Source organism: Marinobacter albus, from assembly GCF_030238305.1.
Lineage (GTDB): Bacteria > Pseudomonadota > Gammaproteobacteria > Pseudomonadales > Oleiphilaceae > Marinobacter > Marinobacter albus.
Window position 1 is genome coordinate 1,245,794 of sequence record NZ_JASSQD010000001.1, and the last position, 56,398, is coordinate 1,302,191.

55 protein-coding genes (1 of these 55 only partly in view) are annotated in these 56,398 nt (G+C 58.4%); 20 read left to right on the forward strand and 35 right to left on the reverse strand.

Annotated elements, in window-relative coordinates; translation table 11 throughout:
* From hflC to QQF73_RS05880, 3 genes are all read left to right on the forward strand, one after another.
* Positions 1 to 229, forward strand: the final stretch of a protein-coding gene (gene hflC, locus QQF73_RS05870) for a protease modulator HflC (RefSeq protein WP_219866395.1). 647 nt of this gene lie to the left of the window's left edge; the window shows 229 of its 876 coding nt (coding positions 648–876); its start codon lies beyond the left edge, outside the window; it ends in the stop codon at positions 227 to 229.
* A 178-nt stretch (positions 230 to 407) separates the two neighbouring features.
* Positions 408 to 1,589 (forward strand): ATP phosphoribosyltransferase regulatory subunit, encoded by a 1,182-nt coding sequence (locus QQF73_RS05875; RefSeq protein ID WP_219866394.1) that lies wholly within the window; start codon positions 408 to 410, stop codon positions 1,587 to 1,589.
* A gap of 83 nt (positions 1,590 to 1,672) precedes the next feature.
* The gene (locus tag QQF73_RS05880; RefSeq protein ID WP_219866393.1) at positions 1,673 to 2,968 is read left to right on the forward strand and encodes an adenylosuccinate synthase; all 1,296 of its coding nucleotides are present in this window, start codon (positions 1,673 to 1,675) and stop codon (positions 2,966 to 2,968) included.
* Positions 2,969 to 3,022: 54 nt separating this feature from the next.
* On the opposite strand, the gene cmoB is transcribed toward QQF73_RS05880, so the two are convergent.
* From cmoB to QQF73_RS05905, 5 genes are read right to left on the reverse strand one after another with little or no spacing between them, the layout of a single operon-like run.
* Positions 3,023 to 4,015: a tRNA 5-methoxyuridine(34)/uridine 5-oxyacetic acid(34) synthase CmoB gene (cmoB, locus tag QQF73_RS05885; protein WP_285367576.1), complete on the reverse strand. Its 993-nt coding sequence runs from the start codon at positions 4,013 to 4,015 to the stop codon at positions 3,023 to 3,025.
* A 16-nt stretch (positions 4,016 to 4,031) separates the two neighbouring features.
* Positions 4,032 to 4,787 carry a carboxy-S-adenosyl-L-methionine synthase CmoA gene (gene cmoA / locus QQF73_RS05890; protein ID WP_219866391.1) on the reverse strand — a complete coding sequence of 252 codons (756 nt, stop codon included), beginning with the start codon at positions 4,785 to 4,787 and terminating at the stop codon, positions 4,032 to 4,034.
* A complete protein-coding gene (locus QQF73_RS05895) occupies positions 4,780 to 5,145 on the reverse strand; it encodes a PA3694 family proteiin (RefSeq protein WP_219866390.1) in 366 nt (121 codons plus the stop codon). The genes cmoA and QQF73_RS05895 overlap by 8 nt, the downstream gene beginning before the upstream one ends.
* Before the next feature lie 33 nt (positions 5,146 to 5,178).
* On the reverse strand, positions 5,179 to 6,195 hold the full coding sequence (locus QQF73_RS05900; RefSeq protein ID WP_219868046.1) for a serine/threonine protein kinase: 1,017 nt from the start codon (positions 6,193 to 6,195) through the stop codon (positions 5,179 to 5,181).
* Between the two features lie 11 nt (positions 6,196 to 6,206).
* The gene (locus tag QQF73_RS05905) at positions 6,207 to 6,632 is read right to left on the reverse strand and encodes a hypothetical protein (RefSeq protein ID WP_228743319.1); all 426 of its coding nucleotides are present in this window, start codon (positions 6,630 to 6,632) and stop codon (positions 6,207 to 6,209) included.
* 156 nt (positions 6,633 to 6,788) lie between these two features.
* Between QQF73_RS05905 and QQF73_RS05910 the strand changes: the two genes are divergently transcribed.
* Positions 6,789 to 7,898: an NAD(P)/FAD-dependent oxidoreductase gene (locus QQF73_RS05910; RefSeq protein ID WP_285367578.1), complete on the forward strand. Its 1,110-nt coding sequence runs from the start codon at positions 6,789 to 6,791 to the stop codon at positions 7,896 to 7,898.
* Here QQF73_RS05910 and QQF73_RS05915 read toward each other — a convergent pair.
* On the reverse strand, positions 7,895 to 8,515 hold the full coding sequence (locus tag QQF73_RS05915) for a ComF family protein (protein ID WP_285367580.1): 621 nt from the start codon (positions 8,513 to 8,515) through the stop codon (positions 7,895 to 7,897). The two genes, QQF73_RS05910 and QQF73_RS05915, sit on opposite strands and share 4 nt — an antisense overlap.
* Before the next feature lie 164 nt (positions 8,516 to 8,679).
* Here QQF73_RS05915 and bioB point away from each other — a divergent pair, with 164 nt between their 5' ends.
* From bioB to QQF73_RS05950, 7 genes are all read left to right on the forward strand, one after another.
* Positions 8,680 to 9,756 (forward strand): biotin synthase BioB, encoded by a 1,077-nt coding sequence (gene bioB, locus QQF73_RS05920; RefSeq protein WP_219866388.1) that lies wholly within the window; start codon positions 8,680 to 8,682, stop codon positions 9,754 to 9,756.
* 20 nt (positions 9,757 to 9,776) lie between these two features.
* A complete protein-coding gene (gene bioF / locus QQF73_RS05925; protein WP_219866387.1) occupies positions 9,777 to 10,952 on the forward strand; it encodes an 8-amino-7-oxononanoate synthase in 1,176 nt (391 codons plus the stop codon).
* Positions 10,949 to 11,797 carry a malonyl-ACP O-methyltransferase BioC gene (gene bioC, locus QQF73_RS05930; RefSeq protein WP_219866386.1) on the forward strand — a complete coding sequence of 283 codons (849 nt, stop codon included), beginning with the start codon at positions 10,949 to 10,951 and terminating at the stop codon, positions 11,795 to 11,797. Before bioF ends, bioC begins: the two co-directional genes overlap by 4 nt.
* 37 nt (positions 11,798 to 11,834) lie before the next feature.
* Positions 11,835 to 12,527: a dethiobiotin synthase gene (gene bioD / locus QQF73_RS05935; RefSeq protein WP_219866385.1), complete on the forward strand. Its 693-nt coding sequence runs from the start codon at positions 11,835 to 11,837 to the stop codon at positions 12,525 to 12,527.
* 51 nt (positions 12,528 to 12,578) lie between these two features.
* Positions 12,579 to 12,824 carry a flagellar biosynthesis protein FlgE gene (locus QQF73_RS05940; protein WP_219866384.1) on the forward strand — a complete coding sequence of 82 codons (246 nt, stop codon included), beginning with the start codon at positions 12,579 to 12,581 and terminating at the stop codon, positions 12,822 to 12,824.
* 425 nt (positions 12,825 to 13,249) lie between these two features.
* Positions 13,250 to 15,049, forward strand: coding sequence for an acyl-CoA dehydrogenase C-terminal domain-containing protein (locus tag QQF73_RS05945; protein WP_285367585.1), 1,800 nt, complete (start codon positions 13,250 to 13,252; stop codon positions 15,047 to 15,049).
* A 211-nt stretch (positions 15,050 to 15,260) separates the two neighbouring features.
* A complete protein-coding gene (locus tag QQF73_RS05950) occupies positions 15,261 to 17,057 on the forward strand; it encodes an acyl-CoA dehydrogenase C-terminal domain-containing protein (RefSeq protein ID WP_285367586.1) in 1,797 nt (598 codons plus the stop codon).
* A 77-nt stretch (positions 17,058 to 17,134) separates the two neighbouring features.
* On the opposite strand, the gene QQF73_RS05955 is transcribed toward QQF73_RS05950, so the two are convergent.
* From QQF73_RS05955 to leuS, 5 genes are all read right to left on the reverse strand, one after another.
* The gene (locus tag QQF73_RS05955; protein ID WP_219866381.1) at positions 17,135 to 17,770 is read right to left on the reverse strand and encodes an endonuclease; all 636 of its coding nucleotides are present in this window, start codon (positions 17,768 to 17,770) and stop codon (positions 17,135 to 17,137) included.
* 192 nt (positions 17,771 to 17,962) lie between these two features.
* Complete coding sequence (locus QQF73_RS05960; protein WP_219866380.1) at positions 17,963 to 18,226, reverse strand: hypothetical protein; 264 nt, start codon at positions 18,224 to 18,226, stop codon at positions 17,963 to 17,965.
* Between the two features lie 110 nt (positions 18,227 to 18,336).
* Positions 18,337 to 19,344, reverse strand: coding sequence for a DNA polymerase III subunit delta (gene holA / locus QQF73_RS05965; protein ID WP_219866379.1), 1,008 nt, complete (start codon positions 19,342 to 19,344; stop codon positions 18,337 to 18,339).
* Entirely contained in the window at positions 19,341 to 19,928 is a 588-nt protein-coding gene (locus QQF73_RS05970) for an LPS-assembly lipoprotein LptE (protein ID WP_219866378.1), read from the reverse strand. Before QQF73_RS05970 ends, holA begins: the two co-directional genes overlap by 4 nt.
* A 1-nt stretch (position 19,929) precedes the next feature.
* Positions 19,930 to 22,515, reverse strand: a complete 2,586-nt coding sequence (leuS, locus tag QQF73_RS05975; protein WP_219866377.1) for a leucine--tRNA ligase — start codon at positions 22,513 to 22,515, stop codon at positions 19,930 to 19,932.
* Between the two features lie 205 nt (positions 22,516 to 22,720).
* Here leuS and QQF73_RS05980 point away from each other — a divergent pair, with 205 nt between their 5' ends.
* Positions 22,721 to 23,269, forward strand: a complete 549-nt coding sequence (locus QQF73_RS05980; RefSeq protein ID WP_219866376.1) for a zinc ribbon-containing protein — start codon at positions 22,721 to 22,723, stop codon at positions 23,267 to 23,269.
* Here the strand turns inward: QQF73_RS05980 and lnt are convergent.
* The 5 genes from lnt to miaB all read right to left on the reverse strand — a co-directional run bounded on the left by lnt (position 23,238) and on the right by miaB (position 28,510).
* A complete protein-coding gene (gene lnt, locus QQF73_RS05985; protein ID WP_219866375.1) occupies positions 23,238 to 24,800 on the reverse strand; it encodes an apolipoprotein N-acyltransferase in 1,563 nt (520 codons plus the stop codon). The genes QQF73_RS05980 and lnt overlap by 32 nt on opposite strands.
* On the reverse strand, positions 24,790 to 25,635 hold the full coding sequence (locus QQF73_RS05990; protein WP_219866374.1) for a CorC family transporter: 846 nt from the start codon (positions 25,633 to 25,635) through the stop codon (positions 24,790 to 24,792). The genes lnt and QQF73_RS05990 overlap by 11 nt, the downstream gene beginning before the upstream one ends.
* Entirely contained in the window at positions 25,632 to 26,105 is a 474-nt protein-coding gene (ybeY, locus tag QQF73_RS05995; protein WP_219866373.1) for an rRNA maturation RNase YbeY, read from the reverse strand. Before ybeY ends, QQF73_RS05990 begins: the two co-directional genes overlap by 4 nt.
* Positions 26,102 to 27,085, reverse strand: a complete 984-nt coding sequence (locus QQF73_RS06000; protein WP_219866372.1) for a PhoH family protein — start codon at positions 27,083 to 27,085, stop codon at positions 26,102 to 26,104. The genes ybeY and QQF73_RS06000 overlap by 4 nt, the downstream gene beginning before the upstream one ends.
* 78 nt (positions 27,086 to 27,163) lie before the next feature.
* Positions 27,164 to 28,510 carry a tRNA (N6-isopentenyl adenosine(37)-C2)-methylthiotransferase MiaB gene (miaB, locus tag QQF73_RS06005; RefSeq protein ID WP_285368282.1) on the reverse strand — a complete coding sequence of 449 codons (1,347 nt, stop codon included), beginning with the start codon at positions 28,508 to 28,510 and terminating at the stop codon, positions 27,164 to 27,166.
* A 181-nt stretch (positions 28,511 to 28,691) separates the two neighbouring features.
* Between miaB and trmH the strand changes: the two genes are divergently transcribed.
* Positions 28,692 to 29,402, forward strand: coding sequence for a tRNA (guanosine(18)-2'-O)-methyltransferase TrmH (gene trmH / locus QQF73_RS06010; RefSeq protein ID WP_285367593.1), 711 nt, complete (start codon positions 28,692 to 28,694; stop codon positions 29,400 to 29,402).
* A 232-nt stretch (positions 29,403 to 29,634) separates the two neighbouring features.
* Here the strand turns inward: trmH and QQF73_RS06015 are convergent, their stop codons facing one another.
* From QQF73_RS06015 to gatC, 7 genes are all read right to left on the reverse strand, one after another.
* Positions 29,635 to 30,651, reverse strand: a complete 1,017-nt coding sequence (locus tag QQF73_RS06015; protein ID WP_219866370.1) for a nucleoid-associated protein — start codon at positions 30,649 to 30,651, stop codon at positions 29,635 to 29,637.
* A 79-nt stretch (positions 30,652 to 30,730) separates the two neighbouring features.
* Positions 30,731 to 32,389 (reverse strand): sulfate adenylyltransferase subunit CysN, encoded by a 1,659-nt coding sequence (gene cysN, locus QQF73_RS06020; RefSeq protein ID WP_219866369.1) that lies wholly within the window; start codon positions 32,387 to 32,389, stop codon positions 30,731 to 30,733.
* Position 32,390: 1 nt separating this feature from the next.
* A complete protein-coding gene (cysD, locus tag QQF73_RS06025) occupies positions 32,391 to 33,299 on the reverse strand; it encodes a sulfate adenylyltransferase subunit CysD (RefSeq protein ID WP_219866368.1) in 909 nt (302 codons plus the stop codon).
* Positions 33,300 to 33,468: 169 nt separating this feature from the next.
* Positions 33,469 to 33,927: a PilZ domain-containing protein gene (locus QQF73_RS06030; RefSeq protein WP_416383195.1), complete on the reverse strand. Its 459-nt coding sequence runs from the start codon at positions 33,925 to 33,927 to the stop codon at positions 33,469 to 33,471.
* 229 nt (positions 33,928 to 34,156) lie between these two features.
* A complete protein-coding gene (gatB, locus tag QQF73_RS06035; RefSeq protein ID WP_285367597.1) occupies positions 34,157 to 35,608 on the reverse strand; it encodes an Asp-tRNA(Asn)/Glu-tRNA(Gln) amidotransferase subunit GatB in 1,452 nt (483 codons plus the stop codon).
* Positions 35,609 to 35,630: 22 nt separating this feature from the next.
* Positions 35,631 to 37,088, reverse strand: a complete 1,458-nt coding sequence (gene gatA / locus QQF73_RS06040) for an Asp-tRNA(Asn)/Glu-tRNA(Gln) amidotransferase subunit GatA (RefSeq protein ID WP_285367599.1) — start codon at positions 37,086 to 37,088, stop codon at positions 35,631 to 35,633.
* A 29-nt stretch (positions 37,089 to 37,117) separates the two neighbouring features.
* Positions 37,118 to 37,405: an Asp-tRNA(Asn)/Glu-tRNA(Gln) amidotransferase subunit GatC gene (gene gatC, locus QQF73_RS06045; RefSeq protein WP_219866365.1), complete on the reverse strand. Its 288-nt coding sequence runs from the start codon at positions 37,403 to 37,405 to the stop codon at positions 37,118 to 37,120.
* A 374-nt stretch (positions 37,406 to 37,779) separates the two neighbouring features.
* On the opposite strand from gatC, the gene QQF73_RS06050 reads away from it, so the two are divergent.
* From QQF73_RS06050 to QQF73_RS06080, 7 genes are read left to right on the forward strand one after another with little or no spacing between them, the layout of a single operon-like run.
* Positions 37,780 to 38,820: a rod shape-determining protein gene (locus tag QQF73_RS06050; protein WP_218636732.1), complete on the forward strand. Its 1,041-nt coding sequence runs from the start codon at positions 37,780 to 37,782 to the stop codon at positions 38,818 to 38,820.
* A gap of 29 nt (positions 38,821 to 38,849) precedes the next feature.
* Positions 38,850 to 39,743 (forward strand): rod shape-determining protein MreC, encoded by an 894-nt coding sequence (mreC, locus tag QQF73_RS06055; RefSeq protein ID WP_219868041.1) that lies wholly within the window; start codon positions 38,850 to 38,852, stop codon positions 39,741 to 39,743.
* The gene (gene mreD / locus QQF73_RS06060) at positions 39,743 to 40,219 is read left to right on the forward strand and encodes a rod shape-determining protein MreD (protein ID WP_219866364.1); all 477 of its coding nucleotides are present in this window, start codon (positions 39,743 to 39,745) and stop codon (positions 40,217 to 40,219) included. Before mreC ends, mreD begins: the two co-directional genes overlap by 1 nt.
* Before the next feature lie 2 nt (positions 40,220 to 40,221).
* Positions 40,222 to 40,824: a Maf family protein gene (locus QQF73_RS06065; RefSeq protein ID WP_285367602.1), complete on the forward strand. Its 603-nt coding sequence runs from the start codon at positions 40,222 to 40,224 to the stop codon at positions 40,822 to 40,824.
* On the forward strand, positions 40,821 to 42,299 hold the full coding sequence (gene rng, locus QQF73_RS06070; protein ID WP_285367604.1) for a ribonuclease G: 1,479 nt from the start codon (positions 40,821 to 40,823) through the stop codon (positions 42,297 to 42,299). The genes QQF73_RS06065 and rng overlap by 4 nt, the downstream gene beginning before the upstream one ends.
* A 40-nt stretch (positions 42,300 to 42,339) precedes the next feature.
* On the forward strand, positions 42,340 to 46,092 hold the full coding sequence (locus QQF73_RS06075; protein ID WP_285367607.1) for a YhdP family phospholipid transporter: 3,753 nt from the start codon (positions 42,340 to 42,342) through the stop codon (positions 46,090 to 46,092).
* Positions 46,093 to 46,104: 12 nt separating this feature from the next.
* Entirely contained in the window at positions 46,105 to 46,944 is an 840-nt protein-coding gene (locus QQF73_RS06080; RefSeq protein WP_219866360.1) for a carbon-nitrogen hydrolase family protein, read from the forward strand.
* A 19-nt stretch (positions 46,945 to 46,963) separates the two neighbouring features.
* Here the strand turns inward: QQF73_RS06080 and yjgA are convergent, their stop codons facing one another.
* The 12 genes from yjgA to QQF73_RS06140 form a co-directional block, all read right to left on the reverse strand.
* The gene (gene yjgA, locus QQF73_RS06085) at positions 46,964 to 47,494 is read right to left on the reverse strand and encodes a ribosome biogenesis factor YjgA (protein ID WP_219866359.1); all 531 of its coding nucleotides are present in this window, start codon (positions 47,492 to 47,494) and stop codon (positions 46,964 to 46,966) included.
* Between the two features lie 35 nt (positions 47,495 to 47,529).
* The gene (gene mgtE, locus QQF73_RS06090) at positions 47,530 to 48,891 is read right to left on the reverse strand and encodes a magnesium transporter (RefSeq protein ID WP_285367611.1); all 1,362 of its coding nucleotides are present in this window, start codon (positions 48,889 to 48,891) and stop codon (positions 47,530 to 47,532) included.
* 116 nt (positions 48,892 to 49,007) lie between these two features.
* Positions 49,008 to 49,277, reverse strand: a complete 270-nt coding sequence (locus QQF73_RS06095; protein ID WP_219866357.1) for an HPr family phosphocarrier protein — start codon at positions 49,275 to 49,277, stop codon at positions 49,008 to 49,010.
* Between the two features lie 7 nt (positions 49,278 to 49,284).
* The gene (gene rapZ, locus QQF73_RS06100) at positions 49,285 to 50,169 is read right to left on the reverse strand and encodes an RNase adapter RapZ (protein WP_219866356.1); all 885 of its coding nucleotides are present in this window, start codon (positions 50,167 to 50,169) and stop codon (positions 49,285 to 49,287) included.
* Positions 50,170 to 50,197: 28 nt separating this feature from the next.
* Positions 50,198 to 50,668 carry a PTS IIA-like nitrogen regulatory protein PtsN gene (gene ptsN, locus QQF73_RS06105; protein WP_219866355.1) on the reverse strand — a complete coding sequence of 157 codons (471 nt, stop codon included), beginning with the start codon at positions 50,666 to 50,668 and terminating at the stop codon, positions 50,198 to 50,200.
* A gap of 86 nt (positions 50,669 to 50,754) precedes the next feature.
* The gene (gene hpf / locus QQF73_RS06110; RefSeq protein ID WP_203300215.1) at positions 50,755 to 51,063 is read right to left on the reverse strand and encodes a ribosome hibernation promoting factor; all 309 of its coding nucleotides are present in this window, start codon (positions 51,061 to 51,063) and stop codon (positions 50,755 to 50,757) included.
* 110 nt (positions 51,064 to 51,173) lie between these two features.
* Positions 51,174 to 52,700, reverse strand: a complete 1,527-nt coding sequence (locus QQF73_RS06115) for an RNA polymerase factor sigma-54 (protein ID WP_285367617.1) — start codon at positions 52,698 to 52,700, stop codon at positions 51,174 to 51,176.
* Between the two features lie 158 nt (positions 52,701 to 52,858).
* Positions 52,859 to 53,584, reverse strand: coding sequence for an LPS export ABC transporter ATP-binding protein (gene lptB / locus QQF73_RS06120; protein WP_219866353.1), 726 nt, complete (start codon positions 53,582 to 53,584; stop codon positions 52,859 to 52,861).
* Positions 53,562 to 54,119: a lipopolysaccharide transport periplasmic protein LptA gene (gene lptA, locus QQF73_RS06125; protein WP_219866352.1), complete on the reverse strand. Its 558-nt coding sequence runs from the start codon at positions 54,117 to 54,119 to the stop codon at positions 53,562 to 53,564. Before lptA ends, lptB begins: the two co-directional genes overlap by 23 nt.
* Positions 54,103 to 54,753 (reverse strand): LPS export ABC transporter periplasmic protein LptC, encoded by a 651-nt coding sequence (lptC, locus tag QQF73_RS06130; RefSeq protein ID WP_219866351.1) that lies wholly within the window; start codon positions 54,751 to 54,753, stop codon positions 54,103 to 54,105. Before lptC ends, lptA begins: the two co-directional genes overlap by 17 nt.
* Positions 54,750 to 55,319 carry a KdsC family phosphatase gene (locus tag QQF73_RS06135; protein ID WP_285367621.1) on the reverse strand — a complete coding sequence of 190 codons (570 nt, stop codon included), beginning with the start codon at positions 55,317 to 55,319 and terminating at the stop codon, positions 54,750 to 54,752. Before QQF73_RS06135 ends, lptC begins: the two co-directional genes overlap by 4 nt.
* On the reverse strand, positions 55,319 to 56,299 hold the full coding sequence (locus QQF73_RS06140) for a KpsF/GutQ family sugar-phosphate isomerase (RefSeq protein WP_285367622.1): 981 nt from the start codon (positions 56,297 to 56,299) through the stop codon (positions 55,319 to 55,321). The genes QQF73_RS06135 and QQF73_RS06140 overlap by 1 nt, the downstream gene beginning before the upstream one ends.
* Positions 56,300 to 56,398 lie beyond the last annotated feature (99 nt).

The following is a 56,398-nucleotide window of genomic DNA, read 5'->3' on the forward strand; positions in this document are numbered from 1 at the left end:
CGTAATCCTGGCTGAAGCGTTCGCAGAGTCTGAGGAGACCCGCGGTGAAGGCGATGGCCAGGCGGCTACGATCTATGCAGATGCCTATGGCTCAAATGCCGAGTTCTACAGCTTTTATCGCAGTCTGCAGGCGTATCGGAATACCTTCTCCAGCAAGGACGATATCATGGTCATTGACTCCGACAGTGACTTCATGAAATTCCTGAAGGATCCTCAGGGCGGTCGCTGAAGCTCCGCCTCCCGGATCGAAAAACCGGAATACCTCGGTATTCCGGTTTTTTTGTGCCGACCAACCGTGTAAAATTCCGACGGTTTTGTTTCCGGTTTTTGCCGCGGAATTCGCCATAAATCCTGTGTAAACCCCACGGCGCTCTCGCCGAAGCGGGCCTGACGGACAACGTAATCTCATGACAGTATCTGATCGCTGGTTACTGCCGGACGGGGTAGAGGACATTCTGCCGCCCCTGGCCGGACGGATCGAATCCCTGCGCCGGGATGTAATGGATACCTGCCAACGCTGGGGCTACCAGCTTGTAATCCCACCGCTGATTGAATATCTCGAGTCACTTTTCACCGGTACCGGGCACGATCTGGAGCTGCAGACCTTCAAGCTCACGGATCAGCTGACTGGCCGCATGATGGGGGTCCGGGCCGACATGACACCCCAGGCCGCCCGTATCGATGCGCATACGATGGGGCAGGAAGGCATTACCCGCCTTTGTTACGCCGGTCATGTCCTGCATACACGGCCCCGGCACATGCTGACTGGCAGGACGCCGATTCAGGCAGGGTGTGAGCTGTTCGGCAGCGAATCCGAAGCCGCCGATATGGAAGTGATCAGCCTGATGCTGGAGACTTTGCGAGTGTCCGGTCTGCCCCGTATTCATCTCGATCTGGCGCATGTTTCGATTTACCAGAGCCTTATCGGTGACGCCGACTTCAATCGCGACACTGAAGCGGCCATCTTCGATGCCATGGCCCGCAAATCGGTGCCGGAGCTGGACGAGCTGCTGGGGCATTGTCCGTCCGGATCTGCGGGCGCGCGGTTGCGCGAGCTGGCGCGAGTCAGTGGCGGTACGGAAGCGCTGATCGAAGCACGGCGGATTCTGGCGGGCGCCTCGCCAGAACTTGACGCGGCCCTGGAAAAACTCGGTCGCGTCTGTGACATGCTGGCGCGGGATTATCCGGAAGTAAGCGTGGGCTTCGATTTCTGTGAGCTGCGTGGGTATAACTACCACACCGGTCTGGTATTTGCCGCTTATGTACCCGGCCACGGGGATTCGGTGGCCAAGGGTGGTCGCTATGACGCCATCGGCAGTGATTTCGGCCGCGCTCGCCCGGCGACCGGGTTCAGTCTGGACATCCGCGCCCTGGTTTCTTTGGGAGAGCGGGTTCAGAAGCGGGTCGGCGCAATCTGGGCTCCGGCCGATGAAGATCCGGCGCTTGAAAGCGCTATTTCCGGTTTGAGATTGACCGAGACGGTTATTCGCGCGCTCCCGGACGATGCCGGAGCCGATCCGGCCGCCAAAGGCTGCGACCGGAAACTGGTTAAACGGGGCGGCCAGTGGGTCGTTGAGAAACTGGGCTGAGGCCTGTCGGGCGTCGGTGAACTCATTTACAGGTAAACTTGCGAACCGTCTGTCCTCTGGGACAGCCGCATTGAGAGAGAATCATGGGTAAAAACGTTGTTGTGCTGGGCACCCAGTGGGGTGATGAAGGCAAGGGTAAAATTGTTGACCTGCTGACTGATAAGGTCGCAGCCGTGGTCCGTTTTCAGGGCGGTCACAATGCCGGCCACACACTGGTGATTGATGGCAAGAAAACCGCGCTGCACCTGATTCCGTCCGGCATCCTGCGCCAGCACGTCTATTGCCTGATCGGTAATGGCGTTGTGCTGTCCCCGGAAGCGCTGCTGAAGGAAGTGCGTGAACTTGAAGCCAACGGGGTTGCCGTCCGCGACCGTCTGCGGATCAGCCTGGCCTGTCCAATTATCCTGCGCACGCACGTCCGTATCGATCAGGCCCGTGAGCGTGCCCGTGGCAATGACAAGATCGGAACCACTGGGCGCGGTATTGGTCCTGCATACGAGGACAAGGTTTCCCGCCGCGGGGTGCGTCTGGGCGACCTCTGCAATCCTGGCGATTTTGAGGCCAAGCTGCGGGAAATAATGTCCTACCACAACTTTGTCTTGACCGAGTACTTCAAGGAAGAGGCGGAAGATATCGACGCGGCTCTGGAAGAGCTCAAGCAGATGGCCGAGGAAATCCTGCCGATGGCGGCGGACGTGACCGACATGCTGCACGATTTCCGGAAGCGTGGCGAACACATCCTGTTCGAGGGGGCCCAAGGTTCCCTGCTGGATATTGATCTGGGCACCTATCCGTACGTCACTTCCTCAAATACCACGGCGGGCGGTACCGCTACGGGTTCCGGTTTCGGTCCCCTGTTTCTGGACTACGTCCTGGGTATCACCAAGGCCTACACGACCCGTGTCGGCTCCGGTCCTTTCCCGACCGAGCTGTTTGATGACATGGGCCAACACCTGGCGGTGAAGGGCAATGAAATCGGTACCACCACCGGTCGCTCGCGCCGTTGTGGCTGGTTTGATGCCGTGGCCCTGCGCCACGCAATCCAGATCAACAGTGTTTCCGGCATCTGTCTGACCAAGCTGGATGTTCTGGACGGACTGGAGACTGTGAAGGTGTGTGTGGGTTACAAGACACCGAATGGCGAGATCTTCCGCCCGCCCATCGGGTGCGACAGCTACAAGGACATCGAGCCGGTTTACGCCGAGCTTCCGGGTTGGAGCGATAGCACCGTGGGGCTGACCAGTGTCGAGCAGTTGCCTGAGAATGCCAAGGCCTACATCCGGTTCCTTGAGGAGCAGATTGAGGCACCGATCGATATCATCTCGACGGGGCCGGATCGGATCGAGACGATCACCCTGCGCCACCCGTTCGGTGAGTAATCGATAGAGCAGAATAGCCGCCCTGTGGGAAACTTCAGGGCGGTTTTTTTGTGCCTAGGGTTTCTCGGCGATGATGGTTGCCCGTTTGGGGCCCGGGTAGCCTTCGATTGTCCTGGACGGATCGGCCGGGTCCAGGAAGTCCTGAAGTGAATTGAAGCGCATCCAGTCGGTACTGCGTTGCTCATCGGTGGTGGTTTCAGTGACGTCCACGATCCGGGCGTTGCGGAAGCCCGTGCGGTCCAGCCACCGCAGCAGGGTATCGCAGCTGGGTAGGAACCAGACGTTACGCATCTTCCCATACCGGTCCTCCGGCATCAGCGTGAAGCCTTCCGGGCCGTCCACGACCAGCGTTTCCAGCACCAGTTCACCGCCGCGCCGGAGTGTGCCCTTGAGTTCGAGCAGATGATCCAGGGGGGAGCGGCGATGGTAAAGCACGCCCATCGATAAGGTGGTATCGAAGGCCTGCAGGTTGTCTGGCAAGTCCTCCATCCGCACCGGCAACAGGTCCACCGGCACATCACCTTGATAGCGTTTCACGCTGAGGAACTGAAACAGAAAGAGCAGACCCGGATCAATGCCGATAACGCGTTCTGCGCCCTCGCCGAGCATGCGCCAGCAGTGGTAGCCGGAGCCGCAACCGACGTCCAGAATGCGTCGGCCAGACAACTCAGACAGGTACGGCCGTACCCGGTCCCACTTCCAGTCAGATCGCCACTCGGTGTCAATGTAGGTTCCGAAGAAGTCGAAGGGCCCCTTACGCCAGGGCATCAGCCCACGGAGGGCGTTCTCCAGCCGTGTCTTCTGAAGGGCGGTCAGGCCATCCGGGGTACTCAGGGTGATGGCCGGGCGCTCAAGGTCTGTTTCAACCCCGCTAAGCTCAGGCAGTTCGTTCAGTGCCGCCAGCCAGCGGTCCAGGTCACCGTGCGGGGCGTCGTCAAAACGATGGGTAAGTTGACTGCGAAGGCGGTCGGCCCAGCGGGCCTGCCCGCTCTGCGCAAGCTCGGCGAGCAGTGGTTCAAAGTGTTTTTTCCAGTCGAAAGTTGCCATGATTCTCTGAATGTATTCAGCGGGCCTTGATTGCCAGCATGGAGACAAAATTGAAGCACTGGTACCAGACCAGAACCTGATCAAATCCCCCGGCCAGCAACCGTTCCTTGTGGTCGGCCAGGGTTTCGGGAATCAGTACCTGTTCGATGGCGGAGCGCTTTTGGCTGATTTCCAGGTCCGAGTAGCCGTTGGCCCGCTTGAACTCATGGTGCAGCCGGGTCTGGATATCCTGTTCCTCGTCGGACTCAAAACGGATTTTCTCAGATAGGATCAGCACCCCGCCCGGACGCGTGGCCTCGGCGATACGGGTGAGCAGGTCGGTTCGACGATCGGGCGGAACAAACTGGAGAGTGAAGTTCAGCGTGGTTACCGAGGCATCGCTGAGTTCGGTCTCAAGGATGTCCTCGCAGCGCAGGGTCACTGGCAGTGAGCTGTCATCCAGCGCGATGTAATGTTCGCAGCGCTCGATCATGGCGCTGGAGTTGTCGACTCCCACGAGTGCGCAGTCCGGGTGTGAAATGCCATGCCGCATCGCCAGAGTGGACGCGCCCAGGGAGCAGCCCAGGTCGTAGCAATGGGAGTCTGCCTGCGCGTATTGCTCGGTGATCACTTCGATCATGGGAATGATGGTGGTATACCCGGGGACCGAGCGGCGGATCATGTCCGGAAACACCCGCGCCACTGAAGCATCGAAGCGGAAATCCTCGGGTCGACGCTCGGTGGCGAAGAGCCGGTCTGTGATCTGCTCTGGCGGCTGCCCTGACTTAGCCATTGCTATCGACCTCCTCCGTATCGGGCACGGCGGGAGCGGTCGGCGCCGGTCGGCTGCAACGGACCCCGCGGTTTTTGTAGTCTACCAGGATGCCGCGAAACGAGGGGTCCGCGTCCGCCGCGATAGCCAGGAATCCGTTTTCACAGGCAGCGTGCAATTCGGAGGCTTTCGGTGACATCCGGAAGGGCTCTTCCGGGGTCACGTGAATGGCCTGGAAGTCACCGACAGGTACGTGGTCCTTGTTGTCCGAATGGTCAATCTTGCCGCTGGTTTCAAGCACCATGACTGTGGCGATCGCCGTGACAATGGCGGTGACAATCAGACTGCGTACGGTGAAACGGGCCTCATTCTGGCTCATGTCTACCTCATTTGGATGTGGTCGATGGGTTGATCAGTATTGCCCGGGAAGGGAGATCGAGGGTGCCTGCAGGGCGGCCAGCTGTTCTCTCAGAGACAGAATCTGATCGGACCAGAATCGTGGCTGGCCAAACCACGGAAAGAACCGGGGGAAGGCCGGGTCGTCCCAGCGTTTGGCCAGCCACGCACAGTGGGCAATCTGGCGGTAACAGCGCAGGGGTTCGATCAGGTGGCGTTCCCGGCGATTGAAGTCCCGGAACATCTCATAGCCCTCAAGCAGTTCGCCCAGTTGGGCTCCGCGCTCGGAATCCTCGCCATTGAGCAGTAGCCACATGTCCTGGACCGCAGGTCCCGTGCGGCAGTCGTCGAGGTCCACGAACAACATCTGTTCGTCCCGGCAGAGTATGTTGCCGGCATGACAGTCGCCGTGGAGTCTCAGGGTGGCGACCGGGCCGGCCTCGTCAATCCGGGCGCCGCAGGCCTGGATCAGGTCCGGAATCAGGCTGTCCCATGCAGGGCGAAGATCATCCGGAACCCAGTCGCCTTCGACCAGCAGCCGGTTTTTCCTTTCGATGCCGTCCAGAAGCGAGATGCCCGGCCTGTGCCTGAACGGCTTGCTTGCACCGATGTTATGCATCTGTCCGAGCCACTGGCCCAGCCGGTACAGGGTATCTGTTACGCTGACATCCGGCGCCTGACCGCCGCGCTGGGCAAACACCGCGAACAGGAAGTCGCCGTGTCGTCCGAGCGTATCGCCCGAGGGCATGGCCAATGGCGCAACCACGGGGATGTCGGCATTAACGAGTTCCAGCGTGAATTCATGCTCCTCACGGATCTCAGCTTCACTCCAGCGGCCGGGGCGGTAGAATTTGGCGATCACCGGTGCGCCTTCGTCCAGCCCGATCTGGTACACCCGGTTTTCATAACTGTTGAGGGAAAATAGCCGTCCACTGACCGCGAAGCCGGCCTCTTCCATGGCGTCCAGAATGATGTCGGGAGTCAGTGAGTCGTACGGATGGGGCGATGTGGCCAGTGGAGAGTCATGGGTCATATTGAAAGTGGTCAAAGCCCTGTGTCGTAGTTGGATTTCATTGCCTGGAGATGGTACCAGTTTTCGTCAAGTTCCCAGCGAATCCGGTCGATTCCAGACGCCCCCAGCACGATATCACCGGACCTTGCCTGGATATGGGCGAGTTCCCGTTCAGCCTTTTGCCACGAGCGATGACCGTCGCTCAGGTTGCGCATGTTTGGAAAAACCGTGCCCAGAGCTTCCTGTGTCGACGTTGTATGGGAGCGCAGCGAACTCATGATGGCTGTGCTGCCTTCCACACGCAGAACCCTGTGCTGATAGGGATAGCTGGCGACCTTTTCATCGGCTTTCAGGCGGTCGTTCAGACTGATAATTTCGAATCCGCGCCAGCCAAGCCAGCCAACAAACAGGGCGGCAACCACCATTACCAACGCAAACTGCTTCCTGTCAGACATCATCACCGGGCTCCATCCGCTGCGTCCAGAGCGTCAGTATAACCTGTATGGTGGTCCGCGTAATCAACGCGGAGGCCTCACGGCCGGGGATTTTCCGGAACAATTGCCCGATCGGTTATGCTTCGTTAAATCCAAAGCTGAATTCTGGAGAAACGTCGGGTGTCGCAGGAGTCCCTGGAAATACAAACGGTCGTCATCGGGGCCGGAGTGGTTGGTCTGGCCGTTGCCCGGTCGCTGGCACTGGCAGGGCATGAGGTCCTGGTTCTTGAAGCAGGTGACCGGTTTGGTGGCGGCATTTCGTCCCGCAACAGCGAGGTGATCCATGCCGGTATCTATTACCCGGAAGGCAGCTTAAAGGCCCGCCTGTGCGTGGAAGGACGCCAGCAGCTCTACCGGTACTGCGAGGAACACAAAATTGGGTATCGAAAGTGCGGGAAGTGGATCGTGGCGACATCGGATCGCCAGGCGGAAAGCCTGGATCTGATCCGGCATCGGGCCTCGCTTAATGGGGTAGCCCTGAACCTGGTGTCGGGAGCCGCGCTGGTTAGGAAGCTGCCAGACCTCACCGCATCTGCGGGACTCTGGTCTCCGGAAACCGGCATCGTCGACAGCCACGCTTTGATGCTGTCCCTGCTGGGGGCGTTTGAAGATGCCGGCGGCCGGCTGGTGTTGAGAGCCCCGGTGACGGCAGTGGAAACGTCAGGGCCTCGTCACCGCCTGCGCATTGGTGGCGACCTGCCTTTGGTTCTGGAAGCCCGCAATGTCGTCAACGCTGCCGGCCTGGGCGCTGCCGATCTGGCACGGGCATGGCTCGGGTTGCCGGCTTCCCAGAAGCCACGTCAGTGGCTGGCCCGGGGCGTTTACTTCAGTTACAGCGGTCGCCACCCCTTCGATAACCTGATTTACCCTGTTCCCGAACCCGGAGGTCTGGGGGTGCACCTCACGCTGGATCTTGCCGGACAGGCACGATTCGGACCCGATGTGGAATGGACTGAAAACGAGGATTATTCGGTCGATCCGGCGCGAGCCCGTCATTTCATAAGTAGCATCCGGAGCTGGTGGCCGGGCCTCGACGAGAGCCGGCTTCAGCCAGCGTACGCGGGCATTCGGCCAAAGCTGGCGGGGCCCGATGGCGGGGTTTGCGATTTCCGCATCGAGGGTCCGGAGGATCACGGGATCGATGGTGTCGTGAACCTGTTTGGCATTGAGTCTCCCGGGCTGACCTCCTGTCTCGCCATTGCCGATCGGGTGAAAGCGAAGCTGGTCTAGGCGGGCGTTCGCGCCAGGGCCCAGACCTGTATGTCCCTGGCTCCGTGTTCCCGCAGCAGTGATGCCAGTGTGCGTACAGTCGCACCGGTGGTTACAACGTCGTCTACGATGGCAATGTGCTCCGGTACCGGGCCACGGATCTCGAAAACCCCTCTAAGATTGTCCAGTCGTTCGTGGCGGTTCAGTTCCCGCTGGGCCCTGACGTTCTGTTTTCGTCGCACCAGGCCGGCGGCGACAGGGATGTCGAGTTGCCTGCCTATCTGTTCAGCGATTTCCTGGGCCTGATTGAAGCCGCGCTTGCGGCGCCGTTGCCGGTGCATGGGGGTTGGAATCAGCGCCTCGGGTTTGAGGTCGGGATTCTGCTTGAGCTGCTCGACAAGGTATCGCCCGAGGCCGGCAATCAGGGGGCGGGCGAACTGGCGCTGGCTGTTGTACTTGAAACGCCCAATCATCTTGTCGACCGGAAACTGGTATCGCCATGGAATCAGTGAGCGCCTGAAGGGCGGGGGAGAGGAGACGCAGTCTCCGCAGGTAGCGCCGCGGGCGGAGTGTGGAAGGGGCAGGGCGCAGGTCCGGCATTGCCACTGGTTGGCCGGCAGGTCATCGTGGCAGGCCATGCATAAGCCATTGAAAGCATTGCCCGAAAGGCATGCTACGCACAATCCGGCTGTCATTTCGCTGTTAACCTTTAGTTCCATTAAGGTTGACAGCCAGTTCAGGCCCTTTATCATCTGTTTCATCCGTAAACCCAGAGACCGGAAAAGGTTAACAGGACTCTCACATGACCGCTACAGCCACCTCCTCGGAAATTCGTCACGACTGGACGCTGCAGGAAGCACGCGATCTGTTCGCGCTGCCATTCAACGACCTCCTGTTTCGCGCCCAGAGTGTTCATCGTCAGCACTTTGATCCGAATGAAGTTCAGGTCAGTACCCTGCTCTCTATCAAAACTGGCGCCTGCCCGGAGGACTGCAAGTACTGCCCGCAGAGTGGCCACTACAACACCGGTCTCGAGAAGGAAAAGTTGCTGGAAATTGAGAAGGTGGTGGCTGAAGCCAAGGCCGCCAAGGGCAAGGGGGCTTCCCGCTTCTGCATGGGAGCTGCCTGGCGCAGCCCGTCCAAAAAGGATATGCCCTATGTCCTGGATATGGTGAAACAGGTGAAATCCCTGGGGCTGGAGACCTGCATGACCCTGGGCATGCTGGAGGAATACCAGGCGAAGGAACTGGCGGACGCCGGGCTGGATTATTACAACCACAACCTGGATACCTCTGAGAAATACTACAGCCACATCATCACCACCCGTACCTATCAGGACCGCCTGGATACCCTGGATAACGTACGCAAGGCGGGAATGAAGGTCTGCTGTGGCGGCATCATGGGTATGGGTGAGGACGATGACGACCGGGTCGGGTTGCTGATGCAGCTGGCAAACCTGCCACACCATCCGGAGAGTGTGCCTGTGAACATGCTGGTGAAGGTCAAGGGAACCCCCATGGAGGACGTGGAGGATCTTGATCCTTTTGATTTCGTTCGTATTATTGCGGTGGCTCGGATCATGATGCCGGCCTCCCACGTCCGGCTCTCTGCAGGCCGGGAGAACATGAACGAACAGATGCAGGCGCTGTGCTTCATGGCCGGTGCGAACTCCATTTTCTATGGCGAGAAGCTGCTGACCACTGCCAACCCAGAGGCTGACGCCGATATGGAGCTCTTCCGCCGTCTGGGGATCCGTCCGGAACAGCGTGAACAGTGCGCCTCCGAGGAGCAGGAAGAAGAGGCAATTGCCGAAGCGGTGGAGTATGAGGCGACCCGCCACATGTTCTATGACGCGACACGGGAATCCGCGGCGTCCTGACCGAATTCCGGGGTGATATTGTGCGTGACTTTGAAGGCGAGCTTGCTCAGAGGAAAACGGCGGGTCTCTATCGGACCCGTCGGCAGATCTCTGGCCCACAGCGGCCGGCGTTAACGTCCGATGGCAGGTCCCTGCTGTCCTTCTGTAGCAACGATTATCTTGGATTGGCCAACAATCCTGCCAACATCGACGCCCTCCGGGATGCGCTGCCCGAGACCGGTCTCGGTGGCGCGGCCTCGCACCTGATCTGTGGCCATCACGATGCTCACCACGAGCTGGAACAACGTCTTGCCAGCTTTACCGGGCGCAGCTCCGCGCTGTTCTTCTCCACGGGTTACATGGCCAATATGGGCGTGATTTCGGCGTTGGCCGGACGCGGCGATACGATCTTCTCCGATCGCCTCAATCATGCCTCCATCATTGATGGCTGCATTCTCAGTCGGGCCCGGGTAAGGCGGTACCCCCACGGCGATGTCGGCGAGCTGGAGGCAATGCTGGCGCAGACATCCGGGCACAAGCTGGTGGTAACCGATGGCGTATTCAGCATGGATGGCGATGTCGCTCCGCTGAAGGAATTGGCGAGGGTGTGCCGGGAGCATGACGCCCTGCTGGTTGTTGACGACGCCCACGGCATTGGTGTGCTCGGCCCCGAGGGGCGCGGCAGCATTGCCGCTCAGGGACTGTCCGAAGCTGACGTGCCCGTGCTTATTGGGACGCTGGGCAAGGCTGTGGGTACCAGTGGCGCTTTCGTGGCCGGGTCCCCGGTGCTGATGGATTACCTGGTTCAGAAGGCACGGACCTACATCTACACCACGGCCATGCCGCCGGCGATTGCGGTCGCGACCAGGGCCAGTATTGACCTGATCGAGAAAGATGATGAGCGCCGACAGCACCTTCAGGCGCTGGTCGATCGGTTTCGCACAGAGGCATGCGCCCTCGGGTATCAGTTGATGCCGTCCCAGACCCCCATTCAGCCCATCATGGTGGGCGATAACTGGACCGCGCTCGAACTGAGTCACGCTCTGGAAGAGCGGGGGCTGCTGGTAACGGCGATCCGGCCGCCCACGGTGCCGGAGGGAGAGGCACGGTTGCGGGTTACTTTCAGTGCTGCTCACAGCCAGTCGGATCTGGATCGCCTGCTGCAGGCCCTGGCAGAATGCCGCCATCTGCTGGCAAAGCAGGATGTAGCGGTATGACTGCTGCGGCCTGCCTTCATGCCGAGGCAACAGAACCTTACGCGCCGCCAGAAAAAGAGATTGCAGAAAAGTCCCTGATTTCAAAGCAATTCGGAAATGCCTGCGCCACCTACGAGAATGCCTCCCGGCTGCAGCGCCGGATGGGTGAGGTTATGTGCCATAAGCTCGAATCCGGCGAGAATAGCCTCCGTCCGCTCCGCGTCCTGGACCTTGGCTGCGGGACAGGCTGGTTCGCCCGCAGGTTGTCTCAGATGTGGCCATCAGCACGGGTGACGGGCGTGGATCTCTCGCCGGCTATGATCCGGAGAGCCAGCGAACAGAGCGATGCAGATATTGACTGGCTCGTCGCCGATGCTGAGGCTTTACCGCTGCCGGACTGCAGTTTTGATGTTGTTTTCAGCAACCTGATGATTCAGTGGTGTGCCGATCCGGGACCGGTGTTTGCCCAGTGCCGACGCCTGCTAAGGCCTGGCGGCAGACTGATGGTCTCGACCCTACTGGACGGGACGCTGCGGGAATTGGTGGGTGCCTGGGCTTCCGCCGATCCGGGGCGCCCCCACGTGAACCGTTTTGAGACTGAATCCTTCCTGCAGGCGCGGGTAGCGGGTGAGTTGCCCGGTGCCTCCGTCGAAACCCGGACCCTGCAGTTGCCCTATGCCTCGCCCGTCGCGCTGGCCGCTGAGCTAAAGCAGCTGGGGGCCGGCTTCAAGAGTGAAGGTCGCAGAAAGACCCTGACTGCGCCCGGTCGCGTACGCGCAATGTGCAGACAGTATCCGAGAGAGGCAGACGGCACCGTGATCGCAAGTTATGAGGCGGCGTGGGTGGACTGGGGTTCGGCGGACTAGCTATCTCACCACAACCCATTCAGGAAACACGGAAGGCATGGCCAAGAAATCCTATTTTGTTACAGGCACCGATACCGGGGTGGGCAAGACCATGATCTCGGCGGCGATCCTTGAGTTGGCAAAGGCAGAGGGCAAGCGCACTCTGGCCATGAAGCCGATAGCTTCCGGCTGCGAATCGACAGCCGACGGACTGCGCAATGAGGACGCGTTGGCCCTGCAGAACGCGATCACGGAGCCTCTGACTTACGATCAGATCAACCCGATTGCGCTGGAACCTGCCATTGCGCCTCACGTTGCCGCTGCGCAAGCGGGCAAAAATGTCACGGCGCAGCGCCTGATCGGCTTCTGCCGCGGGCTTCAGATTCGGCCGGCCGACCTGTTGCTGGTTGAGGGTGCTGGTGGCTGGCGGGTTCCCCTGAACGACCGCGAAACCTATTCGGCCATGCCCCGGGAACTGGGGATGCCAGTGATTCTGGTGGTCGCCCTGAAACTCGGATGTATCAATCATGCCTTGCTGACAGCGGAAGCCATCCGGGCTGACGGCCTGGAGGTCGCTGGTTGGGTCGCCAACCGTGTGGAACCGGAATCGATGGCCTCTGAGCAGGAGACGCTGAATTACCTTCTCACCCACATGAGGACGCCGTGCCTTGGTGTGTTGCCCTGGCAGGAAAGTGCCGACCCTGTTGCCCTGGCGAGTTATCTGAAAATCGACCAGTTGTTTGAAAATTGACCAGAAATGTGGCTTACTGGAGTCAATAATCGGTCATCGGAAGTATTGGTTATGTTGAACAACACGCTCGCCGTGGGCATTCAGGGTATTCAGGACGGCATGATGGGCATGGAGAGCGCCGCTCGCAAAATAGCGCGCGGTGGAGCTGATGGTCCCCAGGGGACCGCCCAGGGCGCCGGAAACCTGATTGAGCCGATCATTGACCTGAAGCTCTACGAGCGCAGTGTCGAAGCGTCTGCACAGGTTGTGAAAGCCGCAGACGAGACCCTGGGTACACTTCTGGATATCATGGCCTGAGTAGCGTTCGTGACTGCCATACCCCCCGAATATTCCCTCTTTTCCCGTGTCCGGTGTGGGCCCGATGCTGCCCAATAGGCGATAGGCCGGGAAGTTTTCATCGACGTGCCTCCGTTCAGGGGGATCCCCAAGCGAGCGTTGAGAAGATGTGGATTGTCAGAGCGTCCGCCTGAAATCCAGAACTCTTTCGTCCTGAAATTCCCCCGATTCGCAACTGCTTGTATTTGCTTGTTGGCGCCCCTGGGAGTCACACACGGCAACACAAATTTTTGTTCCGACTATTGACAATTCTGTGCCTGTAAACGTATGTTTCAAACAAGTGTTTAATTAAGGCCGCGGCGCAGCGCGCTGCGGTGTCTGAGCAAACCCAAGGCCAGAAGCTGTCAGACCAGATTCAGCTGAGACCGAAAACCGAGGTGGATTCCATGCCTGAATACAAAGCGCCCCTGCGTGACATCAAATTTGTAATGAACGAGCTGCTGGACAGTGAGCAGCACTACGCAAACCTTGAAGGTGCCGAAGACGCGACTCCGGACATGGTGGATGCCATTATCGGGGAAGGTGCCAAGTTCTGTGAGCAGGTTCTGTCTCCGCTGAACCAGGTGGGTGATAAAGAGGGTTGTACCTGGAGCGAGGACGGTGTGAAAACACCGACAGGCTTCAAGGAAGCCTATCAGCAGTATGTCGAGGGCGGCTGGCCGTCCATGACCGCAGACCCCAACTACGGCGGCCAGGGCCTGCCGCATTCGCTGGGCCTGGTCATGAGCGAAATGGTTGGTACTGCCAACTGGTCCTGGGGCATGTATCCTGGTCTGAGCCACGGTGCAACCAACACCATCGAGGCTCACGGAACCGAAGAACAGAAGCAGACCTACCTGACCAAGCTGATCAGTGGCGAGTGGACCGGCACCATGTGCCTGACCGAGCCGCACTGTGGTTCTGATCTGGGCACCCTCCGTTCCAAGGCCGAGCCGAATGCCGACGGCACCTACTCCATCACCGGCACCAAGATCTTCATCTCCGCCGGTGAGCACGACATGGCCGACAACATCGTCCACATCGTTCTGGCCCGCCTGCCGGGAGCTCCGGAAGGCACCAAGGGTATTTCCCTGTTTATCGTTCCCAAGAACCTCCCGAACGAGGACGGCTCCTCAGGCGAGCGCAACGCCGTTTCCTGTGGCTCCATTGAGCACAAGATGGGTATCCACGGCAATGCCACCTGCGTGATGAACTTTGACGGCGCCAAGGGCTGGTTGATCGGTCCGGAAAACAAGGGCCTGAACTGCATGTTCACGTTCATGAACACCGCCCGTATCGGTACCGCTATCCAGGGTCTGGGTGCCGCCGAACTCGGCTTCCAGGGTTCGCTGGCATACGCCAAGGAGCGTCTGGCCATGCGATCCCTGAGCGGCCCGAAGAATCCGGAGGGCATTGCCGATCCGATCATCGTGCACCCGGACGTTCGTCGTATGCTGCTGACCCAGAAAGCGGTTGCTGAAGGCGCCCGTGCGCTAATCTATCTGACAGCCCAGCAGGCTGACATTGTTCACAGCGGCAAGACCGAAGAAGATCGCAAAGCAGCCGATGAAGCATTGGGCTTCCTGACGCCGATCGCCAAGGCGTTCCTGACCGAGATCGGTTACGAAGCGGCCAACCTCGGCATGCAGGTGTTCGGTGGCCACGGCTTCATTTCCGAGTGGGGTATGGAGCAGAACGTACGCGATGCCCGAATCGGCATGATTTACGAAGGTACTACCGGTATCCAGGCACTGGATCTGCTGGGCCGTAAGGTTCTGATGACCCAGGGCGAGTCCCTCAAGGGCTTCACCAAGCAGGTACACGTGTTCTGCAAGGAAAACGCCGACAATGAGCAACTGAATGAATTCCTTGAGCCGCTGGCTGCAATGAACAAGGAGTGGGGCGACCTGACCATGAAGGTTGGTATGACCGCCATGAAGAACCGTGAAGAAGTGGGTGCTGCATCGGTAGACTACCTGATGTACTCCGGTTTCGCCGTGTTTGCCTACCTGTGGGCCCGGATGGCCAAGGTTGCACTGGACAAGATGGCGGACGGAACATCTGAAGAGATGTTCTACAATGCGAAGGTGCAGACTGCTCGCTTCTACTTCAAGCGCATGCTGCCTCGCGCCAAGGCACATGCTGAAAGCATGCTGGCAGGCGCAGACAGCCTGATGGACATGCCGGAGGAAGCCTTCGCCATCTGAGGCGCGGGCTCCTGAGGAAGTTCAGAAGCATACAGAAAGCCCGCACTCCCCGGAGGCGGGCTTTTTTCATGAGTTGAGTTCCGCTTTTGAGGTAGAATAGCGGCCCATAAAAATAATCTAGAGCGGACACATAGCCCGAACAGGCGAGTCTGGCCCCATCACGGCCGTTTTGCCGCCTGAACAGACTGACTGGAATTTTGGAGAGTTATAGATGGCCGATTATCAGGCACCGTTACGTGACATGCGTTTCGTGTTAAACGAAGTTTTTGATGCTCCCGCCCTTTGGGCTTCGCTGCCCAAGGTGGCCGAGAATGTGGATCCGGAAACAGCCGATGCCATTCTGGAAGAAGCCGGAAAAATCACCAGTGGTGTACTGGCACCGCTGAACCGCGAGGGTGATGAGCAGGGAAGCAAGTGGAACGAGGGTGAAGTCACCGTACCGGAGGGCTTCAAGGAGGCTTACCAGACCATCGTGGAAGGTGGCTGGAATGGCCTCGGTGGCAACCCCGAGTTTGGCGGCATGGGTATGCCCAAGACCCTGGTCGCCCAGTTTGAGGAAATGATGCAGGGCGCCAACATGGCGTTTGGCCTGGCGCCAATGTTGACTGCTGGTGCCTGTCTGGCGCTGGACGCCCACGGCAGCCAGGAGCTCAAGGAAAAGTACCTGCCAAACATGTATTCCGGGGTATGGTCCGGTGCCATGGACCTGACCGAGCCTCACGCCGGTACCGACCTGGGTATCATTCGCACCAAGGCTGAACCGAACGACGATGGCTCTTTCGACGTGACGGGCACCAAGATCTTTATCACTTGGGGCGAACACGACATGGCCGAGAACATTATCCACCTGGTTCTCGCCAAGCTCCCGGATGCTCCCAAGGGACCGAAGGGCATTTCCCTGTTCCTGGTTCCCAAGTTCATGGTCAATGATGACGGCTCGCTGGGTGAGCGCAACAGCTTCAGCTGTGGCTCCATCGAGAAGAAGATGGGCATCAAGGGTTCGGCTACCTGCGTGATGAATTTCGACGGCGCCAAGGGCTGGCTGGTTGGCGAGGAGAACAAAGGCCTCGCGGCAATGTTCACTATGATGAATTATGAGCGCCTGGGCGTTGGTATCCAGGGCATTGGTGCGGCAGAGGCTTCATTGCAGAGTGCCCGTGAGTACGCGCTGGATCGTATCCAGAGCCGTGCGCCAACTGGCGCCCAGCAGCCGGAAAAGGCCGCTGATCCGATTCTCGTACATCCAGATGTGCGCCGCATGCTGCTCACCATGAAAGGGTATGTCGAGGGTGGTCGCGCTTTTTCCACTTACGTTGCCCAATGGCTGGATATTTCCAAGTATGCGGATCCCAGTGAGGAAGAGCGCCGCAAGCACGCCGAAGGCATGGTTGCCTTGCTGACACCGGTTGCCAAGGCGTTCCTGACCGACCGTGGTCTGGATGCATGTATCATGGGCCAGCAAGTCTTCGGCGGCCATGGTTTCATCCGGGAGTGGGGGCAGGAGCAACTGGTTCGCGACTGCCGCATTACCCAGATCTACGAGGGAACCAACGGTATCCAGGCGCTGGATCTGATGGGGCGTAAAGTTGTCGGCAGCCAAGGCAAGTTGTACGAGTTGTTTGCCCAGGACGTTGCGGCGTTCATTGAGGAAAACAGCGCTGACGAGCATCTGCGTCCGTTCCTGGAACCCCTCGCTGCTGCGTTCGAGCGTCTTTCCGACGTTACCGAGCATGTCATCAAGCAGGCGGGGAATAACCCGGATGCTATCGGGGCCGCATCGGTGGATTATCTTGACCTGTTTGGGCTGACCGCGCTTGGCTACATGTGGGCCAAGATCGTGAAGGCGGCGGCACCTAAAGCAGAAGGTGACAGCTCTGGGTTCTACACGGGCAAGCTGAAAACCGCACGCTTTTATTATGACCGTTTGTTGCCCAAGACCGTTTCCCTCGCGGAGGGGATTCGCAGTGGCAGCGAATCCATGATGGCGTTGACAGCGGAAGAGTTCTGATTGCCGTGTAACGATTGCAGGACAAAAAAAAGCAGGCCCTCGGGCCTGCTTTTTTTATTCCGTAAACGGTGACGTGGTCAGAGCTGTTCCATTCTTTCCGGATGGGTAACAAACGGATTCTCGTTACCCTGTATTTCCGCAATGCGGCGATGCCGGGTCAGCTCGGTATCGTCCGGAGGGTCCATGCGATTCCAGCCCTGAAATACCGGTGTTGCACCAAGCCAGGGTAATCCGTAGGTATCCACCATGTAAGCAACGGAGCGTGCAATATCGCCTTTGACCCGTTCGGGTGGCTCAAAGAATCCGGCGCTTTCCCGGATGCCACACTCGTCCGCCTTCATCGTCTCCCCGAGGTTCTCATAGCGAACGTTACGGCGTTTCATCTCGGTTCGGTTTCGCACGGGAACCATGTTGTGAAGATCCGAGGCAATTTGCCGATAACGGTTGTCCTGCTCGCATTGCCGGGAGGTTCCACAGTCAAGGGCGCTACGGATGTCTGCCAGGGGATAGACATAACCGTCGGTCATGAGAAAGCCCTTGGTGGTAAACGCCTTGTCACAGAAAAAGGAGTTGCCACCGTTGGCATACAGGTTGCCCCAGAATTCGTTCTTGATCACGGTATCCGGGTCGCTGAAGCGGGTATTTTGTCCAATGACAATGCTGGCGGTAAACAGGATTGAGAGAGTTGTTATTGTAAGCAAAAAGTTTTTCATACGCCTTTTATACCTCGCAGTGTCTGTAAGCGCCCATGCAAAGCAGGCCGTGTTGTTACGTTGGCCTGCAATGACCAACTGGTCAAAAACATGACGCTCCGTTCACTAATACTGAGAAGTATGGCACAGAGGCTCTCTCCAAAAGAGCCTCTTTGGTTGAGATTTGTGGCGTTGTGTTAACGGGTTAACAGTTTATTTCAGTTTATTCCGAATGTTCTGATACCCGCTCTTCAGGTCTTCGCCGAGCTTATGGGCGGTCTGGCGTGCTTCCTGCGAGGCACTGTCTGCGTCGTGCAATACCTCGTCGACCTTGGTGCGGAATCGATCCCAGTCTTCCTCCAGGTCGTCCCACTCGTCTTTAACGTCTTCTTTGGCAAGATGCATTTGCACGCGGGCTTCGTCGCGATACTGTTTGATTTTCTCTGACAGCTTCTTGAATTCCTCTTGAAGATTCATATCAAGCACCTCCTTTGATTGACGGTCTGTCTAACATGCGCCGTGAGGTGAAAAACTGTCAAGTGGGTCGTACGCGCGCCTTGAACAACCTGCGGCGAGGTTGATCCAGGTCAGGTACGGCCAGCGAGGTGAACGGACAGGTTTCGCAAGTGGTGCCAGGGGGACAGGTCATCGAAGCCCTTGGCAGCGCGGTCGATCTGGCTGCACAGTTCAATGGCCTCGTGAAGCTGTTTGCGGTCCAGGCGCCGTGCCGCCTGTTCAATAACGCGGGCCCGCTGGGGCTGGAAGACGCCGCGTTTCTTCAGGAACGCCGAGGGGTTTTCGCCCTGAGCCGATGTTCCCTTGAGTTCGAGAATCAGGTTCAGGTCACGGGTGAGTACCGCAAGCAGGCCGAGAGGGTTCTCACCTTCCTGTTGCAGGATACCGATCATCTTGCCGGCATGGGGAGCCCGGCCGGCCAGTAACTCGGTTACCAGTTCGAAGCCGTTAAAGCGGGAGCTGTCTTGAACCGCCTGTTCCACCGTTTCTTCGTCGATGGTCGATCCGTTTCCCAGTAAAGACAGTCGATCAAGTTCCTGACTGGCGGCCAGCAAATTGCCCTCGAGGCGTTCTGCAAGAATGGCCAGGGCGCCCCGTGTGAGACTGAGGCCCCGACTTGAAGCCCGTTGTTGTAGCCAGCCCTGGAATTTGTCGGCATCCACCGGCCAGACGGGAACATGCACACCTTTATTCTGGAGTTCCTTGTACCATTTACGTCGCGTTTCCGCCGCGTCCAGCCGTGCACTGATCAGCAGCAGGACAATGTCTTCCGGTGGCTCCTTAAGCACCTGCTCAAGCACCGCCCTCCCGTCGCCCAGTTTTCCGGTCGGGAGGTGGATTTCGATGCGCCGCCTTTCCGCAAACAGGGACATGGCACTGAATTCGTCGGCCACGGAATTCCAGTCCAGCTGGTGGTCGGCATGGAACGTCAACCGGTCCTGAAAGCCGGCATCCCGCGCGGCTTTGCGTACCAGGTCGCAGCATTCCTGAACCAGCAGTGGTTCGTCTCCAGAGATCAGATAGACCGGCGACAGGCCTTTCTTCAGGAGTTGGGGGAGCTGGGCCGGTTGCGTCTTCATGGTGTCGAGGTGTCGCCGTCAGACTCGCTGGCCGTGGCCTGGTGCTGTTCACGAATGGTTTGGATGCGCGCTTCAGTCAGCGGAGCGAGGCGGAAAATCACTTGCTGAGCCAGACGATCACTGAGCTGCATCCGAAGCTCTTCTTCTTCACGCTGTTTGGCCAGGACATTGGTCTCGTCATACCGGTAGCTTTCGCTGGCGGTGAGGCGGGTGTCGCCGATCATGGGCACGCGGTCGGCACTGATCAGTTCGATGTTGACGGAATGGCGAAGCGTGTACTCTGCGGCCGCAGCCTGGACCGTGATGGCAGAAGCGCGTCGGTTTTCCTGGAAGCCACTGAGTTGCATGACATAGGCGGCGTCGGCGGCAGGGCTGAGCTCTACCTCACCCAGCTCCAGCTGATTGAGCACAGACTGACAGAGGGTGTCCGGTACATCGGTTGTGCACTCAACGGCCAGCGGCTGCAGGGCCGACGAGACCGGAGGTGCGCCGCGCAACTGAAATCCACAGCCGGTCAGCAAGGCCGCGAGCGCTGCGGCCATGATCGTAAGCGCTGTGGACTTCATTGCGGGGCAATGGGGCATATCAGTTGGCCACCACGTTAACGAGTTTGCCGGGCACAACGATAACCTTGCGCACAGTCGTGCCTTCGGTAAACCGCATGACGTTCTCGTTTTCCAGTGCCAGCTTCTCCAGATCGGCCTTGCTGATATCAGCCGGTACATCCTGTTTTGCCCGCACCTTGCCGTTGACCTGAAGAACAACCTGAATCTGGCTGCGAACCATCGCGTTTGGATCGGCCTCGGGCCACCGGGCATCCACCACCGGCTCCTCGTGACCCAGTGCCTGCCAGAGAGCGTGGCAAACGTGGGGAACGATGGGGGAGAGCACCAGAACTGCCGTATTCAGGGCTTCCTGTCGCACGGCCCGGCTCTGGTCCTGATCGTCGCTCAATCTGGCGACGTCATTCAGCAGTTCCATCACTGCCGCTATTGCGGTGTTGAAGGTGAGGCGACGGCTGACATCGTCACTCACCTTGGCAATGGTCTCGTGGGTTTTGCGGCGCAGATCTTTCTGGGCATCGTTCAACTCGGCCGCATTGAGAGTCGGGGCCGGGCCACCGGACGTATGTTCGCTCACCAGTCGCCACAAACGCTTGAGGAACCGGTGAGCGCCTTCAACGCCGCTGTCTGACCACTCCAGGGACTGCTCGGGAGGTGCCGCAAACATCATGAACAGGCGAACCGTATCGGCTCCGTGCTCATCAATGATGGCCTGAGGATCAATACCGTTATTCTTTGATTTCGACATCTTGGTGACGCCGCCAATTTCCACCGGTTGGCCATCTTCCTTGTGGAGCGCCCGAATCACCTGACCCTTGCCATCGCGCTCGACCGTCACGTCCGCCGGAGCAATCCAGGTCGTTTTGCCCGAATCATCAGTCCGGTAGTAAGTCTCGGCCAGGACCATGCCTTGGCACAGCAAGCGGTTGAACGGCTCCGAGCTGGTCACCAGGCCTACGTCCCGCAGCAGTTTGTGGAAGAAGCGGGCGTACAGCAGGTGCAGGATGGCGTGTTCGATGCCACCGATGTACTGGTCAACCGGCAACCAGTAATTGGCCGCAGCGGGATCCAGCATGCCCTTGTCGTAGTTGGGGCTGCAGAACCGGGCGTAGTACCACGATGACTCCATGAAGGTGTCAAAGGTGTCGGTTTCCAGTGTCGCCGGCTGGCCTTCAAAGGTGGTTTTGGCCCAGTTCGGGTCCGCCTTGATCGGCGACTGCACACCGTCCATTTCGACGTCTTCGGGCAGGGTGACCGGCAGCTGGTCGTCCGGTACCGGACGTTCGGTGCCGTCTTCCAGCGTCATCATCGGAATCGGCGCGCCCCAGTAGCGCTGACGGGAAACACCCCAATCCCGCAGGCGATAGTTCACCGTGCGCTTGCCAATGCCGTGTTCTTCGAGGTAATTGGCGATCTCGTGGAAGGCTTCCTCGCTGGTCAGGCCACTGTACTTGCCGGAGGAGACCAGGGTGCCTTTCTCGGTAAACGCCGCTTCCTGAACGTCAATCTCACGTCCATCCCGGGCCGCGATTACCTGCTTGATCGGCAGACGGTATTTCAGGGCAAACTCGTGGTCCCGCTCGTCGTGGCCCGGTACCGCCATCAGGGCGCCGGTGCCGTAATCAGTCAGCACAAAGTTGGCGATCCAGATCGGAATTTCTTCCTGGGTCAGCGGGTGAATGGCTTTGAACCCGGTGTCGATGCCTTTCTTTTCCATGGTCGCCAGTTCGGCTTCAGCAACCTTGCTTGTGCGGCACTCGTCGACAAACTCCGCGACATCCCGGTGGCGTTCCGCCGCAGCCTTGGCCAGCGGGTGTTCGGCAGCCACGGCCATGTAGCTGACGCCCATCAGGGTGTCCGGGCGAGTGGTGTATACCGTCATTCCCTCGTCACTGTCTTTCAGCGGGAACGTCAGTTCGGTGCCCACCGATTTGCCGATCCAGTTGCGTTGCATGGTTTTGACCTGTTCCGGCCAGTCTTCAAGCTGATCCAGGTCATTCAGAAGTTCTTCGGCGTAGTCGGTAATGCGGATGAACCACTGGGGAATTTTCTTCTGCTCGACCAGCGCACCGGAGCGCCAGCCACGGCCGTCCACGACCTGTTCATTGGCCAGTACCGTCTGGTCGACCGGGTCCCAGTTGACCGTGGACATTTTCTTGTAGACCAGTCCCTTCTCATACAGGCGTGCGAAGAACCACTGTTCCCAGCGGTAGTAATTCGGCTTGCAGGTGGCCAGTTCACGGTTCCAGTCGTAGCCAAAGCCCAGCTGTTTGAGCTGGTTTTTCATGTACTCGATATTGGCGTGGGTCCATTTCGCCGGGGCTGTCTTGTTGGCTATGGCGGCATTCTCGGCGGGCAGGCCGAAGGCGTCCCAGCCCATGGGCTGCATGACGTTCTTGCCCTGCATGCGCTGGTAGCGGGAGATCACGTCGCCGATGGTGTAGTTGCGAACGTGCCCCATATGCAGCTTGCCGCTGGGGTAGGGGAACATGGAAAGGCAGTAGTACTTGGGTTTGCCCGGTTCTTCCTTCACTTCGAAGGTCTTGTTCTCCTCCCAGAAGTTGCGGGCATTCTCTTCTACGTTGCGTGGATTGTATTGCTCGTCCATTCCTGCCATTACCAAAGTTACCCTGTATCAAAATGATGTTCGGAGCGGCCGGACATTCTAACGCACAGAAGGCCTGACAGGTAGTCTGCCAAAATCCCGATCCTGTGCCAGACTGAACAATATCGGAGCATTGCCGAAAGGTCCTGGGCCGGGGTGGCAGGCAGCCGCCTTTCTCTGTAGTTGGTGTGCGTGTTGGAGAGCCGTTATGACTGAACCAGAACGAAACCATCTGTCCGGTAAAGCGCTTGAAGTCTACAACCGGATGCTGGAGCGGGTGCAAGCCGGGTTGAAACAGACCCAGGATGCCTCCCTCGAGACGCTGGAGGATGAGATTCGGAAAGCAATCGAGTTCGAGTACGAACTGGAAGAGATGACCCGGGAGGAAGCAGACCTTCTGGGCGCCTATCTGCAACGCGACCTGGAGCATTTGCTGCATTTCGTGGAGGAAACCGGGGAAGGCCTGACCGATTGGTTGCAGCTGGATATTTCACTGCTTGAGCACCAGCTCGCCGACCAGCTCCTGTCGGTGGCCGACAAGACCTTGGTGGATACCCTGGAGCTTCGGCAAAAACTGGAGAATGAGGATGCCGGCCATTACATCTCCGGCGAAGTGGCCACGGCAGGCATGTTTCGTTGCCTCAACTGCAGCCACATGCGCTGCCTGACGGCAACCAGTCACCTGGAACCCTGCGACGCCTGCGGTTCCCACTACTACGAGCGGGTTACGAGCCGGTGGCCGAGGAAGGAGGAATAACCCGTTCCCGAACGAACACCACCAGGATCAGCGCCAGGGTCAGAACCGGCCAGGATCCCGTTTGCATATAGGGAGTGCTGCCCTTGGCGGTGAATACCTCGCCGTTCAGGGTAGCGCGCTCAAATTGCGGGATGGTTTCGGTGATCCTGCCGCGGTTGTCGATAATGGCTGTCACCCCGTTGTTGGTGCCTCGGAGCATATACCGCCCGGTTTCCAGGGCCCGCATGCGGGCTAGCTGAAGGTGCTGTAGCGGACCGATGGAATTGCCGAACCAGCCGTCATTGCTGATGGTGAGCAGGAGGTCCGCGCCCCGGCTGTTGAAGGCCACAAAGTCGGGATAGGCCACCTCATAGCAGATAAACGGCATGATGCTCATGCCGTTGGCTTGGAGTGGGCCCTGGTATTCCGGGCCGCGGCTGAAACTGCTCATGGGCAGGTCGAAGAAACCAATCAGTCCGCGGAGCAAGCCTTGAAGCGGGACATACTCGCCGAATGGCACCAGCTTCTGCTTGTGATAGATGCCCTCGCCGTTGCCAATGGCCATGATGCTGTTATGGAAGGTGAAGTCCTCTATACGGTCACTGAATCCGTACCAGGGGATTCCGGTAATCAGGGTGCTCTTCCCGCCCAGCTTCTGATCGATGTGGTCGATAATTTTGCCCGCCTGGTCCTGGGGAATGGGGATGGCGGTCTCCGGCCAAAGGATCAGGTCGGCATTCCAGTGCTCTTCGGTCATGCCCAGATAGGTCACAATCTGGTCTTTCAGGAAGTCCGGATTCCATTTGATCTGTTGGGGAATGTTGCCTTGCATCGCGACAAAGCTGGTCGGCTCGGTGCTGACCTGGGTCCACTCAACACGGTTCAGGGACGGGCCAATCAGCCAGGGCGTCACGGCGACGACAAAGACGATCGCTGCTGCCATATGACGGAGGTGTTTGATCAGCCACCACGCAGCGTAGAGTGCAACGGATGTAACTGTAATCCAGAAAGTGACACCGTGGACGCCGGTCAGTGGGGCCAGCCCTGCGAGTGGGCCGTCTGTGTGCGCGGTACCGAGATACAGCCAGGGGAAACCGGTGAGAAGCCAGCCCCGGAGCCAGTCTCCGAGAATCCAGATGGCAGGAAACAGAATCAGCCGCCGGATGGGACTGTTCTTTGCGAGCTTGCCCCAGAACCAGAATGCGAGCGCGTGGAACAGCGCCAGCCCGGCAACGAAGATCACGGTGAGGAGCACAGAAACGGGGATGGAGGTGTTGCCGTACTGGCTGATGCTGATGTAGACCCAGCTGGCACCGCTTCCGAACAGCCCGAGGCCCGTGAACCAGCCGGCCGCGAACAGCCGGTCGGACCCGAGCGGCACAGTCACCAGCAGGATCAGAAGGATCGAGACTGGCCCGAGCCACCAGAGTTCAAAGGGTGAGAAAGTGAGTGTTTGCAGGGCACCGGCCGCCACCAGTGTGGCCGTGCCCAGCCAGCGACTGGCGGAGAGTGGGGAGCTCAGCCCCCTGATGTCTGTAGCTTCAATGCTCACTTCGGGTTACCTGCAACAAACGGATGACTCGGTTATCGGCGTTGGCAATAGTAAAGCGCAAGCCACCGAATTCAACCGTTTCACCGCGCCTGGGCAGGTGACCGAATTCCTTGAGTACAAGGCCGCCGATGGTATCGAACTCTTCCTCATCCAGCTCTGTTTCGAAGAACTCGTTGAAATCGTCGACCGGTGTTACGGCCTTCACCGCGAAGGTGCCGTCGCCGCGGGCCTTGATATGGGTTTCCTCGTCGAAATCGTGCTCGTCCTCGATTTCGCCGACGATCTGCTCCAGCACGTCCTCGATGGTGATCAATCCGGCCGTACCACCGTATTCATCGACCACAATGGCCATGTGGTTGCGGTTTTCCTTGAACTCCTTGAGAAGCTGATTCAATCGCTTGCTCTCAGGTACAAACGTGGGCGGTCGCAGGATTTCACGAATCTTGGACCAGTTGAGTTCATTGTTCAGGGCCAGTGGCAGAAGGTCCTTGGCCAGCAGAACTCCGATGACGTCATCCTGACTGTCACCGATGACCGGGAAGCGACTGTGGGCAGAGGAAATGATTTCGCCCAGAAACTCTTTGGGCTCTTGGGAAGCCTTGACGGTGACCATCTGCGACCGCGGGATCATTATTTCATCCACCCGCATATCGATCACCTGCATCGCACCTTCGATGATGCTCATGGCATCGGTATCGATGATGCTTTGGGACTCAGCGTCCCGGAGGATTTCCAGCACGTCCTCTACGGACTCAGGCCCGCTGGAAAAGGCCTGTGATATACGTTCCAGCCAGGACTTGTTGCCCTGACTGCGACTCGACTGATCGTCGCTCATGAGTCTTTTTCCGTTTCCTCTGCTTCGTAAGGGTTGCCGAATCCGAGTTGCGCCAGCAGCCGGATTTCAAGGGCTTCCATGACCTCGGCATCTTCGTCTTCTACGTGATCGTAGCCCTGAAGATGCAGCATACCGTGTACTACCATATGCGCCCAGTGGGCTGCAGCCGTTTTGTGTTGCTCAGTGGCTTCGTGCTCCACAACGGGCGCGCAAATAACGAGATCTCCCGCCAATGGAACCGTTATACCGGCTGGCGCTTCAAATGGGAAGGACAACACATTGGTCGGTTTGTCCTTACCCCGAAACTCATGATTCAGGGTCTGGCTTTCCAGCGCTCCGACAACGCGGATGGTTACCTCGGATGGGTGATCGCCCAGCCAGGCAGCCTGCGCCCAGGTCTGGAGCAGGGTTTCCTCGGGCACCCCCGAGCCTTCGAAGACGTTCTGGAAATCCACGGTCAGCGCGCTCATGAGCTGGATCCACTCCCGTCATCGAAGGCATCGTAGGCTTCAACGATACGCTGCACCAGCGGGTGACGGACAACATCCTTGGCTTCGAAGCGGGTAAAGCCGATGCCTGTGACCTTGCCCAACACGCCGGCGGCGTGAATAAGGCCGGAATTCTGGCCGCGAGGCAGGTCGACCTGCGTGGTATCCCCGGTGATCACGGCGGTCGAGCCGAAACCAATCCGGGTCAGGAACATCTTCATTTGCTCACGAGTGGTGTTCTGGCTCTCATCGAGAATGATGAAGGAATTGTTCAGGGTCCGGCCGCGCATGAAGGCCAGCGGTGCAATCTCGATCACGCTTTTCTCTATCAGTCGGGTGACCTGATCAAAGCCCAGCATTTCATATAGTGCGTCATACAGGGGGCGCAGGTACGGATCCACTTTCTGCGCCAGATCGCCTGGCAGAAATCCCAGTTTTTCACCGGCTTCCACCGCCGGTCGCACCAGCAGGATGCGCTTGACCTGTTCGTCTTTCAGGGCTTCTACAGCGCAGGCAACCGCCAGCCAGGTCTTGCCAGTGCCGGCTGGCCCGATGCCGAAGTTAATGTCATGGGTGCGAATGTTGTGAACGTATTTTTGCTGGTTTGCGCCCCGGGGCTTGGCCTGCAGCTTGGGTGTCTTGATAACCGTGACTGCGCCGTCAAAGGGCACATCTTCGGGCAGGCGTTCGTAGCCGGTTTCGCGGATGAACAGGTGCACCGTATCGGGCGGAATGTCATCGGCGGCTTCGGTCTCGCGGTACAGATGGCGAATGACCTCCACGGCGGCTGCAACATGCTCGGTTTCGCCCTCGACGCGAAAATGGTGGCCGCGCCGGCCGACTTTAACCTGCAGTCGGCGTTCGATGTGTTTCAGGTTTTCATCGAACTGACCACAGAGGGTTGCCAGGCGGCGCTGGTCCACGGGGTGCAGGTCAAATTGTCTGGAATCGCTGGTGTTCAAAAATGCTCCGTTTTCGTTGGCTCCCCTGGCATTACCAGAATGGGAGTTTGGGTGCCGGTATGGCTTTGGGCTGTGGCCTCAATAAAGCTCGGAGTTCACGGGCTTGCCACGAAGCGAGTTCGCGTAGGCTTCCACGATTTCAACGTCGATGAAGTGGCCCACTACGTCCGGGTTCTCGTGCCGGAAATTTACAATGCGATTGTTCTCGGTACGGCCGGCATATTCTCCGGGGTCTTTCTTGGAGAGCCCGGTTACCAGAATGCGCTGAGTGGAGCCAACCATCTTGCGGCTGATATCCATGACATTCTGGTTGAGCCGGTCCTGGAGAATCGCCAGCCGCTGCTTCTTGACCTCGATCGGGGTGTCGTCAGGAAGATCTGATGCCGGCGTACCCGGGCGGGCGCTGTAAACAAAGCTGAAGGACATGTCGAAACCGATGTCGTTGATCAGCTTCATGGTGTCTTCAAAGTCTTTCTCCGTCTCGCCGGGGAAGCCAATGATGAAGTCCGACGAAAAACTGATGTCCGGACGGATCTTCCGCAAGCGGCGCAGTTTCGATTTGTACTCCAGCGCGGTGTGGCCACGCTTCATTGCTGCCAGGACACGGTCTGAACCGCTTTGCACGGGCAGGTGCAGGTGACTGACGAGCTCCGGAACCTGCTCGTAAACATCGATCATCGCATCGGTAAATTCCACCGGATGAGAGGTGGTGTACCGGATTCGGTCGATCCCGTCGATGGTCGCAATCAGGGAGATCAGCTCCGCGAGGTCCATAATGTCGCCATCATGGGTCTCGCCCCGGTAGGCATTTACGTTCTGCCCCAGCAGATTCACTTCACGCACACCCTGGCTGGCCAGATGCGCCACTTCGGCAATGACGTCATCGGCAGGCCGGCTCACTTCCTCGCCACGGGTGTAGGGCACCACGCAGAAAGTGCAGTACTTGCTGCAGCCTTCCATGATGGAAACAAAGGCTGAGGGGCCATCGGCCCCGGGCTCGGGCAGGTTGTCGAACTTCTCGATCTCCGGGAAGCTGACGTCGACCACACCGACGCCGTTACCTTTGGCGCGAACCTCGGTAATCATGTCGGGCAGGCGGTGCAGGGTTTGCGGACCAAACACCATGTCTACGTAGGGCGCGCGGTCAATGATGGCCTGACCTTCCTGGCTGGCGACGCAGCCGCCCACGCCGATGATCAGATCGGGTTTGCTGTTCTTCAGGGATTTCCAGCGGCCAAGCTGATGAAATACCTTCTCCTGGGCTTTTTCCCGGATGGAGCAGGTATTCAGCAGCAGGATGTCTGCGTCCTCTGGCGTGTCCGTCATCTCAACGGTTTCGCCGGTACGCAGGAGGTCCGCCATTCGGGATGAATCGTACTCATTCATCTGGCAGCCGTGGGTTTTGATAAACAGCTTCTTGGCCATGGGTCTCAACGTATTCTGGTGGATGGTGCGCCGGGATTTGCGATTCTGGATTGCTGGCGCGATCAAAAAGGAACTGCGTATTATAACGGGGTGCTCATTCTTCAACCACCATTGTCTCGGCTTGTAGCTAGTTCAATGTGGTATTATTGGCCGCTTTCGTACTTGCAGACCCTGAATTCAAATGACTCCCGAACGTCTTGCCCGCATCAAACAAACATTGGACACCCGCCAGCCGGACCTTCGGGTGCTGACCGATCAGGTCCACAAGCCCCGAAATCTGTCCGCCATTATCCGCTCCTGCGATGCTTTCGGTCTGGCCAACATGCACGTGGTCTGGCCCAGGGAAGGTTTTCGGGCGTTCCGGAAGACGGCGGGCGGTAGCTACAATTGGGTCACTACGCTTACGCACCGGACCATGGATGCGGCAATCGGCGAGTTGAAGGGGCAGGGCCACAAACTATATGCAGCCCAGCTGTCCGATCGCGCAGTGGATTATCGCGAGGTGGACTTTACCGTGCCCTGTACCGTCATCCTTGGCAATGAGGTGGACGGCGTGAGCGCGGATGCGGCGGAGCAAGCGGATGAGCATATTGTGATTCCGATGATGGGCATGGTGGAATCCCTCAACGTGTCGGCCGCCTGCGCGATTATTCTGGCGGAGGCCCAGCGCCAGCGTAAGTCAGCAGGTCTCTACGACTACCGCAGGCTGCCCGATGACGAATACCGGCGACTGCTCTTTTGCTGGTGCCAGCCAACGGTCAAACGCTATTGCGATGACCGCAAGCTGCCGTATCCGCCGATTGATCCGGACACGGGAGAGCTGGTCGACGGTGTCGGCTGGATGAAGGAGATTCGCAAGCTTCGGCATCCGCACCTGGAGCACGCCGAATAAAACGAGACCCAGTCGTCTTGCCGGCTTTGGAAGCCGGGCCGTTGCTGCTGTTTCTGTATTTCACTCTTTTTGTTGATTTGCGGTTGTGCGGGTAACTCTGCAAGACGGAAATTGACTGGTATTTTCAAGTTTCAGCGTCCGAACATTATGCCCTCTATACGACCGCTGGATGGTGCCTGAAAACTCACGGCATTCCCCCAAAGCAGTGGGAGTCTGGATTCGACCTGCCTAATCACTCCTCCCGAGCTTCCAAATACCGCTGCAACTGCTCCCTGAGAGCTTTTGGCAGACGGGTAATGGTGAGTGCATCCTTGTCCCGGTCGTAGTAAATCGCCTGGTTGACCAGGTCCGAGGAGAAGGAAACGCTCATGCCACCACCAGATCCGGCGATGCGGACGAGCTTTTTGACCTTGCGGTGGTCCGGGTGAAGTACGCCGCTTTCCGGTAGTTCGGTGGTCTTTGATGCGAACTCCTTGAAGCGTTGGGGTTCGCTCTCATCCAGGTATCCGGAGAGCGCTTCGATCTCGACCGGCTCCCCGAGGGCATGCTGTTCCTTGCAGAACTCGTAGGCCCGGCTCCGTACTTCGCCGGCTTTCTCCGGTTCGGAAGATTTGGCAAAGGCTTCGACCGCATCAAGGAAGGTGACGGTTTCTTTTTCCACGTCTACCTGGTTGGTAAACCCTGCCAGGCGGATGAACATCTCACCGGGTTCACCAGTTCCTCGACCGTGGACAAGGGTCAGGTAATTCTCTGCACCATTCTCACTGCGCCAATCATCCAGCTCAATGCGCACGGCCAGGTTCAGACGGGAAAGACTGAGCACGTCAGTGGCGTCCAGTGCCTGGTTACCGTCGAAACGCAGGGCGCTGTCGCTCTCCAGAATCAGCAGGTATACCACTTCGGTGTCCGCCAGGGTCTCGTGGACAATCATCAGGTGGCCCTGAAACTCTTCCTGGCTTCCTGTGAGGAGCTCCTGCCACTGACCGAACAGGCGGTCGGTCATCGAGCTGAAACTCTGCCTGTCATCAAGGTAGTCTTTGAGCCAGCTACTGAACGGACATTCGCCAATGTCTTCCGAGAAGCGGCCGTATTTCTTGCCCGGTTTACTGTTGAACAGGCGCTTCATTTGCTTGTGCAGTGATTCGTAGTCGCCTCCGGGTTCAGAAAGGACTTCCCCGGACTGAAGGCGGGCGGGCTGACCTGGTTGATATTGGCTGGCAAAGGCGGTGCGTAGGTGTTTGATGGCCATGCTCGGATTCTCTTGCGACGTGCAATAAAAAAGCCCCGGAGGCACTTCTGGCCTGCGGGGCTTGTGTGCAACCCAGAGGTCAGATGCGCTTGCTCCGGACCAACTGTTGAACCAGCTGACTGACAGCGGCAGGAATCTCCTGATCGCTATCAGCGGAAACGGAGGCAGAGGCTACATCGGAACCGAGGTTGACCGCAACGGCGATCAGGCCATGTGAAGACAGCAGCTGAGCTGTCCGGCGGCGGTCGTCAGCGTCGCCGGCATTGTCTTCGGTGACCACGACTGCGGTCTTGCCCTGATCGAAGAGCGCACGCTCGACGGCGAGCGCCAGCGCTGGCGCGTGCTTGCCGTTGCATCCAATGATGGCGGGCCTCTGAGCCAGTCTACGCTCGCGTTCGTCCGGGCTGACAGGGTCGAGAGATTCCAGGCCGTCTGCCAGGCCAGCGATCATGCCGGCGCCAACGGTGACGTTGGAAAGCCGGTCGATCACGATGAAGCTGCCCGTGGCATGATTGCGCTGGTAGGCGTCAAAGGCGATGGGCTGGTTCAGGGTGAGTTCGCACAGGCCGATTTCGTTCAGTTGCAGCTTGCTCGGGTTGGCATTCTGCTCGAGTGTGTTTACGTCGGTCTGGTGATGGATCTTCTTGACCGTACCGGAGGTAAAGGTTGGCCCGAGTTTGATGTCATAGAGTCGACCGGTTTCCAGCGGTGCGTCTGTCATCCAGACGATGTTGGCATTGAAGCGGTTGTCGACTTCCGGCTCGTCCTCCACCTTGACCAGCATGTCACCGCGGCTGATATCGATCTCGTCAGTCAGAGTAAGTGTCACGGCCTGGTCGATGTAGGCTTCGTCCAGGTTCCCGTCGAAGGTGACAATGTCCTTCACCGTGCTGGTGCGACGGGAGGGCAGCACCATGACCTGGTCGCCCGGACGCACCACGCCGGAGGCGATAGTGCCGCAAAAGCCGCGAAAGTTCAGGTTGGGGCGATTCACATACTGTACCGGGAACCGGAAGTGCTCCAGATTCTTGTCTCGGGAAATCTCGACGGTTTCCAGGATGTCCATCAGCGGCTGACCGGTGAACCAGGGGGTGTTTTCGCTCTTGTTGACGACGTTATCGCCTTCAAGGGCGGAAATCGGCACGAACCGAATATCTTTCAGGCCGAGCTTGGTAGCAAAGGCCAGATATTCATCCTTGATTTCGTTGAAGCGTTCTTCGCTGAAATCCACCAGATCCATTTTGTTCACGGCCACGACAATGTGGCGAATGCCCTGAAGCGAGGCAATGAACGAATGGCGTCGTGTCTGGGTCAACACGCCGTGGCGGGCATCGATCATCAGGATTGCCAGTTGGGCTGTCGATGCGCCAGTCGCCATGTTTCGGGTGTACTGTTCGTGCCCCGGGGTATCCGCAATGATGAACTTGCGTTTGTCGGTCGAGAAGAAGCGATAGGCAACGTCGATCGTAATACCTTGCTCACGCTCGGCCTGGAGGCCATCGACCAGCAGCGCCAAATCAAGCTTTTCGCCGGTGGTACCCATCTTGGCGCTGTCTGTTTTCAGGCTCGCCATGTGATCTTCGTAGATCATTTTGGTGTCGTGCAGCAGGCGGCCGATCAGGGTGCTTTTGCCGTCATCGACGCTGCCGCACGTCAGCAGGCGCAGCAGCTCTTTGTTCTCGTGTTGCTTCAGGTAGGCCTGAATATCTTCAGCAATCAGATCAGACTGGTGTGACATCTTAGAAATACCCTTCCCGCTTCTTCTGTTCCATGGACCCGGCTGAATCGTGGTCAATGACCCGCCCCTGACGTTCGGAGCTGGTTGCCAGCAGCATCTCCTGAATAATCTCAGGCAGGGTGTCTGCCTCGGATTCGATGGCGCCGGTCAGCGGGTAGCAGCCGAGGGTTCGGAAACGGACCGATTTCATCATCGGCGTTTCGCCTTCCTTCAGCGGCATGCGGTCGTCGTCCACCATGATCAATGTGCCGTCGCGTTCAACCACCGGTCGCTTGGCAGCATAGTAGAGGGGAACGATTTCGATGTTTTCGAGATAGATGTACTGCCAGATGTCCAGTTCTGTCCAGTTGGACAGCGGGAACACCCGAATACTCTCGCCCTTATTGATCTTGCCGTTGTAGATGTTCCACAGTTCGGGACGCTGGTTCTTCGGGTCCCAGCGATGATATTCATCGCGGAACGAATAGACCCGTTCCTTGGCCCGGGATTTCTCCTCGTCGCGACGGGCGCCCCCGAACGCTGCATCGAACTTGTACTTGTCCAGCGCCTGTTTCAGGGCCTGGGTTTTCATGATGTCGGTATGCTTGGCGCTGCCATGGGTGAACGGTCCAATGCCCTGCTTGATACCGTCCTCGTTCTTGTGGACGATCAGATCAAGACCGTACTCCTTCACCTTGCGATCCCGGAAATCGATCATGTCCTTGAACTTCCACGTGGTGTCCACGTGCATCAGCGGAAAAGGAGGCTTGCCAGGATAGAAGGCTTTACGTGCAAGGTGCAGCATGACAGCGGAATCCTTGCCGATAGAGTAGAGCATGACCGGGTTATCGAACTCGGCTGCCACTTCCCGGATGATGTGGATGCTTTCCGCTTCCAGCTGCTTCAGGTGCGTGAGGTTGTATGTGGTCATGGTGTTCCGTTGCCGCGGTGCGGGCCTTGATGGCTGTGCAAATTAGACCTGTAACTATACCAGAGCCGGCAAGGGTATAAGAAGCGCCGCAACTAGAGTTTGGCGTTATAATAATATAGCGGCAAAGCGGAAATTGCCGCGATGGGATAGAGGTAGTGGCGGTGAGAAATCAGGTCGGATCGTGGGAATCCGCGAGTAGCTTGGCCACGTAGCGATCCACGTAGTCAAATCCGTTGCCTTCGAATTCGGCAAACTGGATGCCGAGATGGAACTCGTCCCGCGCGACGCGGCGCATATGCACAATGTTCCCATCGGCAATAATGGATACCGGCTGGGTGGCAACGACAGGCACTGAAAAACGGGTTTTGACGGAAATCCAGTTGCCCGGAGCAGGACTTTGCTGGTTGGGTATGAGGGCTTTGACGGCTTCCCGGCTGCAGGAAATCATCACACCGGTTCGCGAGAGGTTGGCAACCGAGCAGGTCAGGCAGGAGCCATCCGGCTTTTCTACGGTAATTTCGGTTGAAACATCGACGCGCTGTTGGTTGCGAAGATTGGTTTTTATGGCGACTGGTTTCATGGCTACTCGTCTGGCGTGGCTGGTTTCGAATGCGGCTGCCTTTCCCATAAATCCCTTCCAGAAAAAATACTTAAGCCCGCTGAATCTTAATTGTTTACTTAATGATCGGCAAGAAGCCTGTAGTTCATTGTGGCAGATTTGTTACGTTATTCTGAACAAGACGTCACAAATTTTGACACAAGTCAGATCAGGCCATTGTGTTATTGGTCAGCTTATTCTGTGTGGTGGGGAGTGACCAGGGCGGCAGATTGATGCGCCCTGGTCTCGAGGCAGATTGTCAGTCAGAAAGCTTCCTGATCAGGATCTCGTTAAAGAGCTTGGGGTTGCCCTGTCCCTTGGAGGCTTTCATTAATGGCCCCATAAAGCCGCCCAGCATTTTCTTGCGCTTTTTGGGGTCTTCCTCGTTTTGGTATTGAGCCACCTGGTCCGGCATGCCCGCCAGAACCTCATCGACCATTCTCTCGAGTTCGCCGGTATCGGATACCTGCTTGAGCCCCTTGGCATCAATAATGGCATCAACGTTGTCGTTTTCACCGGACCAGAGTGCGTCGAAGACTTTCTTGGCGCCGGCTGAGGAAATGGTGTTGTCGGCAATGCGCACCACCAGATCGCCGAGCTGTGTGCCGGAAATCGGAGACTCTGAAACGGACTTCTCTTCCGCGTTCAGGCGGGCGGAAAACTCGCCCTGAATCCAGTTGGCGGTCAGCTTGGCGTCTTTGCCATGGCTGACGGCGTCCTCGAAGAAGGTCGCCAGTCGGGCGTCGCCGCTGAGCAGTCCGGCGTCGTAGTCGTTCAGGCCGTACTGCTCCCTGAATCGCGCCTTGCGGGCATCCGGCAGTTCCGGAAGACATTTGCGTGCATCCTCGATGAAGGCATCATCAATTTCCACCGGCAGCAGGTCGGGGCAGGGGAAGTAGCGATAGTCGTTGGCCTCTTCCTTCGTGCGCATGGAGCGGGATTCGTCCCGGTCACCATTGTACAGCCGGGTTTCCTGTTCAATGACGCCACCGTCTTCGAGGATGTCCATCTGCCGCTCAACTTCGTGAGCAATGGCCTGTTCCATGAATCGGAACGAGTTGAGGTTCTTGGTCTCGGTACGGGTGCCAAGTGTGCCGGAGCCTTTTGGCTTCAGTGAAATGTTAACGTCGAACCGCATGGAGCCCTGGGACATGTCACCGTCACAGATGCCCAGCGACGTCACCAGGCTGTGCAGTTTTTTGGCGAAGGCAACCGCTTCTTCGGCGCTGGTCATGTCCGGTTCGGTGACGACTTCAATCAGAGGGGTGCCGGCCCGGTTCAAGTCAACCCCGGTCATGCCGTGGAAGTCCTCGTGCAGTGACTTCCCGGCGTCTTCTTCCAGGTGGGCGTGGTGAATGCGTACACGCTTGGTCTCGCCGTTGGCCAGATCCAGATCGACATAACCGGGTCCTACGATCGGGCGTTCAAGCTGGGTGGTCTGGTAGCCCTTGGGCAGGTCCGGATAGAAATAATTCTTGCGCTCGAAAACCGAGCGACGCTCGATTTCGGCGTTCACCGCCAGGCCAAACATGACCGCATAGCGGAAGGCCTGCTCGTTTGGAACCGGCAGGGTGCCCGGCATGGCCAAGTCAACGGCATTGGCCTGGGTGTTGGGTTCAGCGCCATAGGCGGTGCTGGAACCGGAAAAGATCTTCGTTTTGGTGGCGAGCTGAACGTGAATTTCCAGCCCGATCACAATATCCCATTGCATGGTGTCATTCTCCTTTTCGGGCTTACTGCGGTTCACGCTGGTGCCAGTCGGTCACCTGCTGGAATTGATGGGCGGCGTTCAGCAACCGGGCCTCGGAGAAATAATCTCCGATGATCTGCAGGCCAACGGGCAGTCCATCCACGAATCCGGCCGGCACCGACATGGCCGGGACGCCTGCCAGGTTGATGGCAATGGTGAAGATGTCCTCCAGGTACATGGTAACCGGATCGTTGGTCTTCTCGCCCAACGCAAATGCGGGAGAGGGGGTGGTCGGACTCATCAGGACGTCTACCTCCTTGAAGGTATTGATGAAGTCCTGCTGGATCAGGCGGCGAACCTTCTGGGCCTTGAGGTAGTAGGCGTCAAAATAACCGGCGGACAGGGCGTAGGTGCCCACCAGGATTCGACGTTTCACCTCGGTGCCAAATCCTTCCGCCCGGGTCCGGGTGTAGAGGTCCATCAGGTCTTTCGGGTCTTCGCAGCGATAGCCGTAGCGGACGCCGTCAAAGCGGGACAGGTTGGCCGATGCCTCTGCGGGCGCGATCACGTAGTAGGCCGCAATGGCGAGCTTGGCGTTGGGCAGGGACACTTCCTTGACCGTCGCGCCCAGCTTTTCGTACTCCCGGACGGCAGCCCGGATCTGCTCCTCCATGGCAGGGCTGAGCTGATCTGAGAAGTATTCCTTCGGCAGGCCGATCCGGAGGCCTTTCAATGGCTCGTTCAGGGTGGCGGTGTAGTCCGGAACTGCCCGGTCCAGTGAGGTCGAATCCTTTGGGTCGAACCCGGCCATCACGTTCAGCATGAGCGCGTTGTCTTCGGCTGTGCGGGCGATGGCGCCGCCTTGGTCAAGGCTGGAGGCGAAAGCGATCATGCCGTAGCGGGAGACTCGACCATAGGTCGGTTTGAGGCCCGTCACACCGCACAAGGCGGCCGGCTGGCGAATCGAGCCGCCGGTGTCGGTGGCGGTCGCTGCCGGCACCAGTCGTGCCGCGACCGCTGCTGCGGAGCCGCCGGAAGAACCGCCGGGTACCCGCTTCTCGCCTTTGCTCAGGCCCCAGGGATTGGTTACTGCGCCAAAATGGCTGGACTCGTTGGAGGAACCCATGGCGAATTCGTCCATATTGGTCTTGCCCAAACACACCGCCCCGGCCTTGCGGAAGTTGTCAGTCACGGTGGCATCATAGGGCGGGACGAAGTTCTCCAGCATTTTCGAGCCACAGGTGGTGCGCACGCCGTTGGTGCAGAAAATGTCCTTGTGGGCGAAGGGAATGCCGGTCCAGGGCGTGGCGTTGCCAGCGGCGCGCTGGGCGTCAGCGGCTTGGGCATCGGCCAGGGCCTGCTCCTCGGTCACGGTAATAAAGCTGTTGTACTTGCTGTCTTCCTGCTTGAGGCGATCGAGGAACTGTTGCGTCAGCTCCACGCTTGAAATCTTGCCGCTCTCCAGTTCCCGGGAAAGCTCTGCTACGGATTTGTTGTGCATGATGATTCCTGAAATCGCTGGTCGTCAGATCACTCAATAACGCGGGGTACGAGATAAAGACCGTTCTCGGTGGCCGGGGCAATGGCCTGGAAGGCTTCCCTCTGATTGGTCTCGGTTACCTCGTCCGGACGCAGGCGCTGAACAGCATCAAGGGGGTGGGCCATAGGCTCGACGCTCTCTGTATCGGCGGCGCTGAGCTGGTCAACCAGATCAAGGATGTTTCCGAGATCGTTCTCCAGGGCCGAAACTTGCTCGTCGTCTACACGAATGCGAGCGAGCACAGCGACTTTTTCAATGTCCTCACGGGAAATGGTCACGCATTGCCTCCCAGATAAATGAAATGTCTTTAATGAAAGTCCTCTGACCACACAAGGATTACCTGCGATGTGTGTCGTTGGGAGAATGCTTTCCAGGATCCTGTGGTGCCAAACATGGCGGAGCGCAAGCGCCATGGCGAGGTGCCTGCGGGGGCTCTGGAACACATTCTTCGGACGGCCTTTCACCTTAGCCAAAAAAGAAAGAGCGTATGGTAACAGATTCGAACAAAGGCGGGAGGGCCGAAGGTATGGGGGGGATGTGTGAACCGTAAGGCGCACGGCCTTTTCGCGCCTTGCCTGCAGGGGTGCTCACTGCTAAAGTTGCCGCATCTTTTCTATGCGACTGCAACTCTCAGGTTGAAACTACACGAATGTTGATCAAAAGACTCCGAGGCTTATTCTCCAGCGACCTGTCCATCGACCTGGGCACCGCGAACACCCTTATCTATGTGCGTGAGCGCGGCATCGTGCTGAACGAGCCGTCGGTGGTGGCCATTCGCACCAACAACTCCCAGAAAATGGTGGCCGCCGTCGGTGCGGAAGCCAAGCGTATGCTGGGACGTACACCGGGCAACATTACTGCCATTCGCCCGATGAAGGATGGCGTGATCGCAGACTTCGTGGTGACCGAGAAAATGCTGCAGCACTTTATTCACAAGGTGCACGAAAACAGCTTTATCACTCCGAGCCCACGCGTTCTGGTATGTGTGCCCAGCAAGTCTACGCAAGTTGAGCGCAAGGCCATTCGTGAGTCCGCCCTGGGTGCCGGTGCCCGGGAAGTGTTCCTGATTGAAGAGCCGATGGCCGCTGCCATTGGTGCCGGCCTGCCGGTAGAAGAGGCCAGCGGTTCGATGATCGTCGACATCGGCGGTGGTACGACCGAAATCGCTATCATCTCCCTGAACGGCATTGTTTACGCCGAATCCGTACGAGTTGGTGGCGACAAGTTTGACGAGGCCATCGTGACCTATGTTCGGCGCAACTACGGCAGCCTGATCGGTGACTCCACTGCCGAGCGCATCAAGCACGAGATTGGTTGTGCCTACGAAGGTCTCGAGATTCGCGAGATCGACGTTCGGGGCCGCAACCTGGCAGAAGGCGTTCCCAGGGCCTTTACCCTGAACAGCGAGGAGATCCTTGATGCGCTGCAGGAGTCCCTTGCACAGATTGTTCAAACCGTAAAAAGTGCTCTCGAGCAGTCGCCGCCCGAGCTGGCCTCCGATATCGCCGAGCGTGGTATCGTGCTGACCGGCGGTGGAGCCCTGCTGAGAGGTCTGGACAAGCTCCTCAGTGAGGAAACAGGCTTGCCGGTTATTATTGCGGAAGACCCACTGACCTGTGTTGCCCGTGGTGGCGGCAAGGCGCTGGAAGTGATTGATCGGGGTGGCATTGGAATGTTCTCCCAGGAGGGATAATCCTGTAGGGAGGGTTCGCCATTAAGACCATCTTTGTCCAGGGCCCGGTACCGGGTTTCCGACTCTTTCTCATAGTCATTGTATCGGCAACCCTGGTGGTTGCCGATGCGCGTTTCGACAAGCTCTCTTTCGTCCGCAGCACAATTGCGACTGGCCTGGCGCCCGTCTATTGGCTCGGCAACGCCCCCTACGAGTTCAGTGACTGGGTTGCCGGTCTGTTCGTAAACAAGGAAGATCTCCAGCAGGAAAACGAGGATCTCAAGGCTCGCCTGATGATTCTGGAGCGCCGTGCGCTCAAGTACGCCGCGCTTGCTTCCGAAAATAATGAACTGCGACGTCTGATGAATTCCTCCGAAGTACTCGATGACCGCGTCATCGTAGGTGAGGTTGTCGGCGTATCGCCAGATCCCTTCTCCCACGAAGTCATTATCAACAAAGGCGAGAGTGACGGCCTGAAACCCGGACAGGCCGTTCTGGACGCCCATGGACTGATGGGGCAGGTTGTTCAGACCAGTCAGATCACTTCCCGTGTGCTGCTGGTGTCAGACAGCAGTCACGCCGTACCGGTCGAGGTGGTGCGGAACGGGCTCAGAGCAATTTTGCTGGGCACCGGCGACGCGAACACGCTGGATCTCGTTCACGTTCCGGACACCGCCGACATCCGCGAGGGCGACTTGCTCGTCAGTTCCGGCCTGGGGGGGCGGTTCCCGCGTGGCTATCCGGTCGCCGAGGTAGGGCTGATCAATAAAGAGCCGGGGGAGCCTTTTGTGTCCATCGAGGCGACACCCAGGGCCGAGCTGAATCAGAGCCGATTGGTGCTCGTGGTATTCCCGCCCACTGTCGACCGTGAGGCGCCTCTGGAAGAGGGTGGAGAAACCGCAGACGAAGCCGATCAAGGTTCCGGACAGGAGGGAGCAGGCTGATGTTGTCCGTTATCAGTTATCCGGTGTTTGCCCTGTCCGTCGTGGTTGCTCTGGTACTGAGCATTTCTCTGTTTCCGGTTGGCTGGTTCGAGTTCCGTCCGGAGTGGGTCGGGCTTGTCGTATTTTACTGGACCTTTCGGGCGCCTGCCCAGTTCGGTATCTTGCTGGCCTGGTTTCTCGGGCTCTTGCTGGATGTGCTTGAGGCCACGCCCCTCGGCCTCAATGCCCTGGCCATGGGCTTGATCGCATTCCTCGTATTGACGGTGCATCAGCGTCTGCGTATGTATCCACTGCCGCAACAGTGCCTGATGGTCTTTCTGCTGTTGGGGATTAACCAGATGCTCGTTCATTTCATCAAGCAGATGCTCGGTGGCGACGATGCCGGCTTCAGCTATCTGTGGCCGGCCCTGACCAGCGCCCTGGCCTGGCCGGTATTCTGTGTCCTGCTGGACAATATCAATCGTAAGTTGGGATAAGCATGGCCACGATCATTCTCGCATCGGCCTCTCCCCGACGCTCCGAACTCCTGCAACAGATTGGCGTGACGTTTTCGGTACAACCGGCGCACGTGGATGAAACGCCCCGTCCGGGCGAGCTGCCGGAACACTATGTGGAGCGTCTGGCGCGGGACAAGGCGCTGGCCGTCGCGGCGACCTCGCCGGGGGCACTCGTGCTGGGATCCGATACTTCGGTTGTTCTGGACGGGGTAATCCTCGGGAAGCCTGGCAGCCCGGGCGATGCCGTTGAGACCCTGCTCAGACTCTCGGGTGCCACGCATCAGGTAATGACCGCCGTGGCTCTGGCCGAGGACAACCGATGCGCGTCGCGCGTCGTAATCACTGAAGTCACTTTCCGCCCCCTCTCGAAGGCGGAAATTGAGGCGTACGCCGCCAGTGGCGAACCGATGGACAAGGCAGGAAGCTATGGAATTCAGGGTCTTGGTGGTATTTTTGTCAGTAAACTACAGGGCAGTTACAGTGCTGTGGTGGGTTTGCCGCTGCTGGAAACTGCGGCCCTGCTGGCAGATGCCGGTCATCCGGTCTGGGAAAACTGGCCAAACAGTCTGGAGAGCCGAACATGAGTGAAGAGATCCTGATCAACGTGACACCAGTGGAAACCCGCGTGGCACTGGTTGAAAACGGGATGTTGCAGGAAGCCTACATTGAGCGCACCAGCCGCAAAGGCATCGTTGGCAACATCTACAAGGGCAAGGTGGTCAGGGTGCTTCCCGGCATGGAGGCGGCATTTGTCGACATAGGCCTGGAGCGCGCTGCGTTTATCCATGCGTCGGACGTGGTGTCCCAGTCTGGTGGGGACGAGCCCAGTGAAGGGCCGAAAACCGTGCCGGATATCCGGACCCTGCTTCGGGAAGGTCAATCCCTGGTAGTGCAGGTGACCAAGGATCCGATCGGCACCAAAGGGGCCCGGCTGACTACCCAACTCTCCATTCCCTCCCGTTATCTGGTGTTCATGCCAGGCGTAAACCACGTTGGTATTTCCCAGCGAATTGAGGATGAAACCGAACGGGCCCGGCTTAAGGGCCTGGTGGAAGAGGCGGCGGCCGAGGAGACTGAAGCGCAGGGCGGTTATATTATCCGCACGGCCGCGGAAGCGGCATCGCCGGAAGAACTGATCGGTGACATGACCTACCTGCACCGTCTCAGTCAGTCCATCCACGAACGGATTGCGCGGGTGCAGGCGCCGGCAGTGATTTATCAGGATCTGCCACTTTTTATCCGGACCATCCGGGATCTTATCCGCCCGCAGACTGAAAAGGTGCGGATCGATAGCCGCGAGAGCCACCAGCGGGTGATGGAGTTTGTCGAGGAGTTTGTAACCGAATTCTCCGACAAGGTGGAATATTATCCGGGTGAACGACCGATTTTTGATCTCTATTCAGTCGAGGATGAAATCCAGAAGGCGCTCAGCCGCAAGGTTCAGCTGAAGTCCGGTGGCTACGTCATTATTGACCAGACCGAAGCAATGACGACCATCGACATCAACACCGGTGGCTTTGTCGGACATCGGAACCTGGAAGAAACCATTTTCAAGACCAATCTGGAAGCGGCCCGTTCCATCAGCCGGCAACTGCGACTGCGCAACCTGGGCGGCATTATCATTATTGATTTCATCGACATGGAGGATCCTGAGCACCAGCGCCAGGTCCACCGCATGCTTGAAAAGATGCTCGAGCGGGATCATGCCAAGACCAAGATCACCGGTGTCTCGGAACTGGGCCTGGTAGAGATGACCCGGAAACGGACCACGGAGAGTCTGGGGCAGGTGCTCTGCGAGCCCTGTCCGATTTGTGATGGCCGAGGTTTCCTGAAGACCAGCGAGACCGTGTGCTACGAGATCTTCCGGGAAATCCTTCGGGTGAACCGGGCCTACGATGCTGAAAACTATCTGGTAATGGCATCGCAGAGCGTGGTCGATCGCCTGCTGGATGAAGAGTCAGACAATGTCGCAGATCTCGAAACGTTTATCAGCAAGACCATTCGCTTTCAGGTGGAACCGTTCTACAGTCAGGAGCAGTATGATGTTGTCTTGCTCTAATCCGAGGGCTGTCTGTCGGCGCGGGGAGTAAGCCCAATTGATGTCGCCCCCTGACCGCGAGTCCCCAGTATCGGATCATCAGTCTGAGAGTCCGCCGGTCAGGTTTGCCGCGCGGGTTTCCAGCCTCGTCTGGTGGTTTCTTCTGCTGGTGCTGGTGGTGTTCGCGTTGTACGCAGGGGTAGGGCGCCAGCTCACGCGCAATGTCGATGCCTTCGCGGATGACCTGGCCAGTGAACTGTCGGCCCGTCTCGGTCAGGATGTTGTCATTGGCGGCCTGTCCTCGCGCTGGTACTGGCTGGATCCCTCCTTTACGGCAGAGCAGATATCCATAACCAATCCAGATTCCGGGGTGACCGTCGCCCGGGTCGATCATCTTCGTATCCGGTTCGATTTCCTGTCCTCACTGCGCCGGTTGCGGGTTGTTTTTGAAGATTTCGAACTCGATGGCGTCGAGCTGACCCTCAATCAGTCCGAGGCGGGAGAAGTGGGCGTGAAGGGGGCCGACCTCCCCGAGCCAGTTAACAACCGGCTCAAGCATTGGCTCGAACTGGCAGGAGACTGGCTGTCCGAACCGTATGTCAAAATCACCCGATTCAGCCTGGGTGTCCAGGACAATGAGGGGCACCAGCGCCATGTCTATATCCCCCAACTGGACATGGTTTACCGGCAGGGACTTTTTCGGGCCTCGGGTCGTGCCATCAAGTCCGGAACCACAGAGCAGCTGGCAAGTTTCAGTCTGGTTGGGCAACATTTTTTTCGCGGCGACTTCACCGGGCAACTCTACCTGGACGTGAACTCCGGTCGGCTTTTCGATGGCCTGATAGATGAATACCATTGGCGGGACATCCGCGTTGAGGGCTTTGACCTCGGCGGCGAAGCCTGGCTCACGTTCCGTGACGGCCAGATTGTGCAGGTAAATGGAATGCTGGAAACGCCCTATATGCAATTGGGCGTAGGCATGGAGTCCCTGGCCCCGATTGAAAATATACGGGCACGGTTTGGGTGGCGACGATCCCAGGATGCTCTGTCCGAAGTGTCTGCTTCTGCCCAGGCGGATAGCCCGGGAGAGTGGCACCTCCAAAAGCTGGAGTGGACCTGGAATGGTGACGACGTGTCTCCTTTCAGCTTCCGCCTGGCGCCCGAGAATGGCGGTCTCAGGGTTATCGCCGATGCCTTGCCTCTCGGACCTACCCGCAGGCTCCTGTCGCTGTTACCCATGCTCCCGGCGAAAGGGGCGGATGCGTTGAAGAACTACCGTCCCGATGGTTATCTGGACCGGCTGTCTTTATGGCTTCCGAGTACAACCGACGACAGTTTCGAACTTTCCGGTAACCTCCGCGACATCAGCGTGCAGGCCTTTGGTGGCGCCCCCGGCATAACGGGATTATCTGGTTCCCTGTATCTGAAGCCGGGCGCCGGTTATGTTGACATCGAGGATGGCGAGGCGCCGGCCACCCTGGCATTCCCCAAGCTGTATGACGGGGGTTGGGCATTTTCCGACGTCGAAGGGCTGGTTGCCTGGCAGTTCGATGGCACGGTAACCCGCATCTTTTCCGACAACATGCGCATTGCCTATGACGACACCACCAGCTTCTCCGGCGCGTTTGATCTGAAGCTGGACCGGGAAGGTGAGAATAATCTGGGGCTTCGGGTCGGGATTGAGAATGCAACCGAGTCCATGCTGGCGGAATTCGTGCCGTCCAAGGTGGTTAATCCTGAGCTTTATCAATGGCTGACAACGTCGGTACGGACTGCGGATATCACGTCAGGTGTCTATTACGGCCACGGGCAGATTGGTTCAGATGCGCCACGAGGCGCTTTCGCCTCCTCCATGCGATTCGATTTCGAGAACGCCTCCGTCGTTTACGACGAGCGCTGGCCAGAGGTCTGGGGCGCAAGTGGCCAGGTGGTGGTCAACAATCTGGAAACCAGGGTCACCCTGGAGCAGGGGAATACCGGTGGCCTGAGTCTTTCGTCGAGCACCGTAACGGTTAGTCCAGATTCCGATAATACCCTCGTTCGGGTTGATGCCTCTGCTGAGGTTCCCGGAGACGCTGTGGGTTTCTGGCTGAGCAACAGTCCGCTTGGGGAGATCGCGGGGTCTGAGGCGTCAGCGCTTGAATTCGACGGTTCCTACCAGTTACAGCTTGGTCTGGACGTCCCCCTTGCAGGTAACCGGGATATCCTGGTTGAGGCCCGCGTCCGGGCCAGCGATGCGTCAATAGCATACCCGCCTGCCGGTCTTTCCTGGCAGAGCCTCAGCGGGGAGCTGACCTACCACTCCGTTGATGGTTTTTCAGGGGGGCCTCTGACGGCGAGCTTCTTCGGTAATCCCGTCAGTATCGGCTTGTCCCGGAGTGAATCCGGCGAGGCCTTGTCGGTCCGTCAGTCCGGGCAGCTTTCCATGTCCGATGCCCTTGCGACGACGGGCCTTGCGCCGGATACGACCCTCGGGCTCTCCGGAGTCCTCGGTTATTCCGCGGAACTTGATCTCGGTGCCGGCTCTACCTCCGTGATCAATGTCCGTTCGGACCTGGAAGGTGTCGCCGTCGACTGGCCTGAGCCGCTTGCCAAGAGTGCTGGTGAAGCCGCGCCGTTGCTGGCAACCATTGACCCAGCAGCGCCAGAGGGGATTGCCATAACCGGCGACTGGGAGAATCGAGCATCGTTTGAGGTGTTTTGGAAAGACACCGGGCTGGAGATGAACATTGCCCACCTTTATCTGGGCGCCCACACCCTGAGGGACATTCATGTCGAGACTCTTGACCTCGGTGATCGCTGGGTCGTGAATACGCGTTCCGAACGAGCCGTGGGACGTGTGGTTGTTCCTGATGATGGCACGGCGGTCACCGCGGATTTTGAGGTCATGAGGTTGGTTCGGGACGACGAAGCACGGGAAGAGGCGCCAGAACTGCTTTCGATTGAAGAGCAGATCGAAGCCTTCCGGTCATTGGATATGGGCGACTGGCCCGATGTGAACGTCACCATAGCCGACCTTCAGTTGAATCAGGAGTCCCTGGGGCGCTGGGCATTCCAGCTTCGCCCGGAACCCTACCGATTGAACGTCGAGGGAATCGAAGGGCGACTCAACTCGCTCACTTTGTTGGGGGATATGACCTGGAGCATCATTGATGACCGTGAGGTGAGTCGATTTGCCGGTACGGTAATGGGCGGCGCCCTGGCAGATCTGAACGAGCTGTTCGGTGCGGACATTCCCCTGACCAACAAGGCCACCAACATTGAGCTGGATCTGGACTGGCCGGGCCGGCCGGACGAAATCTCGCTTGCGGACATGAGCGGATCGGTCAGCCTCAGGCTGGACGAAGGTATCATCCTGGAGCAGAACAATACCGCCCAGCTGTTCCGGGTGTTTAACCTGCTTAACGCCGATACCCTGTGGCGCCGCCTGAAGTTGGATTTCTCCGATCTCTATGAGCGGGGAGTTGCGTTCGATGCGATTTCCGGTAAAGCACAGCTCATTGACGGCTTGATCACCATGGATCCGGAAGTTCAGGTGGTTGGCCCCTCGGGCGCGTTCAAACTGAGCGGCTCTACTGATATTGCTGATGAGACATTGGACATGCGTCTGGTGGTGGTGCTGCCTCTGACCCAGAATCTGCCGCTGGCGGCATTGTTGATGGGGGCCGGGGCACCGATTGGCGGGGCATTGTTTGTGCTCGACAAGATTCTGGGCGATCCTTTGAGCAAGCTGACCAGCGCGTCCTACGGTGTCACCGGCACCTGGGACGACCCACAGGTAGATCTCCAGCGGGTATTCGATACCGGCGAATAGCAGGAGCCTTTTATGACCCAGACTGTCTCTGCCCGGGTTGCCGCCATCCAGATGGTGAGTACCCACGACATCGACGCCAACCTTGAGGAAGCGCGCCGACTGCTTGCCGAAGCTGCCAGGCAGGGAGCTTCGGTGGCGGTCCTGCCGGAAAACTTTGCGGTCCTGGCAACCCATCAGATGGTGGATCGTGGTCAAGGCGAAGCCGGCGACCATCCACTCATCCGATCTTTTCTGGCGGAGCAGGCGAAAACGCTGGGAATGTGGATTGTGGGTGGTTCCCTTCCAATCGCCGCGCGACCGGATGGCTCGGGTATCGATCACCGAGTCAGGGCCAGTTGCCTGGTTTTTGATGCCCAGGGCCGGGAAGTGGCCCGGTACGACAAAATCCACCTGTTCGATGCCATGGTGGATGACGCTCACGGGCAATATCGGGAATCCGACACCTTTGAGCCCGGCGAGGGGGTGGTGACTGTTGACACCCCTGCCGGCAAGCTCGGCCTGGCCATCTGCTATGATCTTCGGTTTCCGGAGCTATTTCGTGCTCTGAGGGAGCAGGGAGCTGAATGGGTATGTCTGCCCAGTGCATTCACCTGGCAAACCGGGGATGCCCACTGGCATGCCCTTATCCGTGCCAGGGCCATAGAGAACCAGGTGTGGGTGGTTGCACCGGGACAGGGTGGCCAGAACAGCGAGCGGCGGCGCACCTATGGCCATTCCTTGATCTGCGATCCATGGGGGAAGGTGGTGACCGAGCTGGCCGAAGGGCCGGGGGTGGTTGCCGCTGAACTGGATTTGGAGCAGCTCAAACAGTTGCGCAAGCGCATGCCAGTCTGGGAACACCGCCGGCTATAGGGCCGGCGGCAGCTGAGGATCAGTGGGTCGCTTCGGCGTCGTCAATGCATTCGCGCAGGTAGCGGAAGAGCTTGCGGGACTGGCCCGTGTTTTTCTGCTTCTCGACATCTTTCCGCGCGTTTCGTGCCAGATTGCGCAGGTGTTGCATATCGGCGGTCGGGCAATAGCTGAAGAATTCACCCACCACTGAATCTCCCTCGGCGATCATGCGGTCGCGCCAACGTTCGGCAAGGTGATGGCGCCGGGTGTGTTCCTCGCTGCCCGCATCGAAGGCATCAATAGCCCGTTTCAGGGCGTCCGGATCGTCTTCCTGACGAATGATCTTGCCAACATATTGCAGGTGCCGGCGCTTTGCCTCGTTCTGTCGAATGCGGCGAGATTCCTCGATAGCGGCGCGCAGGGTATCGCTGATCGGCAAGGTGTCGAGCTGGTCGTTGCTCAGGTCGAGCATCCGTTTGCCCAGATCCTGTAACGCATGCATCTCCCGTTTGAGCTGGGATTTGCTCTTGCCGAACTCGTCCTCGTCGTCGTACTGATCATGCTGACTCATGGTAGATCCGTTGTTATTCGGTCGTTGTTCATCAATTACGCGTAAAATATGGTGGCGAGGCCCAGAAAGGACATGAAGCCGACCACATCGGTAACCGTCGTGAGGATCACGCTCCCTGCCAGCGCGGGATCAATATTTCTGGATTTCAGGAACAGGGGCAGGACTGTCCCCACAAGGGCCGCGGCCACCAGGTTTATGACCAGGGCCGCGGCAATCACCGCTCCGATGAGCGGATCCTGGAACCAGGCCGCAGCGGCGGTGGCAACAACCAGGGCCCAGAACAGCCCGTTCAGGGCTCCCGACAGGAACTCCCGGTTCAGCAGCCAGCCGACGTTGGCGCCGCTGATCTGGCCTACCGCCATACCCCGGATAACGAGCGTGAGGGTCTGGCTGCCCGCTATACCACCCATGCTGGCGACAATGGGCATGAGCACGGCCAGCGCCACCACCTTGGTGATGGTTTCTTCAAACAGGCCGATGACAGCCGAGGCGATGAACGCAGTGATAAGGTTAATGCCAAGCCATACCGCGCGTCGCCGGGTCGTTTTCCAGACCGGGGCAAAGGTATCCTCGTCCTCATCAAGACCGGCCATGCTCATCAGTGAGTGATCGGCATCCTCGCGGATAACGTCGACCACGTCATCAATGGTGATCCGCCCCAGCAGCCTGCCATCCTCGTTCACCACCGGGGCCGAGATCAGGTCGTAACGTTCGAACAGCGTCGCGACCTTGGTATCCGAAAGGGAGACCGGAATGGGGTCGATGTCGGTGTCCATCACTTCCCGCACCGTGGCTGCGGGATTGGATACCAGCATTTTCGTGATTGGCAGCATGCCGATGAACTCGTCGCGGCGGCTTACCACAATCAGGCTGTCGGTCATCGGGGGCAGGTTGCGGTGTCGGCGCAGGTAACGTAATACCACGTCGATACTGATGTCAGGGCGCACCGTGATGGTGTCCGTGTTCATCAGGCCGCCGGCCGTGTCCTCGGGGTAGGAGAGTACCTCTTCGACCCGCTGGCGGTCCTGCTCGTCCATGGTGTCCAGAACTTCCTGGATCACCGTGTCCGGTAATTGCTGAAGCAGGTCGGCGAGATCGTCTGACTCGAAATCTTCAATGATATCGGCCAGTTCCTGGGCGTTCAGCTGGCTCAGGAAGTAACCGCGGATATCGTCGCTCAGGTACTGGAGGACTTCCCCTTCCAGTTGCTTGTCCACCAGGTTCCAGAGCAGCGCGCGCTGGCGAGGTGGGGACGATTCCAGGAGGTGGGCAATATCACTGGGGCTCAGGCCGCCATTCAGGATGCGGGCAACCTGTTTCAGGGCGCCGCTATCCAGAGCCTCGCTCAGGGAGCGGAGACGCTGGCGGGCCTGGCTTTTCTCCAGAATATCGGTCATGGATCACCCACAGTCAGAAAACCCTCGTATTATAACGGAGTTAGGAGGCAGAGGTGAGAGAGAGTTGTAGGTGAATTCCACAGAAACCGACGGTGCACGGGTTTTACGTCGGGTAATTACTCGCCTTCGCCGAAATAGTCGTTGATTAATTCCGTCAGGGCTTCAATGGCCGCTTCCTCGTCAGGGCCATCGGCGATGAGCTCCACATCGGTGCCCTGGCTGGCCGCAAGCATCATCACCTGCATGATATTTTTTGCGTCCACATCCCGGCCTTTTCCGCTGATCCGCACGCTACTGTCAAATTCGGACGCCGTTGCGACCAGTTTTGCAGTCGCCCGGGCGTGCAGTCCCAGTTTGTTGATGATGGTTATGGGGCGACGAATCATGGTGCGCTCAGATTTCTCCCCGGGCCTGCAGGTGCGGTAATTCCGTGTGACGAACCTGAACGTTGCTGTAGGTTTTCCGGAAATGTCTGCACAGTTGCTCGCTCACGTACACCGAACGATGCTGGCCACCGGTGCAGCCAATCGAAATGGTCATGTAACTGCGGTTGCTGTCGGCAAAAGAAGGTAGCCAGGTTTCCAGGAAGCTGGTCAGGTCGCCGATCATTTGGCCCGTGGCCGGTTCCTTTTCCAGAAAATCGATAACAGGTTGATCGGTTCCAACAAACTTGCGCAGGCTGTTATCCCAGTAGGGATTCGGCAGGCAGCGAACATCGAATACGTAATCCGAGTCAAGGGGGACGCCGTGCTTGAATCCGAACGACTGGAAGAGCAGGGCCAGCTCCTGATCCTTGCGGCCGACAACGCGCTGTTTGATCATGTCACGGAGTTCGTACATCGACATGCCGGTCGTGTTCACGTAAAGGTCACAGAGCTTGGACAGTGGCTCGAGGAGTTTTTTCTCGTTACTGATCGCCTCGCGCAATGAGGTCCGGTCGTCGCTCAGCGGGTGCTTTCTCCGGGTGGCGTGAAAGCGCTGGAGCAGGGACTGCTCGTCCGCATCCAGAAAAATGATCTCGACGGTGACCCCGGTTTCCTGCAGCTGACGGTAAATGACCTCGAAGTTGGCCAGCTCCCCGGACAGGTTGCGTGCATCGATACTGACAGCCATTTTGTGGAGTCGCCCCGGCGATTCCTGCGCGGCCGCTTCGCGGGTCAGGGGAAACAGCAGCCCGATGGGCAGATTATCGATGCAGTAGTAGCCGAGATCCTCGAGCACATGGAGCGCCGTACTCTTGCCGGAACCGGATCTGCCGCTCACGATGATCAGTTTCATGGGCACTCTGTCTCCACTCTCTGGGGTGTTACTCGGTCGCAGTGGTCATGCGCTTGTATAGTGTGGTGGCGTCATCACACTGCCGAAGCCCATCGCAGAACGCCCGCTCGTTGAACTTCTCCGCCAGCTGGCTGAGCAGTTCCAGGTGTTCGCTGGTGGCCTCCTTGGGGACGACGAGGGCAAACACCAGATCCACGGGCTGGTTATCGATGGCGTCGAACTCGATGCTTTCCTCGAGCGTCAGCAGAACGCCTACCACGTGATCCAGTCCTTCCAGCCGACAGTGGGGTATGGCAATACCCTGGCCAATCCCGGTACTGCCGAGACGCTCCCGGGACACCAGGTTATTGAAGATCTGGGTCTCGCTGAGCGATTCGTCGTGCCGGTGGATCTGTTCGGCGATGAATTCCAGCACCCGCTTCTTGCTTGATGCCGGTACCCGGCATAGGGTCAGCTCCGGTGCAAGGATGTTATCTATGGTCAGGGATGTGTCGCTCATGAATCGACTGCATTTCCGTAAAAAAAAGGCTGCGGCAGGTGCTCCATGCCGCAGCGCGATGAGATGACATGCATGAAAACGGGCGGTTAACGAGAGCCGTTTCCGTGCATCCGGTCTACATTCTTTTCCTTGTGCTTGAGGATCTGGCGGTCCAGTTTATCAATCAACCCGTCGATCGCTGCGTACATATCCTCGTTTTCAGCCTTTGCGTGAATATCACCACCAACCACGTGCAACGTTGCTTCCGCCATCTGACGCACCTTTTCCACCTGCAGGGTAACCTGGCAGTTACTGATATGGTCAAAGTGTCGTTCAAGTTTCTCGAATTTTTCTGAGACGTAATCCTTCAGTGCGGGAGTCAGTTCTACGTGATGGCCTGAAATGTTGAGTTGCATAGGCGTCTCCTGTTGTCATCATGCCGGTCCCAAAAGGCCGGACTGAGGGCTGGCGCACACCGCGCCGGCAAAGTTTGGCTCGGAGGAGCGCTGTACTCGACAGTGCTCCCCTAAACCAGTCTTTTTCGCTCGTTAGAGGGTGGAATATGCATCGCTTCCCGGTACTTGGCGACGGTTCGACGGGCCACTTTGATGCCCTGTTCCCCTAGCATGGCTGCAATTTTACTGTCACTCAACGGCTTTTTCGGAGTCTCGGCCGCTATCAGCTTCTTGATCATTGCACGGATGGCTGTCGATGAACATTCCCCGCCTTCATCGGTACTGACGTGGCTGGAGAAAAAGTACTTGAGCTCGAAGATTCCCCGCGGAGTGTGCATGTATTTCTGGGTGGTGACCCGGGAAATCGTCGATTCGTGCATTTCCACCGCCTGCGCTATGTCGGAAAGGATCAGTGGCTTCATGGCTTCTTCGCCCTGATCCAGAAACCCCTGCTGGTGCTCGACGATGCGTGTTGCCACTTTCAGCAGGGTTTCATTGCGGCTCTGCAGGCTCTTGATAAACCATTTGGCTTCCTGCAACTGATCCCGCAGGTAGGTGTTATCGGCACTGCTGTCTGCTCGCCTTATAAGAGAAGCATAGCTCGCATTGACGCGGATGCGTGGTGCAATTTCAGGATTCAGCTCAACCCGCCACCTGTCGTTGTGTTTGCGGACGATGACATCGGGAATCACGTAATCGGGTTCGGCGCGATCAATGACGTCGCCCGGACGCGGATTCAGACCGGTGATCAGGGCCAGGACTTCCCGCAACTGATCTTCCTTGAGCCGGCTGCGGCGCAACAACTGGGCGTAGTCCCGGTTGCCCAGCAGATTGATGTAGTGGGTGATGACGAGGCGTGCCTGGGCCAGCCAGGGGGTGTCAGGCGGCAACTGGTTCAGTTGGATCAGCAGGCATTCCTGCAGATCCCGGGCAAATACGCCGGGTGGGTCGAAATGCTGCAACCGGTGCAGCACCGCTTCCACCTCGTCCAGTTCAAGCGGGTCTTCCTCGTTTTCATCCAGCAGCCCTGAATGGATCTCGTCCAGCGGGCTGGTCAGGTAACCCCGTTCGTCCACCGCATCCATCAGGGCATGGGCAATGGCCTGATCACGTTCACTCAGTGGTGTCAGGTTCAACTGCCACTCAAGGTGGTCCTGCAGGGTTTCACTGGGGGAATTGCGGGTTTCGAAGTCGTGATCGTTTTCGTCGTCGTTGCGGGCCGCCGGGGCAGGGGCGGACTGATAGATATCATCCCAGGCGGTGTCGACCGGAAGATCGTCGGGGATGTTATCCGGTATCTCGTTTTCGGAGGTCCAGTCGGGGCCGTTTTCCGACTCATCCCAGTCGGTGTTGGTGTCAGAGCCCGCATCTGCTGCCGTTTCCGCGGCTGATTCTTCGTGGCTGTTATCATCGTCACTGGATGCGGTGTCGGCCTGATCGTCGTCTTCCGAGGTTTCCAGCATCGGGTTGGATTCCAGAGCCTGCTGGATTTCCTGCTGTAGATCGAGGGTGGATAGCTGTAGTAGCCGGATCGCCTGTTGCAGCTGGGGCGTCATGGTCAAGCTCTGACCCAGCTTTAACTGTAAGGAGGCTTTCATAACCATGGTTCAGGATCCGTCACTCATCAGGCTCTGCTTTACCGTAAGTTCAAAAAAATTGTTGTATGCCGGTCACTTGCCCTTGGCGCGAAACAGCCTAGCAAGTTCTTTGCCGAGTTTACTTGCTCGGGTTCATCAACACAATCGGGCAGCACTGCTCACAAACGGAATTCATTACCGAGGTAAACCTCTTTTACTTGCTGGTTTGCGAGAATGGTTTCCGAATTGCCGGACGCAATGATGTGTCCCCCGGAAACAATGTATGCCGTTTCACAGATGTCCAGGGTTTCCCTCACATTGTGGTCTGTGATCAGTACCCCAATGCCTTTGTCCCGCAGGTGGCGGATAATGTGCTTGATGTCGCTTACCGAAATCGGGTCCACGCCGGCAAAGGGTTCGTCCAGAAGGATAAAAGCCGGTTCCATGGCCAGTGCCCGGGCAATTTCGACGCGCCGGCGTTCGCCTCCGGACAATGCCATACCCACGCTGTCGCGAATGTGGGTAATGTGGAATTCCTCCAGCAGTTGCCCCAGCCTGCTTTCCCGGTCGGCCCGGCTCAAGCCCTTGCGGGTTTCCAGAATCGCCATCAGGTTGTCGCGGACGGTCAGTTTCCGGAACACCGAGGCTTCCTGGGGCAAATAGCCGATCCCTTTTCGGGCCCGGCCATGCATGGGCAGTGGCGTGACGTCCTGGCTGTCAATCGTGATGCGGCCCCGGTCGGCCGGGACCAGCCCGACGATCATGTAGAAACAGGTGGTCTTGCCTGCACCATTGGGGCCCAGCAGGCCGACGATCTCGCCACTGCGAATCTCCAGCGAGACATCAAGCACCACTTTTTTCTGCTTGTAGCTTTTTGCCAGGTTACTGGCTCTCAGAACTGCCATCGGATCCCTGTATGCTCCTGGTGCTGCGTGGCTGAATGACCATCTCGACGCGGCCGCTGCCGGTTTCGGTCTTTGTGCCGCCCTCGGCAGTCACTACCCGACGGACGGTATCATAATGAATGACATCGCCCCGGAACAGGTTTCCATTCTGCTCAATGATCGCGTCCCGTTCAAAAGTCAGCAGGTTCTCCGCGGCCGACCAGGTGATGTTGAGAGCCCGGGCATCGGTTTCACCCTCTCCGTTGCGGGTGGGTTGCTGATAACGGGCGGGCTTGCCAGAGGCCTCAACCCGGCTCAGTCCGTCAACGTCGCGATAAAGGACCACCCGGTCCGCCGTAAGCCGGGTCCTGCCCTGAATCAGTTCAACGTCGCCGGTGTAGGTGGCAATGCCCTTGGCGTCGTCAAGCCGGGCGCTGTCCGCGCTCACGTTAATCGGCAGGTCCGAATCCAGGCTGAACGCGGCGACGGGCCCGGTTAAGGTCAGGGCCAGGGTGATCGCCAACAGCGTTCGTAGTCGGTTATTTGCCAGTTTCATAGCGTCCTTCCACCTGGGAGTTAAGTTCGAGAATGCGCTCGTTGATCCAGGCCTGCATGCCTTTTGCCCGGGTTACGCCAATCGTGTCGGTAATGGTGACGGGGGCATCGGTGTAGACGGTGCCCAGGTCGTTGTCCAGCGTCAGGCTCGTGGTTGTCAGAGTGGCTTCCCGTTCGCCGATGGTTCTGACCACCCGAACATGGTCGGTCAGGTAGAGAACCCCCTCGTTCTGCAGCCAGCTGCCGTTCTCCGCCTCGACAATCCATGGGGTGGTCTGCGGCTCGCCGAAGAGCTTGGCCCGGGGGGCTTTCATCGTCGCAATATTGCCTTCTTCGAACTGTTCGATTCGGGGGCTGGTGAACTGGATTTTCAGGTTGCCTTCCTCGTCATAGGAGGTGTAGCTGCCGTTAATGACAAAGCCGTCCGGTTCGGCCTTGCCCCGGAGCTCCGCCGCCTCATCCTGAACCACGGGCGGCTCGTCACTGCGCCACATCAGGAACACGGTGGCTGCGATGGTGCCGCCAAGAGCCAAAGAGCGCAACCATGGCCGATGCTCCAGCGTGAGCACTGAAATCAGGCTGCTTTTGTCTTCGATCTCGGTGATGTCGTTTTCGCCAGGAGAGGCATCGCTCATGCTTCGGGCTCCAGGAATTTTGACAGGGCATTATCAAGCTTGTCCTGCGCTGTCAGCAACAGATCGCATGCCTCGCGGACGGCCCCGTTACCGCCGGCTGCCTGTGTGCAGTAGTCGGCGTGCTCGCGCACCAGCCAATACCCGTTGGGGACTGTTATGCCGAGGCCGGCAAAGCGAATTGCGGGCAGGTCGGGCAGGTCGTCGCCCATGTAGGCAATGGCCCCGGGCGGAACATTCATGGTACTGACCAATTCTTCAAGGGCTGTCCGTTTGTCTTCCCGCCCCTGTATCAGGTGGGGGATGCCCAGATCCCGCATGCGTTTTTCGGTCAGGGGTGACTGGCGACCGGTGATAACAGCGACGGTAATGTCAGCTGCCATTAGCTGTTTCAGGCCCAGCCCGTCCAGAATATTGAAGGCTTTCAGTTCATCACCACTGGCGCTGAAGTACAGTTTGCCGTCACTCATGATGCCGTCTACGTCGAGGGCGATCAGGCGAATACGGGCGGCTTTTTCCAGGAGCGCCTGGGGCCAGGTGTTCCGCAGTGGACTGGTGTGGGTGGCCATCAGATAACTCCCGCCCGGAGCAGGTCGTGCATGTTGATTGCGCCGACCAGTTCTCCCCCTGCATCGGTGACGGGCAGGGCGTTTATCTTCATCTCTTCCATGATGTTCAGTGCTTCCGCCGCCAAGTGGTCTGCCTCGATGGTTTTGCCGTTGTGGGTCATCACCTGCTCGATCGGCGTGACGTGGACATCGACGTTCTTATCGAGGGTACGACGGAGGTCGCCATCGGTAAACACACCGGTCAGTTTGCCGGCTGCATCCACCACGGTTGTCATACCCAGCCCCTTCTGCGAAATCTCCAGCAGTGCCCCGCTCAATGTTGTGCCTTCCGGGACTCTTGGAATCCGGTTGCCGGTGTGCATGATGTCGGAGACCCGGAGCAGGAGGCGTCGCCCAAGACTGCCGCCCGGGTGAGAAAGCGCAAAATCCTCGGAACTGAATCCACGGGCCTCAAGAAGAGCAACCGCGAGGGCATCGCCCATCACCAGTGTTGCGGTGGTGCTGGAGGTAGGGGCAAGACCCAGCGGGCAGGCCTCGGTCTGGACACTGACATCAAGGTTCGCCACGGCTTCCCGGGCGAGGGTGGAATTCGCATTGCCGGTCATGCTGATCAGCGGTGCGCCCATGCGCTTGATCAAGGGCAGGATGGTGACCACTTCACTGGTGTTGCCGCTGTTCGAGATGGCAATGACCACATCTTGGCTGGTGATCATGCCCAGATCCCCATGGCTGGCCTCACCCGGGTGTACAAAGAAGGACGGCGTGCCGGTGCTGGCCAGTGTTGCGGCAATCTTGTTGCCGATGTGGCCGGACTTGCCCATGCCGGTGACCACCACGCGCCCCTTGCAGGCCATGATGACCTCGCAGGCTTTGATAAAATGGTCATCGATGCGTTCTTCCAGGGCATCAATGGCTTCGCGCTCGATACGAATGGCTTGGATCGCGGAAGTGCGGAAATCCTGTGAGCTCTGTTCAGTCATCGGGATAGGGGCCTGGTCTGCTTGGGTGGTCTCGGAAAATAATGGTACGGCTGAATCCCCGATTTGGGGAGAGCCGCTCAAGTTACAGCGGAGTATATC

Coding starts and splice junctions, on each gene's coding strand:
- QQF73_RS05875 (WP_219866394.1), top strand. CDS start 408: ATGACAGTATCTGATCGCTGGTTACTGCCGGACGGGGTAGAGGACATT.
- QQF73_RS05880 (WP_219866393.1), top strand. CDS start 1,673: ATGGGTAAAAACGTTGTTGTGCTGGGCACCCAGTGGGGTGATGAAGGC.
- cmoB (WP_285367576.1), bottom strand. CDS start 4,015: ATGGCAACTTTCGACTGGAAAAAACACTTTGAACCACTGCTCGCCGAG.
- cmoA (WP_219866391.1), bottom strand. CDS start 4,787: ATGGCTAAGTCAGGGCAGCCGCCAGAGCAGATCACAGACCGGCTCTTC.
- QQF73_RS05895 (WP_219866390.1), bottom strand. CDS start 5,145: ATGAGCCAGAATGAGGCCCGTTTCACCGTACGCAGTCTGATTGTCACC.
- QQF73_RS05900 (WP_219868046.1), bottom strand. CDS start 6,195: ATGACCCATGACTCTCCACTGGCCACATCGCCCCATCCGTACGACTCA.
- QQF73_RS05905 (WP_228743319.1), bottom strand. CDS start 6,632: ATGATGTCTGACAGGAAGCAGTTTGCGTTGGTAATGGTGGTTGCCGCC.
- QQF73_RS05915 (WP_285367580.1), bottom strand. CDS start 8,515: ATGGCCTGCCACGATGACCTGCCGGCCAACCAGTGGCAATGCCGGACC.
- bioB (WP_219866388.1), top strand. CDS start 8,680: ATGACCGCTACAGCCACCTCCTCGGAAATTCGTCACGACTGGACGCTG.
- bioC (WP_219866386.1), top strand. CDS start 10,949: ATGACTGCTGCGGCCTGCCTTCATGCCGAGGCAACAGAACCTTACGCG.
- bioD (WP_219866385.1), top strand. CDS start 11,835: ATGGCCAAGAAATCCTATTTTGTTACAGGCACCGATACCGGGGTGGGC.
- QQF73_RS05940 (WP_219866384.1), top strand. CDS start 12,579: ATGTTGAACAACACGCTCGCCGTGGGCATTCAGGGTATTCAGGACGGC.
- QQF73_RS05945 (WP_285367585.1), top strand. CDS start 13,250: ATGCCTGAATACAAAGCGCCCCTGCGTGACATCAAATTTGTAATGAAC.
- QQF73_RS05950 (WP_285367586.1), top strand. CDS start 15,261: ATGGCCGATTATCAGGCACCGTTACGTGACATGCGTTTCGTGTTAAAC.
- QQF73_RS05955 (WP_219866381.1), bottom strand. CDS start 17,770: ATGAAAAACTTTTTGCTTACAATAACAACTCTCTCAATCCTGTTTACC.
- QQF73_RS05960 (WP_219866380.1), bottom strand. CDS start 18,226: ATGAATCTTCAAGAGGAATTCAAGAAGCTGTCAGAGAAAATCAAACAG.
- holA (WP_219866379.1), bottom strand. CDS start 19,344: ATGAAGACGCAACCGGCCCAGCTCCCCCAACTCCTGAAGAAAGGCCTG.
- QQF73_RS05970 (WP_219866378.1), bottom strand. CDS start 19,928: ATGCCCCATTGCCCCGCAATGAAGTCCACAGCGCTTACGATCATGGCC.
- leuS (WP_219866377.1), bottom strand. CDS start 22,515: ATGGACGAGCAATACAATCCACGCAACGTAGAAGAGAATGCCCGCAAC.
- QQF73_RS05980 (WP_219866376.1), top strand. CDS start 22,721: ATGACTGAACCAGAACGAAACCATCTGTCCGGTAAAGCGCTTGAAGTC.
- QQF73_RS05990 (WP_219866374.1), bottom strand. CDS start 25,635: ATGAGCGACGATCAGTCGAGTCGCAGTCAGGGCAACAAGTCCTGGCTG.
- ybeY (WP_219866373.1), bottom strand. CDS start 26,105: ATGAGCGCGCTGACCGTGGATTTCCAGAACGTCTTCGAAGGCTCGGGG.
- miaB (WP_285368282.1), bottom strand. CDS start 28,510: ATGGCCAAGAAGCTGTTTATCAAAACCCACGGCTGCCAGATGAATGAG.
- trmH (WP_285367593.1), top strand. CDS start 28,692: ATGACTCCCGAACGTCTTGCCCGCATCAAACAAACATTGGACACCCGC.
- QQF73_RS06015 (WP_219866370.1), bottom strand. CDS start 30,651: ATGGCCATCAAACACCTACGCACCGCCTTTGCCAGCCAATATCAACCA.
- cysN (WP_219866369.1), bottom strand. CDS start 32,389: ATGTCACACCAGTCTGATCTGATTGCTGAAGATATTCAGGCCTACCTG.
- cysD (WP_219866368.1), bottom strand. CDS start 33,299: ATGACCACATACAACCTCACGCACCTGAAGCAGCTGGAAGCGGAAAGC.
- QQF73_RS06030 (WP_416383195.1), bottom strand. CDS start 33,927: ATGGGAAAGGCAGCCGCATTCGAAACCAGCCACGCCAGACGAGTAGCC.
- gatB (WP_285367597.1), bottom strand. CDS start 35,608: ATGCAATGGGATATTGTGATCGGGCTGGAAATTCACGTTCAGCTCGCC.
- gatA (WP_285367599.1), bottom strand. CDS start 37,088: ATGCACAACAAATCCGTAGCAGAGCTTTCCCGGGAACTGGAGAGCGGC.
- mreD (WP_219866364.1), top strand. CDS start 39,743: ATGTTGTCCGTTATCAGTTATCCGGTGTTTGCCCTGTCCGTCGTGGTT.
- QQF73_RS06065 (WP_285367602.1), top strand. CDS start 40,222: ATGGCCACGATCATTCTCGCATCGGCCTCTCCCCGACGCTCCGAACTC.
- rng (WP_285367604.1), top strand. CDS start 40,821: ATGAGTGAAGAGATCCTGATCAACGTGACACCAGTGGAAACCCGCGTG.
- QQF73_RS06075 (WP_285367607.1), top strand. CDS start 42,340: ATGTCGCCCCCTGACCGCGAGTCCCCAGTATCGGATCATCAGTCTGAG.
- QQF73_RS06080 (WP_219866360.1), top strand. CDS start 46,105: ATGACCCAGACTGTCTCTGCCCGGGTTGCCGCCATCCAGATGGTGAGT.
- yjgA (WP_219866359.1), bottom strand. CDS start 47,494: ATGAGTCAGCATGATCAGTACGACGACGAGGACGAGTTCGGCAAGAGC.
- mgtE (WP_285367611.1), bottom strand. CDS start 48,891: ATGACCGATATTCTGGAGAAAAGCCAGGCCCGCCAGCGTCTCCGCTCC.
- QQF73_RS06095 (WP_219866357.1), bottom strand. CDS start 49,277: ATGATTCGTCGCCCCATAACCATCATCAACAAACTGGGACTGCACGCC.
- rapZ (WP_219866356.1), bottom strand. CDS start 50,169: ATGAAACTGATCATCGTGAGCGGCAGATCCGGTTCCGGCAAGAGTACG.
- ptsN (WP_219866355.1), bottom strand. CDS start 50,668: ATGAGCGACACATCCCTGACCATAGATAACATCCTTGCACCGGAGCTG.
- hpf (WP_203300215.1), bottom strand. CDS start 51,063: ATGCAACTCAACATTTCAGGCCATCACGTAGAACTGACTCCCGCACTG.
- QQF73_RS06115 (WP_285367617.1), bottom strand. CDS start 52,700: ATGAAAGCCTCCTTACAGTTAAAGCTGGGTCAGAGCTTGACCATGACG.
- lptB (WP_219866353.1), bottom strand. CDS start 53,584: ATGGCAGTTCTGAGAGCCAGTAACCTGGCAAAAAGCTACAAGCAGAAA.
- lptA (WP_219866352.1), bottom strand. CDS start 54,119: ATGAAACTGGCAAATAACCGACTACGAACGCTGTTGGCGATCACCCTG.
- lptC (WP_219866351.1), bottom strand. CDS start 54,753: ATGAGCGATGCCTCTCCTGGCGAAAACGACATCACCGAGATCGAAGAC.
- QQF73_RS06135 (WP_285367621.1), bottom strand. CDS start 55,319: ATGGCCACCCACACCAGTCCACTGCGGAACACCTGGCCCCAGGCGCTC.
- QQF73_RS06140 (WP_285367622.1), bottom strand. CDS start 56,299: ATGACTGAACAGAGCTCACAGGATTTCCGCACTTCCGCGATCCAAGCC.